Annotated in this window: 56 protein-coding genes and 1 tRNA gene (1 of these 57 running past the window's edge); 46 read left to right on the forward strand and 11 right to left on the reverse strand. The window is 56.7% G+C overall.

What is annotated here, in order from left to right; all coding sequences use genetic code 11:
• Positions 1–184: 184 nt before the first annotated feature.
• Both F4V43_RS08600 and gyrA read right to left on the reverse strand, forming a co-directional pair.
• The gene (locus F4V43_RS08600; protein WP_150457840.1) at positions 185–1,279 is read right to left on the reverse strand and encodes an HD-GYP domain-containing protein; all 1,095 of its coding nucleotides are present in this window, start codon (positions 1,277–1,279) and stop codon (positions 185–187) included.
• A gap of 224 nt (positions 1,280–1,503) precedes the next feature.
• Positions 1,504–4,047, reverse strand: coding sequence for a DNA gyrase subunit A (gene gyrA, locus F4V43_RS08605; RefSeq protein ID WP_150457841.1), 2,544 nt, complete (start codon positions 4,045–4,047; stop codon positions 1,504–1,506).
• Positions 4,048–4,382: 335 nt separating this feature from the next.
• Between gyrA and F4V43_RS08610 the strand changes: the two genes are divergently transcribed.
• Positions 4,383–5,213, forward strand: a complete 831-nt coding sequence (locus tag F4V43_RS08610; RefSeq protein WP_150457842.1) for a YheC/YheD family protein — start codon at positions 4,383–4,385, stop codon at positions 5,211–5,213.
• 116 nt (positions 5,214–5,329) lie between these two features.
• Here F4V43_RS08610 and gyrB read toward each other — a convergent pair whose 3' ends face one another.
• The 6 genes from gyrB to dnaA form a co-directional block, all read right to left on the reverse strand.
• On the reverse strand, positions 5,330–7,240 hold the full coding sequence (gene gyrB / locus F4V43_RS08615; RefSeq protein ID WP_150457843.1) for a DNA topoisomerase (ATP-hydrolyzing) subunit B: 1,911 nt from the start codon (positions 7,238–7,240) through the stop codon (positions 5,330–5,332).
• 51 nt (positions 7,241–7,291) lie between these two features.
• Complete coding sequence (remB, locus tag F4V43_RS08620) at positions 7,292–7,540, reverse strand: extracellular matrix regulator RemB (protein ID WP_150457844.1); 249 nt, start codon at positions 7,538–7,540, stop codon at positions 7,292–7,294.
• 4 nt (positions 7,541–7,544) lie between these two features.
• On the reverse strand, positions 7,545–8,675 hold the full coding sequence (gene recF / locus F4V43_RS08625; protein ID WP_150457845.1) for a DNA replication/repair protein RecF: 1,131 nt from the start codon (positions 8,673–8,675) through the stop codon (positions 7,545–7,547).
• 57 nt (positions 8,676–8,732) lie between these two features.
• Positions 8,733–8,963 carry a S4 domain-containing protein YaaA gene (gene yaaA / locus F4V43_RS08630; protein WP_150457846.1) on the reverse strand — a complete coding sequence of 77 codons (231 nt, stop codon included), beginning with the start codon at positions 8,961–8,963 and terminating at the stop codon, positions 8,733–8,735.
• 47 nt (positions 8,964–9,010) lie between these two features.
• On the reverse strand, positions 9,011–10,153 hold the full coding sequence (gene dnaN, locus F4V43_RS08635; RefSeq protein WP_150457847.1) for a DNA polymerase III subunit beta: 1,143 nt from the start codon (positions 10,151–10,153) through the stop codon (positions 9,011–9,013).
• A 237-nt stretch (positions 10,154–10,390) separates the two neighbouring features.
• On the reverse strand, positions 10,391–11,737 hold the full coding sequence (dnaA, locus tag F4V43_RS08640) for a chromosomal replication initiator protein DnaA (RefSeq protein WP_150457848.1): 1,347 nt from the start codon (positions 11,735–11,737) through the stop codon (positions 10,391–10,393).
• Between the two features lie 597 nt (positions 11,738–12,334).
• Here dnaA and rpmH point away from each other — a divergent pair.
• From rpmH to F4V43_RS08700, 12 genes are all read left to right on the forward strand, one after another.
• Positions 12,335–12,469 (forward strand): 50S ribosomal protein L34, encoded by a 135-nt coding sequence (gene rpmH, locus F4V43_RS08645; RefSeq protein ID WP_025337168.1) that lies wholly within the window; start codon positions 12,335–12,337, stop codon positions 12,467–12,469.
• A gap of 151 nt (positions 12,470–12,620) precedes the next feature.
• On the forward strand, positions 12,621–12,971 hold the full coding sequence (gene rnpA / locus F4V43_RS08650) for a ribonuclease P protein component (protein WP_150457849.1): 351 nt from the start codon (positions 12,621–12,623) through the stop codon (positions 12,969–12,971).
• A gap of 85 nt (positions 12,972–13,056) precedes the next feature.
• Entirely contained in the window at positions 13,057–14,001 is a 945-nt protein-coding gene (locus F4V43_RS08655) for a YidC/Oxa1 family membrane protein insertase (protein WP_150457850.1), read from the forward strand.
• Positions 13,998–14,729: an RNA-binding cell elongation regulator Jag/EloR gene (gene jag / locus F4V43_RS08660; protein WP_150457851.1), complete on the forward strand. Its 732-nt coding sequence runs from the start codon at positions 13,998–14,000 to the stop codon at positions 14,727–14,729. The genes F4V43_RS08655 and jag overlap by 4 nt, the downstream gene beginning before the upstream one ends.
• An 87-nt stretch (positions 14,730–14,816) precedes the next feature.
• Complete coding sequence (gene mnmE / locus F4V43_RS08665) at positions 14,817–16,193, forward strand: tRNA uridine-5-carboxymethylaminomethyl(34) synthesis GTPase MnmE (RefSeq protein WP_150457852.1); 1,377 nt, start codon at positions 14,817–14,819, stop codon at positions 16,191–16,193.
• Positions 16,194–16,268: 75 nt separating this feature from the next.
• On the forward strand, positions 16,269–18,155 hold the full coding sequence (mnmG, locus tag F4V43_RS08670) for a tRNA uridine-5-carboxymethylaminomethyl(34) synthesis enzyme MnmG (RefSeq protein ID WP_150457853.1): 1,887 nt from the start codon (positions 16,269–16,271) through the stop codon (positions 18,153–18,155).
• Between the two features lie 7 nt (positions 18,156–18,162).
• The gene (gene rsmG / locus F4V43_RS08675) at positions 18,163–18,885 is read left to right on the forward strand and encodes a 16S rRNA (guanine(527)-N(7))-methyltransferase RsmG (RefSeq protein WP_150457854.1); all 723 of its coding nucleotides are present in this window, start codon (positions 18,163–18,165) and stop codon (positions 18,883–18,885) included.
• Positions 18,886–19,143: 258 nt separating this feature from the next.
• Complete coding sequence (noc, locus tag F4V43_RS08680; RefSeq protein WP_150457855.1) at positions 19,144–19,959, forward strand: nucleoid occlusion protein; 816 nt, start codon at positions 19,144–19,146, stop codon at positions 19,957–19,959.
• A gap of 148 nt (positions 19,960–20,107) precedes the next feature.
• The gene (locus F4V43_RS08685) at positions 20,108–20,869 is read left to right on the forward strand and encodes a ParA family protein (RefSeq protein WP_150457856.1); all 762 of its coding nucleotides are present in this window, start codon (positions 20,108–20,110) and stop codon (positions 20,867–20,869) included.
• Positions 20,862–21,707, forward strand: a complete 846-nt coding sequence (locus tag F4V43_RS08690) for a ParB/RepB/Spo0J family partition protein (protein WP_150457857.1) — start codon at positions 20,862–20,864, stop codon at positions 21,705–21,707. The genes F4V43_RS08685 and F4V43_RS08690 overlap by 8 nt, the downstream gene beginning before the upstream one ends.
• A 107-nt stretch (positions 21,708–21,814) precedes the next feature.
• Positions 21,815–22,975, forward strand: a complete 1,161-nt coding sequence (locus tag F4V43_RS08695; protein ID WP_150457858.1) for an aminotransferase class V-fold PLP-dependent enzyme — start codon at positions 21,815–21,817, stop codon at positions 22,973–22,975.
• A 33-nt stretch (positions 22,976–23,008) separates the two neighbouring features.
• Positions 23,009–23,509 (forward strand): DUF4446 family protein, encoded by a 501-nt coding sequence (locus F4V43_RS08700; RefSeq protein WP_150457859.1) that lies wholly within the window; start codon positions 23,009–23,011, stop codon positions 23,507–23,509.
• Here F4V43_RS08700 and yyaC read toward each other — a convergent pair.
• On the reverse strand, positions 23,481–24,089 hold the full coding sequence (gene yyaC / locus F4V43_RS08705; RefSeq protein ID WP_150457860.1) for a spore protease YyaC: 609 nt from the start codon (positions 24,087–24,089) through the stop codon (positions 23,481–23,483). The two genes, F4V43_RS08700 and yyaC, sit on opposite strands and share 29 nt — an antisense overlap.
• Before the next feature lie 115 nt (positions 24,090–24,204).
• On the opposite strand from yyaC, the gene F4V43_RS08710 reads away from it, so the two are divergent.
• The 4 genes from F4V43_RS08710 to F4V43_RS08725 all read left to right on the forward strand — a co-directional run bounded on the left by F4V43_RS08710 (position 24,205) and on the right by F4V43_RS08725 (position 25,962).
• Positions 24,205–24,459: a DUF3343 domain-containing protein gene (locus F4V43_RS08710; RefSeq protein ID WP_150457861.1), complete on the forward strand. Its 255-nt coding sequence runs from the start codon at positions 24,205–24,207 to the stop codon at positions 24,457–24,459.
• Between the two features lie 114 nt (positions 24,460–24,573).
• Positions 24,574–25,578: a mechanosensitive ion channel family protein gene (locus F4V43_RS08715; RefSeq protein ID WP_150457893.1), complete on the forward strand. Its 1,005-nt coding sequence runs from the start codon at positions 24,574–24,576 to the stop codon at positions 25,576–25,578.
• Positions 25,568–25,786, forward strand: a complete 219-nt coding sequence (locus F4V43_RS08720; protein WP_150457862.1) for a DUF951 domain-containing protein — start codon at positions 25,568–25,570, stop codon at positions 25,784–25,786. The genes F4V43_RS08715 and F4V43_RS08720 overlap by 11 nt, the downstream gene beginning before the upstream one ends.
• Before the next feature lie 85 nt (positions 25,787–25,871).
• Positions 25,872–25,962: transfer RNA gene (locus F4V43_RS08725), tRNA-Ser, on the forward strand.
• 319 nt (positions 25,963–26,281) lie between these two features.
• Here F4V43_RS08725 and F4V43_RS08730 read toward each other — a convergent pair.
• The gene (locus F4V43_RS08730) at positions 26,282–26,479 is read right to left on the reverse strand and encodes a YjzC family protein (protein ID WP_150457863.1); all 198 of its coding nucleotides are present in this window, start codon (positions 26,477–26,479) and stop codon (positions 26,282–26,284) included.
• A gap of 203 nt (positions 26,480–26,682) precedes the next feature.
• Between F4V43_RS08730 and rpsF the strand changes: the two genes are divergently transcribed.
• From rpsF to F4V43_RS08835, 21 genes are all read left to right on the forward strand, one after another.
• Entirely contained in the window at positions 26,683–26,967 is a 285-nt protein-coding gene (gene rpsF, locus F4V43_RS08735) for a 30S ribosomal protein S6 (RefSeq protein WP_150457864.1), read from the forward strand.
• 38 nt (positions 26,968–27,005) lie between these two features.
• A complete protein-coding gene (ssb, locus tag F4V43_RS08740; RefSeq protein ID WP_150457865.1) occupies positions 27,006–27,506 on the forward strand; it encodes a single-stranded DNA-binding protein in 501 nt (166 codons plus the stop codon).
• Positions 27,507–27,527: 21 nt separating this feature from the next.
• The gene (gene rpsR, locus F4V43_RS08745) at positions 27,528–27,800 is read left to right on the forward strand and encodes a 30S ribosomal protein S18 (protein WP_150457866.1); all 273 of its coding nucleotides are present in this window, start codon (positions 27,528–27,530) and stop codon (positions 27,798–27,800) included.
• A 259-nt stretch (positions 27,801–28,059) separates the two neighbouring features.
• Entirely contained in the window at positions 28,060–29,772 is a 1,713-nt protein-coding gene (gene opp4A, locus F4V43_RS08750) for an oligopeptide ABC transporter substrate-binding protein (protein ID WP_223879829.1), read from the forward strand.
• 11 nt (positions 29,773–29,783) lie between these two features.
• Positions 29,784–30,761: an ABC transporter permease gene (locus tag F4V43_RS08755; RefSeq protein WP_150457867.1), complete on the forward strand. Its 978-nt coding sequence runs from the start codon at positions 29,784–29,786 to the stop codon at positions 30,759–30,761.
• Positions 30,758–31,618, forward strand: a complete 861-nt coding sequence (locus F4V43_RS08760; RefSeq protein ID WP_150457868.1) for an ABC transporter permease — start codon at positions 30,758–30,760, stop codon at positions 31,616–31,618. The genes F4V43_RS08755 and F4V43_RS08760 overlap by 4 nt, the downstream gene beginning before the upstream one ends.
• A gap of 263 nt (positions 31,619–31,881) precedes the next feature.
• Positions 31,882–32,940: an LCP family protein gene (locus F4V43_RS08765; RefSeq protein ID WP_150457869.1), complete on the forward strand. Its 1,059-nt coding sequence runs from the start codon at positions 31,882–31,884 to the stop codon at positions 32,938–32,940.
• 123 nt (positions 32,941–33,063) lie between these two features.
• Positions 33,064–33,489, forward strand: coding sequence for a CBS domain-containing protein (locus F4V43_RS08770; RefSeq protein ID WP_150457870.1), 426 nt, complete (start codon positions 33,064–33,066; stop codon positions 33,487–33,489).
• Positions 33,490–33,658: 169 nt separating this feature from the next.
• Positions 33,659–33,970 (forward strand): MazG-like family protein, encoded by a 312-nt coding sequence (locus F4V43_RS08775; RefSeq protein WP_150457871.1) that lies wholly within the window; start codon positions 33,659–33,661, stop codon positions 33,968–33,970.
• A complete protein-coding gene (locus F4V43_RS08780) occupies positions 33,967–34,905 on the forward strand; it encodes a DUF2232 domain-containing protein (RefSeq protein ID WP_223879830.1) in 939 nt (312 codons plus the stop codon). The genes F4V43_RS08775 and F4V43_RS08780 overlap by 4 nt, the downstream gene beginning before the upstream one ends.
• Positions 34,906–34,916: 11 nt before the next feature.
• Positions 34,917–36,929 (forward strand): DHH family phosphoesterase, encoded by a 2,013-nt coding sequence (locus tag F4V43_RS08785; protein ID WP_150457873.1) that lies wholly within the window; start codon positions 34,917–34,919, stop codon positions 36,927–36,929.
• Complete coding sequence (gene rplI / locus F4V43_RS08790; RefSeq protein ID WP_150457874.1) at positions 36,926–37,372, forward strand: 50S ribosomal protein L9; 447 nt, start codon at positions 36,926–36,928, stop codon at positions 37,370–37,372. Before F4V43_RS08785 ends, rplI begins: the two co-directional genes overlap by 4 nt.
• 1 nt (position 37,373) lies before the next feature.
• Complete coding sequence (gene dnaB / locus F4V43_RS08795) at positions 37,374–38,735, forward strand: replicative DNA helicase (RefSeq protein WP_150457875.1); 1,362 nt, start codon at positions 37,374–37,376, stop codon at positions 38,733–38,735.
• 227 nt (positions 38,736–38,962) lie between these two features.
• Positions 38,963–40,249 (forward strand): adenylosuccinate synthase, encoded by a 1,287-nt coding sequence (locus tag F4V43_RS08800; protein WP_150457876.1) that lies wholly within the window; start codon positions 38,963–38,965, stop codon positions 40,247–40,249.
• 140 nt (positions 40,250–40,389) lie between these two features.
• On the forward strand, positions 40,390–41,121 hold the full coding sequence (locus tag F4V43_RS08805; RefSeq protein WP_150457877.1) for a hypothetical protein: 732 nt from the start codon (positions 40,390–40,392) through the stop codon (positions 41,119–41,121).
• Between the two features lie 336 nt (positions 41,122–41,457).
• Positions 41,458–43,002 carry a M23 family metallopeptidase gene (locus F4V43_RS08810; RefSeq protein WP_223879831.1) on the forward strand — a complete coding sequence of 515 codons (1,545 nt, stop codon included), beginning with the start codon at positions 41,458–41,460 and terminating at the stop codon, positions 43,000–43,002.
• Positions 43,003–43,191: 189 nt separating this feature from the next.
• Complete coding sequence (gene yycF / locus F4V43_RS08815) at positions 43,192–43,923, forward strand: response regulator YycF (RefSeq protein WP_310551806.1); 732 nt, start codon at positions 43,192–43,194, stop codon at positions 43,921–43,923.
• Complete coding sequence (walK, locus tag F4V43_RS08820) at positions 43,923–45,752, forward strand: cell wall metabolism sensor histidine kinase WalK (protein WP_150457879.1); 1,830 nt, start codon at positions 43,923–43,925, stop codon at positions 45,750–45,752. Before yycF ends, walK begins: the two co-directional genes overlap by 1 nt.
• A complete protein-coding gene (locus F4V43_RS08825) occupies positions 45,749–47,044 on the forward strand; it encodes a YycH family regulatory protein (RefSeq protein WP_150457880.1) in 1,296 nt (431 codons plus the stop codon). Before walK ends, F4V43_RS08825 begins: the two co-directional genes overlap by 4 nt.
• A gap of 36 nt (positions 47,045–47,080) precedes the next feature.
• Complete coding sequence (gene yycI / locus F4V43_RS08830; RefSeq protein ID WP_150457881.1) at positions 47,081–47,821, forward strand: two-component system regulatory protein YycI; 741 nt, start codon at positions 47,081–47,083, stop codon at positions 47,819–47,821.
• A 13-nt stretch (positions 47,822–47,834) separates the two neighbouring features.
• Positions 47,835–48,641, forward strand: coding sequence for an MBL fold metallo-hydrolase (locus tag F4V43_RS08835; protein ID WP_150457882.1), 807 nt, complete (start codon positions 47,835–47,837; stop codon positions 48,639–48,641).
• Here F4V43_RS08835 and F4V43_RS08840 read toward each other — a convergent pair.
• Positions 48,610–48,816, reverse strand: coding sequence for a hypothetical protein (locus tag F4V43_RS08840; protein ID WP_150457883.1), 207 nt, complete (start codon positions 48,814–48,816; stop codon positions 48,610–48,612). The genes F4V43_RS08835 and F4V43_RS08840 overlap by 32 nt on opposite strands.
• Before the next feature lie 178 nt (positions 48,817–48,994).
• Between F4V43_RS08840 and F4V43_RS08845 the strand changes: the two genes are divergently transcribed.
• From F4V43_RS08845 to F4V43_RS08880, 8 genes are all read left to right on the forward strand, one after another.
• A complete protein-coding gene (locus F4V43_RS08845; protein WP_150457884.1) occupies positions 48,995–50,245 on the forward strand; it encodes a S1C family serine protease in 1,251 nt (416 codons plus the stop codon).
• Positions 50,246–50,563: 318 nt separating this feature from the next.
• Positions 50,564–50,764: a cold-shock protein gene (locus F4V43_RS08850; RefSeq protein WP_150457885.1), complete on the forward strand. Its 201-nt coding sequence runs from the start codon at positions 50,564–50,566 to the stop codon at positions 50,762–50,764.
• Between the two features lie 106 nt (positions 50,765–50,870).
• Positions 50,871–51,101, forward strand: coding sequence for a cold-shock protein (locus F4V43_RS08855; RefSeq protein WP_150457886.1), 231 nt, complete (start codon positions 50,871–50,873; stop codon positions 51,099–51,101).
• A 229-nt stretch (positions 51,102–51,330) separates the two neighbouring features.
• Positions 51,331–52,716 carry a cytochrome ubiquinol oxidase subunit I gene (locus F4V43_RS08860; RefSeq protein WP_150457887.1) on the forward strand — a complete coding sequence of 462 codons (1,386 nt, stop codon included), beginning with the start codon at positions 51,331–51,333 and terminating at the stop codon, positions 52,714–52,716.
• 4 nt (positions 52,717–52,720) lie between these two features.
• A complete protein-coding gene (gene cydB / locus F4V43_RS08865; protein WP_150457888.1) occupies positions 52,721–53,737 on the forward strand; it encodes a cytochrome d ubiquinol oxidase subunit II in 1,017 nt (338 codons plus the stop codon).
• Positions 53,737–55,590 (forward strand): thiol reductant ABC exporter subunit CydD, encoded by a 1,854-nt coding sequence (gene cydD / locus F4V43_RS08870; protein ID WP_150457889.1) that lies wholly within the window; start codon positions 53,737–53,739, stop codon positions 55,588–55,590. The genes cydB and cydD overlap by 1 nt, the downstream gene beginning before the upstream one ends.
• Positions 55,587–57,410 (forward strand): thiol reductant ABC exporter subunit CydC, encoded by a 1,824-nt coding sequence (gene cydC / locus F4V43_RS08875; protein ID WP_150457890.1) that lies wholly within the window; start codon positions 55,587–55,589, stop codon positions 57,408–57,410. Before cydD ends, cydC begins: the two co-directional genes overlap by 4 nt.
• A 256-nt stretch (positions 57,411–57,666) precedes the next feature.
• On the forward strand, positions 57,667–57,671 hold the beginning of the coding sequence (locus tag F4V43_RS08880; protein WP_150457891.1) for a hypothetical protein. Its footprint extends 481 nt past the window's final position; only the first 5 of its 486 coding nucleotides appear in the window; its start codon is at positions 57,667–57,669; its stop codon lies off the right edge, out of view.

The raw sequence follows: 57,671 nt of genomic DNA on the forward strand, positions 1-57,671 counted from the left end.
AAACCGTCTTCATCGCCGATGCTCGTTCGCACCAGCAACTCTTATACTATATCACGTCCGACCGTTTTTTTGCAAGAACTTTTTTTGATCTTGTTTCATTCAATCGATTCACGATCAATCGGCCGGAATAAGAATATACCACGCCCTCAGAGAGAATGCAAGCTTTTTCTGAGGGCATATTTTATTAACCTGTGATTTCTTCGATGTAGAGATGGCGTTCTCCCGTCAAGTTGACTACGCCGCCTTCTACTTGAACCATAGGACGGGTCGGATCGTTGCGGTCGATATAAATGATGGTGCCTTGGCGCCCATCACTGAGTCTGACACGGGTTCCATTATACAGTTCAGTTGATCTCTGAATAAACGTCCGTACAATCGCCGGGTCGAGCTTACCGAAGCTCTCGGCCTGAATCTGCTCCAGCACTCGATAAGGCGAATCTGCCTTTCTGTAAGCACGCTCCAACGTCATTGCATGGAAGATATCGGCTACCGCTACAATTTTGGCGTATATATGAATCTGGCTGCCTCCCAGACGAAGCGGATAACCGGAAGCATCAAGCTTCTCATGGTGCTGAAGCGCGGCCAGCTTCACGCCGTCATTAATTGCCGTCACACTCCGAAGCAGCTGGTACCCGTACTTGGTATGCTGGCGCATTTCTTCCGCTTCATCTCCGCTTAGCGGCTTGGGCTTGTTCAGAATCGAGTCGTCGACCCGGGTATTGCCGATATCATGCAGCAGCCCGGCAAAAGCAGCCTGCATCCAGTCCTTTTGCGGCAGACCAATCCACTGGGACAGCTTGTAGGCCGTCATCGCGCACAGAACTGCTTTATGATGCTGATATTCTCTGCGGTCCGGCATGGCCGGCATAAAGGTCAACACATGGTAGTCTTTCAATTGAGCGACCAGCGCTTCAAGCTGGCCCCGCAATTCAAGAATCGGGAAAGGCCCCGAGCCGGCTGAAGCAAACGTTCTTCGAACCATGTTCAACATACGGTCATATTCATGATGTAGAGGCGATAGAACGCGTTTAAGCCTCTCTTCGGTAATAGTATGCTGCGGTTTGGCCGACTTCTTCGCATCCGGCACGGCCGGACTTTCCTTCGTATTCCCCTCTTGGCCTTCGACTTCAATCTGTTGAATCAGAAAGGCCTGAAGAATCTCCATATCACGCGGAAGCACCACTTTTCCTTTGGCAAACAGCTTGCCTCCCAGCGGCGTAGTGACATCCCTCGTTATTCTGGCCCCCGGCTTAATCTCTGTCACCGATACAATAGGCACTGCGTTTCCCCCTAACCCTTACGCCAAAGTCTCCGAATTTCTTGAATTTCCGGTACTATAGTCCTGATTATAAGCCGGTTCTCCTGTTTCATCCATACGCTTTATTCCGTTTATCGGAATTTAAGATTCTAAATAACAGCCTTACCTTCGTCTGATTCGGATTCTATGTCAAAAAAGCAGACTCCCGTAGGGAGCCTGCTCCATATCTACTTCTATATGCAATCTTATTCTTCCGATTCCGGCCCTTCCGCCGAGCTGCCGCTCTCCAGGCTGTCCTCTTCCGCCGATTCCTCGGTGATCCCCTCCACCGCGTCCTCAGTCGGTTCGCCTTCCTCATCTTCCTCGTCGTTCTTATCCGCCCGGCAGACGGTCGCCACAGCGTCGTCTTCGCGGATATTGATCAGCTTGACACCTTGGGCATAACGGCCCATCGTCGAGATCCCGTCCATGCTCGTGCGAATCAGTGTTCCGCTGGTGGTGATAATCATCAGGTCTTCGTCCGGCTTAACGACTTTCAGTCCGACAACCGGGCCGTTCTTATCCGTCAGATTAATCATCTTGATCCCCTTGCCGCCCCGGCTCTGGTAACGGAATTCACCCGCAGACGTACGCTTGCCGTAGCCGTTCGAGGTAACAATCAGCACCTCCAGCTCCTTATCCATGCAGTCCATGCCGATCACATGGTCATCGTCGTCCAGCGTAATGCCTTTGACCCCTGTAGCGCTGCGTCCCATGGAACGCACATCGCTCTCCGGGAACGTAATCGACATCCCGCCAGCCGTACCCAGAATGAGGTTCTGCTTGCCGTCGGTCAGCTTGACTTCAATCAGTTCGTCTTCTTCGCGCAGGTTGATAGCGATCAGTCCGCCCTTGCGGATGTTGTTGTAATCCTCAAGCGGCGTCTTCTTGACAATCCCTTGACGGGTAGCGAAGAAAAGGAAGCTGTCGCCGATATTCTCTTCCACCTGGATTACAGCGCTGATCTTCTCGCCCTGCTCGATCTGGATCAGATTGATAATAGGCGTCCCCCGGGCTGTGCGTCCAAGCTCCGGAATCTCGTAGGCCTTAATCCGGTACACCTTGCCCTTGTCGGTGAAGAAGAGAAGATAATTATGCGAGTTGCTGATGAACAGATGCTCCACAAAATCCTCGCTCTTCGTATCCATTCCGACAACGCCTCGTCCGCCGCGCTTCTGGCTGCGGTAAGTGTTAACCGGCAGGCGCTTGATGTACCCGCTGTGCGTTACGGTAACGACCACTTCTTCGCGCGGGATCAGGTCTTCGTCTAGAATGCTGTCTTCGCCAATGGTGATCTCGGTTCGGCGATCGTCGGAATACCGCTCTTTCAGCTCCTGCAGTTCCTTCTCGATAATCTCCAGAACCAGGGCTTCATCAGCCAGGATAGCTTCATATTCCGCAATCTTGGCTACCAGCTCCTGATATTCTCCTTCGATCTTGTCGCGTTCCAGACCGGTCAGGCGCTGCATCCGCATATCGAGGATAGCCTGGGCCTGCTCCGTGCTGAGATCAAAGGTGGAGATCAATCCGTCCCGGGCGATATCCACCGTACGGGAAGCGCGGATCAGCGAGATCACTTCGTCCAGATGGTCCAGGGCAATCCGCAGACCTTCCAGGATATGAGCGCGCGCCCGAGCCTTCTTGAGATCAAATTCTGTACGTCTTCGAATGACTTCAATCTGGTGCTGCAGGTAATAATACAGAACGTCCCGCAGGTTCAGTACCTTTGGTTCGTTATTGACAATAGCGAGCATATTAATGCCGAATGTCGACTGCATGGCCGTATGCTTGAACAGATTGTTCAGCACTACATTCGGATTGACATCGCGCCGCAGTTCAATGACCACCCGCATACCATTGCGATCGGACTCATCCCGAAGGTCCGTAATGCCGTCTACCCGCTTCTCGCGGACCAGTTCGGCAATCTTCTCGACGAGACGGGCCTTATTGACCTGATACGGGAGTTCATGAATGATAATCCGGCCCTTGCCGTTGTTATCCTCAATTGTTGTCTTCGCCCGCATTGTGACCGAGCCGCGCCCTGTCCGGTAGGCCTGACGAATTCCTTCCCGCCCCAGAATGTATCCGGCCGTAGGAAAGTCCGGGCCCTGAATATATTCCATAAGTTCCATCGAAGTAATATCCGGGTTGTGAATCATGGCTTGTACGCCGCTGATCACCTCGCCCAGATTGTGGGGAGGGATATTCGTCGCCATACCGACAGCAATCCCCGACACTCCGTTAACCAGAAGGTTAGGGAAGCGCGCAGGAAGCACTGCAGGCTCCAGTTCTTCGCCGTCATAGTTAGGCAGGAAATCTACCGTTTCTTTATTCAGATCGCGAAGCATTTCCATCGCAATCTTGGACAGTCTTGCTTCCGTATAACGCATGGCTGCCGCCATATCGCCGTCAATCGACCCGAAGTTGCCGTGTCCATCTACCAGCATATAGCGCATGGAGAAGTCCTGGGCCATACGGACCATGGTCTCGTAGACCGCCGAATCCCCGTGCGGATGATACTTGCCGATAACTTCTCCGACGATTCTCGCTGATTTCTTGTGAGGCTTATCCGATACAATGCCCAGTTCCGACATTGCATAGAGGATGCGGCGATGCACCGGTTTGAGCCCGTCCCGCACATCCGGCAAGGCCCGGCTAACAATAATGCTCATTGCATAATCCATAAAGGATTCGCGCATCTCGACGCCGATGTCCCGGTCCTTGATCTGCGGGTTATTCTGTTCAGCCATGAATTGCTGGACCTCCTTCGGTTAAGAAGAAACGGTTCGGCCATTCTCTTGGAACCGGCCATTGTTCTAGCAAACCGCTACCCTTAATTATATTACTTTCACAAAAACTGCACAATTTAAACCTGTCTTCCCCTCCGGCCGCAACCGGAAGAATTAAATGCTTCATTCGGGATGTTCGCCCTGTCTCAAAAGCCTACCGGTTCATAGACTGTAGGGACTCCATACAGCCGTTTTTCTCCTGCTTCAGCCCCGGAAAGCATGATTTCCACATCCTCATATTATACCATTCTTTCGGCGGATTGTCCTGACATTTCGGCCTGCCAAGGAGGAATACAATGAAAATTCAGCGGGTTGCCAGCAAATGGGCCAAGACCCGGGCGCTGATGACTAGCGCCTCATTGGCTCCCTACATTCCCGACACTCGGAAATATGAATTCAGCACGCTTCAAGAGATGCTGGGTCTCTACCGGACCGTGTACATCAAGCCGGACCGGGGTACCTACGGGGCGGGTGTCATGCGCGCCGAGTGGCGCCGAATCACCGTCTCCCAATCCGCAAGCTCCCCCTCGTCCAACAGCGGTCATGAGGGAGTTGAAGAGCGCGATCTTTACCTGCTCCGGTACGGCACCTCGACTGAAACCCACTCGACGGTTCAGACGCTGCATGCCGCCATTCAGGGGCGTATCCGTGAACGGCTCTACTTGGTTCAAAAAGGAATCGATCTGCTCCATAGCGGCGGCCGTCCCTTTGATCTGCGTGTCTTGGCCCAGAAGAATCCGGAGGGCTTCTGGGAGACAACCGGCATGCTGGCCCGAGTGGCTGCCCCGATGAAGATCGTAACCAATTATCACAACGGAGGCCGGATCCGCTCCGTCCGCCCCCTGCTCGAGGAGCAGATGACCGGCGGAGAGGCTCGCGATTTGAGAATGCGGCTGGAACAGCTTGGGGTCAGCTTCGGCCGGCAGCTGGAGCAGTCTTTTCCGGGGATCAAAGAGATCGGGCTGGATGTTGCCATTGACGGCCGCCATGACTTCTGGGTTCTCGAGGTTAACACCCTGCCTTCCCTCGTTGTCTTCAAGACTTTTCGCGACAAGTCGATCTACCGCCGCATACGCAGGTATGCTATCGCCTATGGGCGTCCAGGCCTCGGGCGATCTTCCCGCTGAATCCATCAGGCTGAGTTCCAGCCCTATAACCACCATAACCAAAAAAGGCCTTTGGCCCCGCCCTGAACAGGCGGAGCCAAAGGTCCGTATACCGAAAAGCAAAACGCTGTCCGTTCTTAGATATCCAGATTCTTCACCGTTGCCGCATGCTCCTGAATGAAGTCACGGCGCGGTTCGACATTGTCGCCCATCAGCGTATCGAACAGGCTGTCGGCCAGAATCGCGTCTTCGATCGTGACCTGCAGCATGGTACGGCTCTCGGGATCCATGGTTGTATCCCAGAGTTGCTCCGGGTTCATTTCTCCGAGACCCTTGTAGCGCTGTACATTGACCTTGACATTGTCCCCGAAGGAAGCGATGATCTCGTCCCGCTCTTTCTCGGAGCCGGCATAGCGGATCGTCTTGTTGCGTTCAATCTTGAACAGCGGCGGCTGGGCGATATAAATATAGCCGGCCTCGACAATCTTACGCATGTACCGGTAAAAGAACGTCAGCAGCAGGGTCCGGATGTGGGCTCCGTCGACGTCCGCATCGGTCATAATGACGACCTTATGGTACCGGGCCTTCGACAGATCAAAGTCATCGCCGATGCCGGTCCCAAGAGCCGTAATAATGGCCCGAATTTCGGCATTGGACAGGATGCGGTCCAGTCTTGCCTTCTCCACGTTGAGGATTTTGCCGCGCAGCGGCAGAATCGCCTGGAAGTGGCGGTCGCGCCCCTGCTTGGCGGAGCCCCCCGCAGAGTCGCCTTCGACGATATACAGCTCGCTGATCGACGCATCCTTCGAGGAGCAATCGGCCAGCTTGCCCGGCAGGGCGCTGACTTCTAGGGCGCTCTTGCGCCGGGTCAGCTCGCGGGCTTTGCGCGCCGCTTCGCGGGCACGGGAGGCTTGCAGCGACTTCTCCAGAATCCGGCGCGAAACGGCCGGATTCTCTTCGAGAAATTCCTGCAGCTTCTCGGAGAACAGAGACTCGACAACTCCGCGGACTTCACTGTTGCCCAGCTTCGTCTTCGTCTGTCCCTCGAACTGAGGCTCGGGGATCTTGACGGAGATAATTGCCGTCAGTCCTTCGCGGACATCGTCGCCGGTGAGATTCGAGGCACTGTCTTTAATCATGCCGCTCTTGCGGGCATAGTCGTTGATGATGCGCGTCAACGCGCTTTTGAAGCCGGATTCATGTGTGCCGCCCTCATGGGTATGAATATTGTTGGCGAACGAATAGATGTTCTCTGTGTAGGAATCGTTGTACTGAAGTGCCACGTCGACCTGAATCATATCCTTGGTTCCGCCTACGTAGATAGGCTCTTCATGCAGCGCTTCCTTCTTCTCGTTCAGATACTTCACGTACTCGATGATGCCGCCGTCGTACTTGAACGTATTGGAGGTTCCGGTCCGTTCGTCCGTAAGCGACAGCTCGATACCTCTGTTGAGAAAGGCCAGCTCGCGAATGCGGGTCAGCAGGGTGTTGTAGTCGTATACGGTGGTCTCCGTGAACACTTCCGGGTCGGGATGGAACGTTGTCATGGTTCCCGTCTCGTCCGTATCCCCGATAATCTGAATATCATACTGCGGTACGCCGCGGCGGTATTCCTGACGGTAGGCATGGCCATCCCGCTTGACCGTGACAACCACTTGTTCGGACAATGCGTTCACAACGGAAATACCGACCCCGTGCAGACCGCCGGATACCTTGTATCCCCCGCCGCCGAATTTGCCGCCGGCATGGAGGACGGTCATTACGACCTCAAGCGTCGACTTCTTAAGCTTCACGTTCTCGCCGACCGGAATGCCCCGGCCGTTGTCAATAACGGTGATTGAGTTATCGGTATGGACGATAACCTGAATCTTGTCGCAGAATCCGGCCAGCGCTTCGTCGATGCTGTTGTCGACAACTTCCCAGACCAGATGATGGAGACCTTTGGCGCTGGTAGAGCCGATGTACATGCCCGGCCGCTTGCGGACCGCTTCCAGCCCCTCCAGGACCTGAATCTGGCTTTCGTCATATGTCGGTTGATTCATTGACATGTCTTCACCTGCTTCTTTCGGATTGTCTCGTAGATCTGCTGCCGTAAGTTCCTACATTTCCGGCAGAATGCGGGCCCTCTTCTTCAGCGTGGAGGAAGAGATAGGGGAATAATAGACAACGTCCCGGGTAACGACAATAGACTTGGCTTCTTCCTCCCCGATCGTCTCCAGCGTCTTGTTCAGTCTGGCCGAGGCCACGAACTGCTTCGACAGCTTGGAGGACTTCTCGATGGAGATATCGAATATGGCGATCAATTCCGAGGATCGGATAATCTTCTCCCCGCCCAAGTGGATATACACCAGCTCATCTCCCGCTCGCTTCAGACTCGATGGCGCCGCCGCGGACCCGATAGAGCACGGCGCCCTTTAATTTATCGGCATGCAGACCTTCCACGCCCGTTGCCGTGATGAAGGTCTGCACTTTGCTCTGGAACGTCTCGATCAATTGGCTCTGCCGGTACGGGTCCAGCTCGGACAGCACATCATCCAGCAGCAGGACCGGATACTCCCCGATTTCGCCGTGAATCAGCTCGATCTCCGCCAGCTTCAGCGACAGGGCAGTCGTTCGCTGCTGCCCCTGGGAACCGTACACACTGGCTTCCCGGCCATTGATAAAAAAGGACAAGTCATCCCGGTGAGGGCCCGTAAGCGTCATCCCTCTCCGGATTTCCTGCTCCCTTGTTTGTGATAACTTTAACATAAAATTGTCCAATAAGACAGCTTCATCTTCCTCTTCCCGGCTTCCAAAAGAGGGCACATACAGCAGTTCAAGCGCTTCCCCGCCATTCGTAATTCCCCGGTGAATACTCTCTGCCCAGACCTGGAGCTTCTTTATGAATTCTTTCCGTTTCCGGACGATTTTAACGCCATGGGCCGCCAGTTGTTCATCCCAAATATCGAGCATTTCCCGCCCGGAGTCCCTGTTCCAGAGCTGCTTGAGCAGATTGCTCCGCTGCAGCAGCACTTTCTGATACTGCTGCAGGTGATACAGATAGCTCGGCTGCACCTGGCCGATCTCCATATCAAGGAACCGCCGGCGCACGCCGGGCGTTCCCTTGACGATCTCCAGGTCTTCGGGAGCGAACATGACGACGTTGAGCGAACCTACGAATTCGCTGAGCCTGCGCTGCTCCAGCCCGTTGATTTTGGCTTTTTTGCCGTGCGCAGAGAGCGTCATTTCAAGGTGGACATCCCCGTATTTGCGGGTGACGTCCGCACTGATATGGGCGGCGCCGTCCGGCGCGTCAAAAGCGATCAGTTCCCGGTCCTTGGAGGTCCTATGGCTCTTAGTCATGGCCAGAACATAAAGGGCCTCCACCAGATTGGTCTTTCCCTGGGCGTTCTGTCCGAGAATCAGATTGACGTCGCCCAGGTTCTCCAGCCGGAGTCCCTCATAGTTGCGATAATGCTGCAGGGCGATACTCTTTACAAACAAGCGGCAGTCCTCCCATAGCTACATGATTCGCCATTTCGTCTCCTGGCCAGGAGCAGCTTACCGCTCTTCCGCTTCGCCTCCGGCAACGACAAATACGCCTTCTCCCTCAACCTCGATCCGGTCTCCGGGATACAGCTTTCTTCCTCTCCGCTCTTCCGCCTCGCCGTTGACCTTGACTTGTCCCTCTTGAAGCAGCGCCTTGGCCATTCCGCCTGTGGATACACAATCACTCAGCTTCAGGAACTGGTCCAGCTTGATATATCCACTGTGGATAACAATTTCTTTCATCGGGTTGATTCCTTTCTCTCACTCTTATCCACAAGCGTGGATAAAATTTAATTGGTGGTCCGGTACGGCAGAATGACATATTTGCTTCGGCTGTCATCCTGCGGCTGGAGAATAATCGGGCTCATCATCCCGGTAAATGCAATCAGCAGCTGCTCGCTGTCGATCACCTTCAGCACATCCAGCATATATTTGGAGTTGAACGAAATCCGCAGCGGTTCTCCTTTGAAATCAATAACCTCGAGTTCTTCCCGCACTTTGCCGAGCTCTGTCGAGCTGGAGGAGATTTCGATGCCGCCCTGCTCCAGTGTCTGGAGCCGGACGATGTTCGTCTTCTCTTCACGGGAGAGGAGATAGGCGCGGTCAATCGCTTCACTCAGTTTTTTGGTGTCCACAATCAGTTCTGTTTTGTACGTCGACGGAATAATTCTAGAAGTATCCGGATAAATGCCGTCCAGGATACGGGTGTAGAACAGCACACGGTCCAGCTTGAACAAGACTTGATTGTCGGCGACGACGATGTCGACCAGCATATTCTGATCGGGAATGATCTTGCTGAGTTCATTCAGCGTTTTGCCGGCAATCACAATGTTCGAGAACCGGATTTCTTCCGTTCCGTCGAGATTGGCGGCGCGGGTAGCCAGACGGTGGCGGTCGGTTGCGGTAAATTTGAATTCCCCGTTCTCCAGATGCCAGAGAATGCCGGTGAGAATCGGAGTGGTCTCCTGGGTGGAGATTGAAAAAGCGGTCTGTCGGATCATGTTCTTCAGCAGATCGCCCTGGATAGTAATCGTCTCGTTGCCCTCGATGTCCGGCAGCACCGGGAATTCTTCCGGATCAAGTCCGACCATCTGGATCTCGGCGGAGCCGGAGGAAATGAAGGTCTGGAAGCCGTCTTTGACTTCCATCATGATCTCCTTGGACGGCAGCTTCTTAATAATCTCGACAAAAAACTTGGCCGGCAGTACAACACTTCCGGGCTGATCGATATGAACGACAACTTCGCTGTCATTCTCGGCCGGTATAAAGGACTGGATGGAAATATCGGTATCGCTGGCGGTGAGCGTCACGCCCTGATGCGTGACTTCAAGCTTAATGCCGGTCAGGATCGGAATGGTGGTTCGGCTGGAGATCGCCTTCGATACGTGCTGGATCGCTTCGTTAAGCTCATTCTTCAGAATACTGATTTTCATGGTTTCACTCCTAGAGAGAATTATCGGCCGGAGCCCAGCAGGGGCCTTCTCCGGCAGGCGTCCCGTCTGCTTATATGCAGAAGAATCTTTTAATAAATTCTTAGTAGTATCAGTAGTAGGGACCAAGAATATGTGGATAAGCCTTGCAGACCGCATAAAATTAAGCCTATGCACATGTGAATAGATTGTGTATAGGCTCTTGGATAACAGTTTAGTTAGGAGAATAGACAAAGCGTTCTAAGAAGGATTCTTGATCTTCTCGGAGAGGCTCGTTACCACTTTGTACAGTTCCTGATCGGCCTTCAGCGATTGGGTAATCTTCTCGTGAGCATGAATGACCGTGGTATGGTCGCGTCCTCCGAAGGCTTCCCCGATCTTGGGCAGCGAATAGTCGGTCAGTTCTCTGGACAGATACATGGCAATTTGGCGCGGAAAAGCAACGGCTTTCGTCCGCTTGCGCGCCTTGAAGTCCTCAAGCCGGAGATTATAATATTCGCCGACCTTTTGCTGGATGTCCTGGATGGTAATCATCTTCGGCCGGCTGGACGGAATAATATCCTTCAGCGCTTCGGCTGCCAGATGGGTCGTCACATCCTGATTGGTCAGCGAGGAATAGGCTACGACCCGAATAAGGGCGCCTTCGAGCTCCCGGATGTTCGTATCAATCTGGTTGGCGATGTACATCATCGCTTCGTTGGGAATATCGAGATGCTCAGCCTTGGCTTTCTTCCGCAAAATGGCTATCCGCGTCTCCAGATCCGGCGGCTGGATATCGGTAATCAGTCCCCATTCAAACCGGGAACGAAGCCGTTCTTCCAGAGTCGGAATCTCTTTGGGCGGACGGTCGCTGGAGATAATGATCTGCTTGCCTTCTTCGTGCAGGGCATTGAAGGTATGGAAAAATTCCTCCTGCGTCGATTCTTTGCCGGCGAGGAATTGGATATCGTCGATGAGCAGAATGTCTACGTTGCGGTATTTGTTCCGGAAGCTCTCGCCGCGGTTGTCGCGGATCGAATTAATGAACTCATTCGTGAACTTCTCGGAGGAAATGTAGATGACCTTGTTGCTCGGATTGTGCTCCAGAATATAGTGGCCGATCGCGTGCATCAGATGGGTCTTGCCGAGTCCGACGCCTCCGTAGAGGAAGAGCGGATTGTAAGCTTTGGCCGGCAGCTCCGCGACCGCAAGGGAAGCGGCATGGGCGAACCGGTTGCCGGAGCCGATGACGAAGGTATCAAACGTATATTTGGGATTCAGCATATGCGTCTGGGCTTCTTCACGGGAAACGGCGGGCGAGGGAGGTGCTTGCTGCACAATCGGTTCGGCGGGCTTGTTCTCCTCAATGACGAATTTGACCTCCACCTGGTGGCCCGTCACCTCGTAGACCGTAGCTCCAACCAGCTTGGTGTAGCGGCTCTCCAACCATTCGACGGCAAATGTCGTCGGTGCGGATATGACAATCGTCTGGGTACTGAAGGACAGCGCCTTGGTTGCTTTGAACCAGGTATCGAAGCTGGGCTTGCTAAGTTTGGTCTGAATAATCGAGAGAATCTGCTGCCATAATTCGGAAGTATGGCTGTCCACAACTGTCACTCCTTTAAATCTTCCAAATGTGGCTTGAGCCATGAAGTGGAATGTCGAAGAAAATAAATGTCGAGAGGGTTTATCCCCAATATCCCGGCCATAGGGACAAAAAAATATGGATAAATTTGATTTGTTCACAACTTTATCCACAGCTTGTTGATAATTTGGCGAACAAACAAATCTATTCACATTCAAAAGTAATACCATCATAGCAAAAGCGGCCTTGTTTTTCAATGAGCGGCCGTTATTTATCCACAAATTCAATCACTTGTGCATAATCGTTGACCACAATACTACATATTGTTGATAATTTGTTCATCATTCGACAAAGTAGGTCAAAATGCTCCCGAATCTTATTCACAGGTTATCCGGGAACGGGACCAACGGGTGATCCTGCCGTCCACAAGTGGATAAATGGCCTGCCGGGAGTTATTCAAGCTTGGGCAGAGCAGGAATGTGGATAAATATCTTTTAAAAAGAGGGAGGAAGCCTGGGATTATGGCTTGACTTGGAGGAAGATATTATGCTTAAATATATAAAGGTGTTTTCTGTGACGTGAGTTCAGTTAACGAAGACCCTGTAAGGGAGGTGCAATACATGAGACCGACATTCAAACCGAATGTAAGCAAACGCAAAAAGGTGCATGGGTTCCGCGCTAGAATGAGCACGAAAAACGGCCGTAAGGTGCTGGCAGCCCGCCGCTTGAAAGGCAGAAAAGTGCTGAGTGCTTAATAAACGCGGATAAGACCACTACGGTGGTCTTTTTTTTTGACACCGCAGTACCCTTTTGACCGCAGTACCCTTTTGAAATCAGGACGTTCTGGTCCATACTTATATATAGGTATAAAGGAATCAAGCTAAGATAGAATGAGGAGATTGTTCCGTGCACAAAAGCTTGCGTTTGCGAAACCGCGCCGACTTCAGCCGCGTATACCGTCATGGGAAGTCTTTTGCGAATCATCAGTTCGTGGTTTATTGGCATCCACGGAGAGAAGTGGAACGCTTCCGGGCGGGCATCTCGGTCAGCAAAAAGGTCGGAAACGCCGTTGTCCGCAACCGGATGAGACGGCTGGTCAAAGAGATTGTGCGGCATCATGAGGCAGAGATCGTTTCGGGACTCGATCTGGTCTTTATTGTGCGAAAGGGCGCGCTGGATCTGAAATACGCGGAGCTGGAGAAGAGCATCCTCCATGTCCTGCGCAAAGCCAAGCTGCTCAAGGCTTCGCACCGTTAGGACAGGCCGCCGGGGCTTGTTTATTTGTATCCATAATTATGATATGATTTACGGTGCAATGGAATGTGAAGAGAGGGGTTATGAAGTGTCGGTATTTAAGGGTAGACGAGGAAGGTATTTTCTCCTCATCGCTATGCTGCTTCTATCGGTTACTGTGCTGTCGGGATGTTCGTCGTCGGCGACAGTTACCCACGATATTAATGATCTGAAGAACGGCAGCTTCTGGCAGCGAAATGTAGTGCTGTACTTCGCCGAGGCACTTGAGACCTTCGCCAGATGGTTCAACGGCGAATATGTGCTGGCGGTGCTTGTAATGGTAATTATCGTCCGGACACTGATCTTGCCGCTTACGATGAAGCAGGTCCGCAGCTCGCGGGCGATGCAGGCGATTCAGCCGGAGCTTCAGAAGATTCAGAAGAAGTACAAGGATCAGCCGGAGAAGATTCAGCAGGAGACGATGAAGCTCTTCCAGGAGAACAAGGTCAACCCAATGGCGGGCTGTCTGCCGCTGCTGGTGCAGATGCCGATTTTTATCGCGCTGTATAACTCCATCTATTATAATCCTCATCTCCGGGAACATGACTTCCTGTGGCTGCAGCTTGGGAAGCCGGACCATTATTTTATCCTTCCGGCAATTGCGGCACTGACCACGTTCCTTCAGACAAAGATGATGACCAAGATGAACCCGGCGCAGGCGCAGGGTCCGATGCAGTTCATGATGATGATCTATCCGGTCTTGATCTTCGTCATGTCTTACAACTTCCCGGCGGCGCTTCCGCTGTACTGGGTATTCAGTAACGTATACACCATTATCCAAAACTATTTCCTCTATAGAAATAACAATGCCCCTCAAGTGGCTGTAGCCGGTGCCGGAAGTACGGCCGGCGGAAGCGGAGCGGCCAAGAATGGCGGCAGCGTCAAGAACAGCGGCAATGCCAAGAACAGCGGCAATGCCAAGAATGGCAGTGCCAAGAATAACGGCAACGGTACCAGCGGCAAGAAGCCGAAGGAGGGCAAAAAGTCCAAATGAACCATGTCGTCGCATCAGGGAAAACCATTGAAGAAGCTGTAGAGAGCGGGCTTGTCCGGCTCGGTGTTAGCAAGGACCAGGTTACGGTTCATGTGCTGGAGCAGCCATCCAAAGGATTCCTGGGGCTTATCGGAACCAGGCCGGCCAAGGTCGAATTGACCTTGCTGCCTCAGCCGGAACCGGAGCCTGCGGCGAGTTCACCGTCAATGCCTCAGCAGACCCCAGGAGAGAGCAGAACAGAGGCGCCGGACGGCGCACCTCGCCCGGCCTCCCGCTCCGCGGAGCAGGCCTATCAGGAAGCGGTCCGATTCATTGTGGATGTGGCCCGCACCATGGGACTGGAAGTGACCGTGGAGGTGGCCCCGTCCCGGGACACCACGACTCTTCAGATTGCTGGTCCCGATCTGGGACTGCTGATCGGCAGAAGAGGACAGACCCTGGACGCCCTGCAGTATTTGGCCAATATTGTGGCCAACCGTTATTCCGACAGCTTTGTCCGTCTTGTGCTGGATGCGGAGAATTTCCGCGAACGGCGGAAGAAGACGCTAGAAGATCTGGCCGACCGGCTGGCGAGCCGGGTAATCCGGACCCGCCGCGAGGTGATGCTGGAGCCGATGCCGCCGCAGGAACGGAAGATTATTCACTCCAGACTGCAGAATCACCGGCAGGTGACGACGACCAGCCGGGGCGAAGAGCCGAACCGGCGGGTTGTAATTACGCTGAAGTAAAGAAGATATGCCGCAATGACTCCTTGCTGCCTGAGGGGTCATTTGTTTTTATAGCACAAGATTATGAGAGTGAAATGAGGGAAGCTTATGCTTAGCGATACTATAGCAGCCGTCTCCACCGCTGTCGGGGAAGGCGGCATTGCTATTATACGGGTGAGCGGACCGGACGCCGTCGCCGAAGTCGGGAGGCTGATGCGCAGCCGCACACCGCTTCCCGAGGCGGCATCCCATACGGTGCAGTACGGGCATATCGTCGACCCGCAGGGCGGCGAGGTGATGGAAGAGGTGCTGGTGACCGTGATGCGGGCGCCGCGTTCTTTTACGATGGAGGATGTCGTAGAGATTAGTACGCACGGAGGCGTCATTTCGGTAAGACGGGTCATGGACCTGCTGCTTCAGCAGCGGATCCGCTTGGCTGAACCGGGTGAATTCACGAAGCGCGCCTTTCTGAACGGCCGAATTGATCTGTCCCAAGCCGAGGCGGTCATGGATCTGATCCGCTCCAAATCCGACCGGGCGTTCTCGGTGGCGCTGAAGCAGGTTGGCGGCTCGCTGTCCCAACAGATTGCCGCACTTCGCCAGACACTGCTGGAGACGCTGGCCCATATCGAAGTGAATATTGATTATCCGGAGCATGATGTCGAGGCGCTGACGGCTGAATATATCAAGACCCGGTGCACCGAGGTTACGGAAGGCATCGACCGTCTGCTGAAGTCCGCCCAGCAGGGCAAAATTCTGCGCGAAGGCATTACAACCGCGATTGTCGGACGGCCCAATGTCGGCAAGTCCTCGCTTCTGAATGCGCTCGCCCGGGAGAACAAAGCGATTGTTACCGATATTCCGGGTACCACGAGAGATGTAATTGAAGAGTATGTCACCATTAATCATATTCCGCTCCGCCTGCTCGATACCGCAGGAATCCGGGAGACGATGGACCTGGTAGAGCAGATCGGCGTGGAACGGTCGAAGGCTGCTTTTGGAGAAGCGGACCTTGTACTGCTGGTGTTGAATGCCAGCGAGCCGCTTCATGACGATGAACTGGAATTGATGGAACAAATCCGCGGTAGACAAGCACTGGTGATTCTGAATAAAATGGACTTGCCGTCTGCCCTGGACCGGGCGGAATTAACCCGCCGCTTCGGCGAGGAAGCGATTGTGCCCATGTCGGTGCTGCAGGAGCAGGGGCTGGACAAGCTCGAAGAGGCGATCTCGTCTCTGTTCCTTGGCGGAAAGCTCGAATCCGGGGACCTGACCTATGTCAGCAACGTCCGGCATATCGCTCTGCTGAAGAAGGCTCGGCAGTCGCTCCGGGATGCGTACGATGCAGCGGAGCAGTTGATTCCCATTGATATGATTCAGATTGACGTCCGGCTTGCCTGGGAGCAGCTTGGCGAGATTGTGGGAGATACGGCGGCGGATTCGCTGCTGGATCAGATTTTCTCCCAGTTCTGTCTGGGCAAGTAAACCGGCAGGCAGGAATAGATAGGATATGACAGGTTAGCGGCCTAGAGTGCCGTTTCAATAGAGGAGGAGTATAGGATGAGTTACGAAGGAGGACAGTATGATGTGATTGTCGTCGGAGCCGGACATGCCGGCTGCGAGGCAGCGCTGGCGGCGGCCCGGATGGGCTGCCGCACGCTGATGGTGACGATCAATCTCGATATGGTGGCGTTCATGCCTTGCAATCCGTCAATCGGCGGGCCGGCCAAAGGGCATGTGGTCCGTGAGATTGACGCGCTGGGCGGCGAAATGGGCCGGAACATTGACAAGACGTTCATCCAGCTGCGGATGCTCAATACCGGCAAGGGACCTGCGGTGCATGCGCTGCGGGCTCAAGCCGACAAGTTCCTGTACCAGCATACGATGAAAGAGACGATGGAGAAGACGCCGAACCTGACCATGCTGCAGGGGATGGTGGAAGAGCTGATCGTCGAGAATGGAATCTGCACCGGCGTCGTAACGAAGACGGGAACGGCCTACCGGGCGAAGAGTGTAGTGCTGACTACAGGGACCTATCTGCGCGGCAAAGTCATTATGGGCGAGCTGACGTACGAGAGCGGACCGAATAATCAGCAGCCTTCCGTCAAGCTGTCGGAGCATCTCCGGGAGCTGGGGTTTGAACTCGTTCGCTTCAAGACAGGCACGCCGCCGCGCGTGCACCGGGATACGATTGATTTCTCGAAGACCGAGATTCAGCCTGGCGATGAACAGCCGAAGTTCTTCTCCTATGAGACCAAGTCTTCCGAGATTGAGCAGCTCCCCTGCTGGCTGACCTATACATCGGAGACGACGCATCAGATCATCAACGACAACCTCCACCGGGCGCCGATGTTCACAGGGATTATTGAAGGAACCGGACCGAGATATTGCCCTTCGATTGAGGATAAGATTGTCCGGTTCAGCGATAAGCCGAAGCATCAGATCTTCCTGGAGCCGGAAGGACGCAATACCGCCGAATATTATGTGCAGGGTCTGTCTACCAGTCTGCCGGAGGATGTGCAGCTCTCGATGCTCCGTTCCATTCCGGGTCTGGAAAAAGTAGAGATGATGCGCAACGGATACGCCATCGAATACGACGCCATGGTCCCGACCCAGCTGTGGCCGAGTCTGGAGACCAAACGTCTGCCCGGCTTGTTCACTGCCGGACAGATTAACGGCACATCGGGTTACGAGGAAGCGGCAGGCCAGGGAATTATGGCCGGCATTAATGCGGCCCGCAGAGCCCAAGGCCAGGAGCCGGTTGTTCTCGACCGCTCGCAAGGCTATATCGGAGTGCTGATCGACGATCTTGTTACCAAGGGAACGAACGAGCCGTACCGGCTGCTGACTTCCCGTGCCGAGTATCGGCTGCTGCTCCGCCATGACAACGCCGATCTGCGTCTGACGCCGACGGGTTACCGGATTGGCCTTATTTCCGAGGAACGGTATGCCGCCTTCCTGGATAAGAAGCAGAAAGTGGAGGATGAGATTGCCCGCCTTCAGGAGACAAGGGTCAAGCCTGCGGAAGTCAATGACCTGCTGGCCGAAGCCGGTTCGGCTCCGATTGCGGAAGGAAGCAACCTGCTGGTGCTGATGCGCCGTCCGGAAATCGGTTACGCCATCATTGACCGGCTGTCTCCGTCGCCTGAAGAACTGGATGAAGACATGAAGGAACAAGTGGAAATCCAGATTAAATATGCCGGGTATATCGAGAAGCAGCTTCAGCATGTGGAACGCCTTCAGAAGATGGAGAAGAAGAAGCTGCCGGAAGATATAGACTACTCCGCCATTCATGGTCTTGCTATGGAAGCCCGGCAGAAGCTGGAGAAGATTCGCCCCATCTCGATTGGCCAAGCTTCCCGCATTTCCGGTGTCACACCGGCAGACGTCTCCATTCTGCTGGTCTACCTGGAGCAATTTAACCGCGTAGCTGCTGCGAAAGGATAATCCCGACATGGATGATTTACAGAAGCGGTTTACGGAGTGGCTGGGACCGAAAGGAATTGAACTCAGCCCTCGTCAACTGGAACAGTTTGAACGATATTATCAGGAATTGGTTGAATGGAATCAGAAGATGAACCTGACTGGGATTACGGAACGCGAACAGGTTTATATGAAGCATTTCTATGATTCGCTCTCTCTGGCATTCTTTGTTGATCTGTCCAAGGTGCAGTCGCTTGCCGATATCGGATCGGGCGCAGGCTTTCCCGGGATTCCACTCAAGATCGCTTTTCCGGAACTGAAGCTGACGATTGTGGATTCGCTGGCCAAGCGAATTTCCTTCCTCCGGCATGTAGCCGATGAATTGGAACTGTCTCATGTGGAACTGATTCATGGAAGGGCGGAGGATATTGCCCGTCTGCCCGAGCATCGGGACCGCTATGATCTCGTTACGGCCAGAGCGGTGGCCCGAATGGCGCTGCTGAACGAGTTCTGTCTGCCGTTCGTGCGTCCCCAAGGCCTGTTCGTTGCCATGAAGGGAAGCGATCCAGCAGAAGAACTGACAGAGGCGGTACGCAGTCTGAAGGAACTTAAAGGCGAGGTTGCCGCCGTGGAATCTATGACGCTGCCTGTCGAGGAATCCGCCAGGCATTTGGTTGTCATCCGCAAGACGGCGGGAACGCCCTCTAAATACCCGCGCAAGGCGGGTGTACCGGCTAAATCGCCGCTCATTTAATGTTCCACGTGAAACAGATATTCCTTTCTTTGGATGAGTCCTGCCGACAGGCAGGGCTTTTTTGTCGGGTCATGCCGGAGCCTTCCGTTCGTCTACCAAGAAAAATAGGTCTTGATGAAGAATAGGATTATAGCGGAAAAAGTGATAGAATAAAGAATAGCTGAACGAAGGGTTCGGTTGATGGCCATTGCCTGTATGTGGAATTATGCTCTTCAGTATAAACGCATACAATTACGAAATTAGGTGGTTATGAACGGAATGAAAGAACAATTCACCAAGCTGTTTGGATTTACCGAGCGGAGCAGCGGAGAAGAAATCAAACAAATCCCGGTGGACCAGGTCATCAGCAGTCCTTACCAGCCGAGAACGATCTTTGACGATGAGAAGATTGAGGAGCTGTGCCAGACGATCAAGACACACGGTATCATCCAGCCGATCGTCGTTCGCATGAGAGATTCCCAATACGAGATTATCGCCGGCGAAAGACGGTGGCGCGCAGTCAAAAAGCTGGGTATGGCGAACATACCAGCCATCGTGCGGGATTTCAATAACTCGCAGGCCGCTTCCATCGCTCTCATCGAGAATCTTCAGCGGGAGGGATTAACTTCCATTGAAGAGGCAATCGCCTATCAGAAGCTGATCGATCTGCATCAACTGACCCAGGAAAGCCTTGCTCAACGGCTGGGCAAGAGTCAATCCACGATCGCCAATAAGATCCGACTGCTGCAGCTTCCGGAAGAAGTCAAAACAGCGCTGATGGAGCGTCAAATCACCGAACGCCATGCCCGATCGCTGCTGTCTCTGGAGAGTACAGAGCTGCAGATAAAGGTGCTCGGCGAAATTATTTCCAAAGGCCTGAATGTGAAACAAACGGAGGCTAGAATTGCCTTCTATAAAGAGAACGCCAAGATCAAGAAAGCCAAACGAATCTCATACACAAAGGATGTCAGACTAGCCCTGAATACGATCAGGCAATCCATCGATATGGTGAGCGGCTCCGGAATGGCGATCAAGACATCGGAGAATGATCGGGGCGACCATTATGAAATCGTCATTCAAATTCCAAAACGATAAGTGGTTTGCAGTTGAAGGCGGCCTGGACGTTATTGGCCGCCTTTCCCATGACTGCCCCTCTGCGGAAGAGCAAAAACCGGAAGAGGGCGAAGATCGCAGCAAACATCGACTACCAGAGGATTCTTCCCAACCATTCGAGGTGAATTCAGTGTCCAAAATTATAGCCATAGCGAATCAAAAGGGCGGGGTCGGCAAAACCACGACTTCGGTCAATCTCGGAGCAAGTCTGGCTACCTTGGGTAAACGGGTCCTGCTTGTAGACATCGACCCCCAAGGCAATACGACCAGTGGAGTCGGGATTAATAAAGCCGATGTCGAGAACTGCATCTATGACATCCTCATTAATGAAGTTCATCCCCGGGATGCTATCCTGGAGACCAAGATTGACGGCCTTCATATTATACCGGCGACTATTCAGCTGGCCGGGGCCGAAATCGAACTGGTCTCGACCATTTCCCGCGAGCTCCGTCTGAAGAAGGCGCTGAGTCTGGTCAAACCGCAGTACGATTATATTCTGATCGACTGTCCGCCTTCGCTGGGGATTCTGACGATCAATTCGCTGACGGCTGCCGATTCGGTTATCATCCCGATCCAGTGCGAGTATTATGCGCTTGAAGGATTAAGCCAGCTGCTCAATACGGTTCGTCTCGTACAAAAGAATCTCAATCCGCTGCTGCGGATTGAAGGCGTCTTGCTGACCATGCTGGATGCCCGAACGAATCTGGGTATCCAGGTCATTGAAGAAGTAAAGAAGTATTTCCAGGAAAAGGTATACCGCACGATTATCCCGCGCAACGTCCGTCTGAGCGAAGCGCCTTCGCACGGACAGTCGATCGTTACCTATGATCCGCGTTCCAAAGGCGCGGAAGTGTATTTTGAGTTGGCAAAGGAAGTGGTTTCGTATGAGTAAGCGTCTGGGCAAAGGACTGGATGCCCTGATTCCGTCGCTGTCCATCCATGAGGATGACAAGGTCGTAGAAATCCCCTTGGGACAGCTGCGAGCCAACCCGTATCAGCCTCGTAAAGAGTTCAAGGAAGAGGCGATTCAGGAGCTGGCAGAGTCGATTCGTCAGCATGGAGTCATTCAACCTATTATTGTACGAAGTGTACTGAAAGGCTATGAGATCATAGCCGGTGAGCGGCGATTCCGTGCTTCCCAGTATTGCGGAAAAGCAACCATTCCCGCTGTTGTCCGCAGTTTCAGCGATCAGCAGGTAATGGAGATTGCGCTGATTGAGAACCTGCAGCGCGAGAATCTGAATGCCATGGAAGTGGCGGTCGCCTACCAAGGGTTAATGGATCAATTCTCCTTGACCCAGGAAGAACTATCCTTAAAGGTAGGAAAGTCCAGATCGCATATCGCCAATTTCCTTCGCCTGCTGACGCTGCCTGAAGAAGTGAAAGAATATGTTTCACGTGGAACAATTTCGATGGGACATGCCCGTGCCATTGCGGCCCTTAAAGACCCGGAATTGATTAAGCAGCTTGCAGGACAGTGTGTGGAACAGGAATGGAGTGTGCGTGAACTCGAGGATGCTGTGAAGAACCTCGACCGTCAGCCGACTCCAACAGCCAAGCCAAAAACAATTAAGCGTGATCCGTATATTGACCAAATGGAAGAGACGCTAAGAGAACGGTTCAAAACGACGGTAAAGATCAAGCATGGCAAAGACAAAGGGAAGATTGAATTGAATTATTACAGCAATCAGGATCTGGAACGCCTGCTGGAGTTGTTGGGCCAGCAGTAAGCGGTTCTTGAGCCGAAGAGGTGCAAGAAGACATATCCGAACCTGTCCGGTGGCGGGGGAGGGTATGTTTTTTAGAGGAGAAGGCAATTGCGGGATGGAGGGTGAGGATGGCGAAGGATGTTATTTATCTGGATCATGCGGCCACCTCTTGGCCGAAACCGCCTGAAGTCATCCGGGCCGTTGTAGAGGCGATGGAACAGGCGGGTGCCAATGCGGGGAGGGGGAGTCATTCTCTTGCGGTAGACAGCGGACGCCTATTGGTTCGAGCGCGCATGGAACTGGCGCAGTTGTTCGGCATTCGCAATGCCCAAGATTTGGCCTTCTGCTACAACACGACCATGGCACTGAATATGGCCATACAGGGCACTCTGAAACCGGGCGACCACGTGATTGCAACCATGGCGGAACACAATTCGGTGCGCAGACCGCTGGAGTATTTACGGCGGACAAGAGGGGTAGAGGTTGACTTTGCTGAAGTCGATGCGGACGGTTATGTGAATCTCTCTCATCTTGGCAGGCTGTTCAGACCGAATACGAAGCTGGTCGTATGTACGCACAGTTCCAACCTGTTGGGCAGCATTCAGCCAGTTGGAGAGATCGGTGATCTGGCCAAGTCGAGAGGGGCAAGGTTTCTGGTGGATGCGGCGCAGTCTGCCGGAAGCCTGGATATTGACGTCTCTTTAATGAATATTGACCTGCTGGCTTTTCCGGGACACAAAGGTCTTCTTGGTCCGCAGGGGACAGGAGGACTTTATATCGCTCCTGATCTCGATTTGGAGCCGATTCTGACCGGAGGCACGGGGAGCCAATCGGAGAACAGGGAACAGCCGGATGTGCGGCCTGACCGGTATGAATCAGGTACGCAGAACGTACCGGGTATTGCAGGTCTCCTGGCTGGCGTTCGCCGGGTGCGTGAATGGAAGCCGGGCTGTATTCATCGCCGGGAGTGGGAACAGGTGCAGATGCTGATGGAAGGATTGCAAGAGCTACCGGGCATAAGGCTGCTGGGGCCGCGAGCGGGAGAAGAGCGCAGCGGGCTTATCGCTTTTACAGTGAAGGGATTGGATTCGGCCCGGGTTGCGCACCGGCTGGACCGGGAGTTCGGAATTGCCGTTCGGGCAGGGATGCACTGTGCGCCGTTGGCGCATGAAGCGATGGGCACGCTGGCGAGCGGTGCTGTTCGTGCGAGCGTAGGCGTCGGGACAACGGAAGATGAGGTGCGGTCGCTGCTGGAGGCAATGCGTCATATCTTAGGCGCTGGAGTCTGATGAGATATTCCATGAAAAAGAGGAAGGTAAACGATGTCGGACATTAATTCACTGCTCCAGGAACAATTGGGCTGGATTGTGGGCGGGATGGGGCTGCTCATTCTGATCCTGTTCATCCTGGTGCTGATGCAGGGCAGCCGAATTCGCGGCATGCGCCGGAGATACGCCTCCATGATGGGAGGGACAGGGATTGAAGATTTGGAGACGCTGTTGATTGATCTAAAGAATCAGAGCGACCGGCTTGAAGAAGAACAAGAGAACCATGCCCGCGCGATCGAAGGCCTTCTGGTTAAAGTGCAGGGGCTGAAGGCCAAGGTCGCGTTAAAACGTTATAATGCATTCGGTGAACGCGGCAATGATCTGAGCTTCTCGCTGGCCATCGTCGATGAACATAAGAATGGCATTGTTCTGACCAGTCTTCACAGCCGCGACAGCTCCTATATCTACTCCAAGCCGCTGGAAGCCGGCGCTTCTGTCTACGCGCTGTCTCCTGAAGAACAGGAAGTCATTGCTCAAGCGCTGCAGCAGATCTAGCATGCAGATGCCATTGCTTCAAGGCAGAATAGAGGGCGGAGGAAATAATCTCCGATAAGCGCATGACCAGACTCAGTCTGGTATTCTGCAGAACAAAATACTCCATGAAGCCGCCGACGTTGACGATGCCCGTTAGATGGATATCGCCGACCGGCGGCAGTTGTTTATTCACCCCTGCTCCGGGGCGGAGCGGACCCTCGACCACCTGGATACAGCCTACACTTGCGGAATGGCCGAGGCAGGCGTCAATGCCAATGACAAACGGGCGGTGGAACCGGCCCTGAATCTCATTCAAGGTGTCCTGAAGGTTGACGGCATGAACCGGGTTCTCCAGAGTGCCATACAGTTCAAAAAGAGGACTGCGGAAGCGGGCGAGAGCGGTGCCGACCAGCGGGCCGAGCGCATCGCCGGTAGAACGGTCGGTTCCGATGCAGATGACGACAATCGGCGAACCGGGAGCGGAGCGGGACAGGTGGAACAGCAGGCGATGAATGACGGCCGAATAGATTTCCGGATCGGTATGTGCTATTTTTAAACAAGACATTTCGTGGGCCGGCAGGGGAGGAATCGATTGATTCATACCATCTTCCTTTCCTTGGACGAGTCTAGTGGATGGTAACCAGTATATGGCCGGGAGAAGGTTTTTATACTCGGCGAGATGAAGATGGGCCCAGGCGCCCAGGGGGGCGGGACAGATGGAGCAGGAACTGCTGATCGCATTCGATTCGACCCAGCAGGCGCTGCGAGCTGAAATGCTGCTGGAGTATGCGGGGATCGAGATTGATATATTTCCGACACCGAAGGAGATTACCGCGGGATGTGCGATGTCGATTCAATTTGATCCCGGTTGTCTTGCTCGGGTAAGAGAAATTATCAGAGAGCAGCAGGTGGAGATTCGCGGTATCTTTGAGAAAGTCGGCGCGGAGGAGTATCGGATTACAGCAGAGTGAGGAGGAAGAAGGATGATTCACGGATATCAGAATATGCTTGCAGCAGCCGGGAGTACACCGGCACCATCACCAACGCTATCACCATCGCCAATTCCTTCGGCCACCTCATCGGCAATGGAGACGCTTCAGGATACGGTGGACCAGGCGGTGACCTTCAAGGACCGGATCTGGAATTGGGTAACGGACGCGGATATGTGGGCAAATGTGCTTTTTGCGGGAATCCGGATTATCGTTATCTTCCTGTTGACGAGACTGATTATCAAGATTGTATACGGACTGATTGATCAATCGCTGGAACGCAAGTCGGTGCGGAGTTCGCCAAGCAGCACCCGCCGGTTCTCGACGGTCGGCGAATTGTTGAAGAATACGGTAACGGTTATCTGCAATTTCATTATGCTGCTGCTGATTCTGTCGGAATTCCATTTTGATCTGGGGCCGCTGATTGCAAGCGCAGGCGTGCTGGGGTTGGCAATCGGCTTCGGAGCACAGAGCCTGGTGAAGGATGTCATCACCGGTTTCTTCATTATTCTGGAGGATCAATTCGCGGTAGGCGACGTTATACAGACGGGGAGCTATAAGGGAACGGTCGAGGTCATCGGACTTCGGACAACGCGCATTATCGGTCTTACCGGCGAAGTCTATATTATTCCCAATGGAACCATAACCAATGTAGTGAATTACTCGCTGTCCAACGCCATGGCGGTTGTGGATGTGCCGGTGAAGATGGATCAGCCCCTTGAAGAGACGCTGTCCCTGATTTCAGGTGCCATGCAGGGCATTGAAGAACGCAATCCCAGCGTACTGGCCTACCCGAACATTCTGGGGATTCAGTCGATGACGACCGCCGAATATGTAATCCGCGTTGCCGCCCAGACGATGCCCAACCAGAAGGAGGCGGCTGAACGCCAGATCCATGAGGACATCAAGCAGGCGCTGGAGCAGCGGGCTCTGAAGCAGGCGGAAGAAGCCGAGAAGGCGAAGGCCGAGGAAGAGGCCCAAGCTCAGGCGGAAGCGGAAGCCAAGACGAAGGCCGAGCAGTCCGCCGGGCAGGAACGCAGTGAACGGGAAGCCGCTGCTGCGCAGGAAGAGAAGAAGGGGGAGAAGAACGGTGGAGCGTAAGGTATTCGGACTCGGCGATATCGTTCAGATGAAGAAGCCGCATCCATGCGGAGCGAATGAGATGGAGATCATACGAATGGGGATGGATATCCGGATCAAATGCACGGGATGCCAGCACAGCGTGCTGGTTCCGCGCGCGAAGTTCGAGAAGAACCTCAAGAAAGTGCTGGTCTCGGCTGCGTCCAAGGAAGACTCAACAGATCTTTAAGATGAGAGAATCTTTAAGCCGTTTCTAAGTTCTTCAAGAACCACTTGCGCGAATCCTAAATACCTGATATAATAAATCTTGCTGCGGAGAGGTACCCAAGAGGCCCAAGGGGGCTGACTCGAAATCAGTTAGGCGTGTCAAAGCGTGCGTGGGTTCGAATCCCACCCTCTCCGCCATAACCGCACAAAATACACAGGCGACTCCATTGCGGGGTCGCTTTTTAGTTGTATCAACTGCGATTTCCATAAGGAAAAGGACCCTTTGCAGGGTCCTCCCGGGCAGCACCGGAATTTGGATGGAAATCTTTCTGGTGCATACGCTACAGCAACGCGGGACGCTTGTTCCCTGACAAGGCGATAGGTGTCCAATCAGAAATCCTGTGACCTGCGTTCGACCGGAAGGTCCAACGGAACCACACCTCTCTCTTGTGCTGCCTGAGATTAGGATAACCGGAGGAATGAAGTTCTATACATGGCCTAGAAAAGAAGAGCGGCGTCAATGGACGCGGGCCTTCTCGACTTTCTTCCACTTCCGGTCCTTGTTGGTCGTCTCGGGAAAAATATCGCCCTTCTCCATCCGGATCGTCTTCGGGTTCTGAACTTGAGTATGGAAGCTGCGGGCTTCGCTTACTTCGGTGTAGAGTCCGGGATTGGGGGCCCGGTCGCCCTTTTCGTATTCGGTCTGTTCGCCCATGTGGAAGGTACCTCCTTGAAATTGAAATGCAATGCGTCCTTTAGTGTGCGCGGCCGCCCGGGCCTTCATGACCGGAAGGTTCTGCAAGGATGAAGGCTTGCACTCCAAGTGAAGGCTTGGTATAATATTAAAGTTCGAGTTTGTGCTCGATCCTTGCTCCTGGCATAAGATCAGGGGCCGCAGACCATAAGGAGGTGAAAGTTATGCGCAAATACGAAGTGATGTACATTATTCGTCCGGACATTGAACAGGAAGCCGTTCAAGCCGCAGTCGAAAAATTCCAAGGCATCATCTCCAACGGCGGTGAGATTACAAAGCACGATGTGCAGGGTAAGAAACGCCTTGCGTATGAGATCAAGAAATTCCGTGATGGCGTTTTTGTTCTGGTGAACTTTACTGCTGAACCGGCAGTTGTTACCGAGCTGGAGCGTATCATGAAGATTTCCGACGAAGTTATTCGTTATCTCATCACGAACGACGTAGCCTAAGCCCAATTTGTACAACCGTTCCAAGGAGGGGACCCGTTATGCTGAACCGTGTCATCCTGATTGGCCGTCTGACCCGTGATCCGGAGCTTCGCTATACGCCCGCCGGTGTGGCGGTAACGCAGTTTACGCTTGCCGTAGACCGTCCGTTCACCAGCCAAGGCGGAGAACGCGAAGCCGATTTTATTCCGATCGTTACCTGGAGACAACTGGCGGAGACCTGTGCCAATTACTTGCGCAAAGGTCGGCTGGCAGCGGTGGAAGGCCGCATGCAGGTGCGGAATTACGAGAATAACGAAGGTAAACGTGTATACGTGACCGAAGTGATTGCCGATAATGTCCGTTTCCTCGAGTCTGCGCAGAACCGCGACGGGGGTCAATCCTCGAACGGAAACCTGCCGGAAGAGCCTTCTTACGGCGGTGGCAACAGCGGTGGAAGCGGGCGCGGAAACAACAATTTCTCGCGCAGCAGCAACAACCAGGACCCTTTTTCGGGAGACGGTAAACCGATCGATATATCGGATGATGATTTGCCATTCTAAAATGGAAGGACTGAAAAGACAATGGCTTTCAAGCAAAGAGAAGGCGGAGACAACGACAAGAGACCGGCACGCCGCGGCGGCCGCAACAAGCGTCGTAAAGTCTGCTATTTCACCGTTAACAAGATTACTCACATTGACTATAAAGACACGGAGCTGCTGAAGAAATTCATCAGCGAGCGCGGCAAAATCCTGCCTCGCCGTGTAACGGGCACAAGCGCCAAGTACCAGCGCGCCCTGACGATCGCAATCAAGCGTGCTCGTCAAATCGCACTGCTGCCTTACACAACTGAGTAAGAAGTGTGTGCGTGCAAGCGAAGGACAGCCGGGATTTCCCGGCTGTCCTTTTTTTGTCCGCATCAAGTCTCCGGTCTCTTCGGTGTTCACCTGCCGGACGCAACTGAAAGCGGCAGAAGCCGGGGAGCGGATAAAGAGGTTGACGGCATTAGAACAGACATTGTATGATGTTTTAAATTTTGTAGAACGGCTGTCTATAGGCACAATTGACCAGTGGAATACAAATAAAAGCGCAGCTCATTCAGGAAGGAACAAGGAAATGAAGAATGGGAGAATGATCCGGACGCTCGGTCTTTCGCTTGTGCTGCTGGGTCTGCTGGCAGGGTGCGGCGGAAGCCCGGCGGTGAATTCAGAGAGGGCGGAGACGGCTGCAAGCGCCGGCCCCCGGGAAGGGGGCGTCGTGACCTATGGCTATCCGTCGGCCTTCAAAGGGCTGCTTGAACCGGCCTTCTATGAGGGAGAAGACGATTTCCATGTACTGGAGTTTATGACCGAACCGCTGTTCACCGTCAGGGATGATCTGACGACCGTCCCCGGGATTGCAGCGTGGCAGGAGTCGGCGGATCACCGGACGTTTACATTCAAGATCAAGCAGGGGGTGCGGTGGCAGAACGGCGACGAGCTGACGGTGGAAGACTGGAAGTTCGCGCTGGAGACCATTGCCGATCCCGATTATACCGGCCCCCGTTATTCCAATGTAGAAATGATTCAGGGTGCTGAGGCCTACCATGAAGGTCATGCCGACAAGATTTCGGGTATTGCCGTAATCGACCCGTATACGATCCGGATTACGGTAGCCGCGCCGCGAGCTAATACTATTGATAATCTGTGGGCTTACCCTATGAATAAGAATTATTTTGCCGGCGTGGCGGTGAAGGATATGCCTTCGAGCGACCAGGTGCGCCGCGCGCCGATCGGCATCGGCCCCTTCCGAGTCACTTCGATACAGCCGGGGGAGTCGGTGCGGCTCTCACGGTTCGATGATTATTACCGCGGGCGTCCGCTGCTAGACGGCATTCTCTATAAGGTGTACGACGACAGTCTGGTTCCGAGTCTGTTCAAGCAGGGCGAACTCGACATCGAGCAGGCGCCGCGGGATGCTTATCAGGAACTGAGCGGAATGGATCAGGTGAAGGTGCTGAAGACGGCGGATCTCTCCTATGAATATATCGGCTTCAAGTTCGGCCGCTGGGATGCGGAGGCAGGGAAGGTCGTTATGGACAATCCCAAGTTCGCGGACAAAAGGCTCCGGCAGGCGATGTACTACGCGCTGGACCGGCAGGGCATCATTGATGCCTTCTCTTTCGGTCTGGGAAGGCTGGTGGAGTCCCCGATCCCGGGATCGAGCTGGGCGGCGGCTCCGGCAGGAGAGCTTAATCCGTATCCGTATGACCCGGCCAAGGCCAAGGCGCTGCTGGACAGCGCCGGATACACCGACCGGAACGGAGACGGCCTGCGGGAAGACCCGAAGGGCAAGCCGTTGACGATTCATTTTGACGGAATGACAGGCGGCGTTATGGCAGAACCGAGAACCCAGGCGATGATCCAGAACTGGCGGGATGTCGGTCTGGACGTGCGCTTGAACGGCGGGGCGCTGAAGGAACTGAACACCTTCTACACGGAGGTGGAGGAAGACGATCCTTCGGTAGAATTATTCAATGGGGTATGGGGACTGGCTCCGGACCCCGACCCTACGGGTTTATGGCGGGAGAACGACCTCTGGAATTACACCCGCTGGTCGTCACCGGAAAATGAGAGGCTGATTCGCGAAGGCGTCGGCCTGAAGGCGTACGATAAGCTGTACCGCAGACAGATCTATTATGAATGGCAGAAGCTGCTCAATGAAGAGGTGCCGATGATCTTCCTGGCGGAACGCGAGACGATCACGGCGGTCAGCAGCCGGCTGCAGGGAGTACGGATCAACTCCATGAGCAACATTATCGATCCTTATCGCTGGTGGGTGACGGAATAGGGGGGTCGGCGATGCTGAAGTATGCGCTTCGGCGGCTGGCAGCGGCTGTTCCGCTGCTGCTGCTGCTGACGATCGCCGTATTCCTGCTTGCCAAGCAGATGCCCGGAGACGGGCTGGGCCGGGGAGGAGACCCTTCGCTGCGAAATCCGAAAGTTCTGGCGGAGCAGCGGGAGAAGCTGGGCTATGGCGACCCGGTTCTGGTTCAATACGGACGATGGTTGAAAGGGGCGGCAACAGGCGATCTGGGCCGTTCCTCCCTGTATCAGATGGAGGTGTCGGAACTGATCGCCCAGCGTCTGCCGCAGACAGCGCTGTTGGCGGTACTGGCCTTGATTCTGTCGTATGGAGCCGCGTTAGGGCTCGGTACAGCCGCAAGCCGTTCGGCGGGCGGCTGGGCCGACCGTCTGATTACCGGCGGAAGCTATCTGCTGTATGCCGTCCCTACGGCTGTCGTTGCCGTGGCTGCGCTCTATCTGTTCGGCGCTAGGCTCCACTGGGTTCCCGTCGGGGGAACGGTGTCGGCCGGAGGAGACGGCGGTGCCTGGCCGCTGTGGGATCGTCTGCGACACGCCCTGCTGCCGGCGGCCGTGCTCGCGCTGGGCGGGGCAGCGGCCTACACGCAGTTCCTGCGCAGCGAAACGGCGGAGAACCGGCTCCGGCCGCATGTGACGACAGCGATGGCCAAGGGACTGTCCGAAGCGGAGGTCTACCGGCGGCATATTCTGCGGAACGCGCTGGTTCCGCTGACCGCTGTGGTCGGGCTGGATTGCGGCATGCTGCTTGGGGGGACGGTAGTAGTAGAGAATATCTTCAGCTACCCGGGCATCGGCACGTTGTTTCTCGCAGCGGCGTCCGGCCGGGACTATGCCGTCATGATGGGGCTGACCCTACTGACGGGAACGATGGTCATCGCCGGGAATGTGCTGGCCGATCTGCTGCTCGGCTGGCTGGACCCCCGAATTCGCAGCATGCAAGGAGGAAGAGGATGAACCGGTTCGATGTTCGATCTCAGTCAAGCCGGCTTCGGGCCGCGGACGGAAATGCGAAGCATTTCCGCATCGCGGCTGTTTGCGCGGGAGTTGCGGCGGTTCTGGCGCTGCTCTGTCTGCTGGCTCCGCTGATCGTCCATTACGATCCGAACCGGATCTCGCTGCGCGAGCTGAACCGTCCTCCCGGCGGAGGGCACTGGCTTGGCACCGACAAGGGGGGGAGGGACGTAGGCGTCCGTCTGCTCTACGGCGGAAGGACGACGCTGCTGATCGGTGCGGCGGCCACCCTGCTGATCGGCGCGATCGGCACGGCGGTCGGCCTGACGGCCGCTTATCTGGGGGGCTGGGCGGATGCGGTGCTGATGCGGTTGACCGACCTGGTGCTGGCGTTTCCCTTTCTGATTGTGGTGACCGTGGTCAAAAGCCTCTGGCCCGGCGGCGGCGTGCCGGCGCTGATCAGCGTGGCCGGTCTGCTCGGCTGGGGCGGCTTCGCCCGGCTGATCCGGGCCCGGACGCTGTCGGAGAAGCACAGCGATTATGTGCTTGCCGCCCGGGCGCTGGGCGCGGGCCCGCTGCGAATTATGCTGCGGCATCTGCTTCCCGCGCTGCTGCCGGTGTGGACCGTTCAAGGCGTCTGGACGTTCGCCTCGATGCTGGCGGCGGAGAGCAGCCTCGGGTTCCTCGGCTTCGGCGTTCCGGCCGGAGAGCCGAGCTGGGGCAATATGCTGGCCGAGGCGGCGTCCCTGCAGACGCTCCGCCACGAATGGTGGGTATGGGCACCGGCCGGCGGATGCGTGGTTGTGATGATTTTAGCCGCCCATGCCGTTGGCGAAGCATGGAAAATCGTATATAAATGACAAAAATGTCGGGTTTTGTTGTTTCTTTTTCAGAAAAGAGTGATTACAATAGAAATATTGTTTATGTAATGGGAAGGAGGGCCGGAGAGAGGCACCGAGCAAGGCGGCAGGATCGCATACAGAGACAAGACAGGCGAGAAGAGCCAACGGATGGAGCCGGGTATTGCGGCTGCATTGTACCATATATATGAACATATATAAACCAAGACCTCTTATTAATCAGGCAGGGTCTCATTCCATACTCTTAAAGAAGGAAAAGGACAATGAAAAAGACGAAGAAGAAAAAAGGGCTGAAAAAGCGGTACATTGCCCTGGCGATGATTGTGCTGCTTGGGGCGGGCGTCTTTCTGTTCCGCAATCCGCTGAAGGTTCTGGCATTTGATATATTCCTTGCCGATCAGGTGGAACAGACGCTTCAGGAGAAATCCTATGTTCCGCTGAAGCCGGACAATGGAACCAAGGGCGTAGCGCCGGAACCGATCGCCTACAAGAGCGACCCGTTCTCGGTTATGCTGCTGGGCACCGACCAGCGAGGCAACGAGACGGCACGCTCCGATACGATGATCTACGCGGTTGTGCGTCCCGAGGACTACAAGGTTCTGCTGATCTCGATTCCCCGGGATACCTATACCGAGATTATCGGGCACCGCAATGACCGGAAAGACAAGATCACCCATGCGTATGCATTCGGCGGTCAGCAGATGGCCAAGGATACGCTGGAAGCGCTGCTTGGGCACGATATCCAGTATTATGCCACGATCAACTTCCAGGGCGTCAAGGATGTGGTCGACGAGCTCGGCGGACTGCCGCTGCCCATCCAGAAGACGATCCGCAACAAGGGCGCCGACCACGAGAAATTCACAATCGAGGGCGGCAAGTCGCTCTACAATGGCGAAGAGTCGCTGAATTATGTGCGCTACCGCGAGGACAGCGACTTCAACCGGACGAAACGGCAGCAGGTGTTCCTGGATGTCCTGGCCAACAAGATGCTGTCGCTGAACCAGATCGGCCATATCTCGGATCTGCTCAATATTCTGGGAGAGAACTTCAAGACCGATATGAAGCCGACGATGATTACCGACCTTGCGAAGAAGTTCATGGTCGGCAAGAAGGTCGATATCTCCAGCTTCACGGTAATGGGCGAAGGCCAAAAGATCGACGGAGTCTATTATGACATCGTGGATGACAAGTACTTGGATCAGGCCAAGGCCATGATCGACAACTGGATGAATGCCTCCACTCCGGCCGATCAACTGATTGATCCCGGCAAGGCAGCGGATGCGCTCAAGCCGAAGGCTTCCGCTTCCCCGGCCGCTCAGTAAGCCGACCGCCTCATCCGGCAAGCAGGGCCGATATTCAGACAGCAGCCGCAAAGTTCCGGCTGCTGTCTGCCATTTATATGGTATAATGGCGCTGGGACTTTATTTGAGGAGGACCTAAACCCAATGAACATCGCGTTTTTTCTGCTTCCTAAACAGGAAGTGGCCTGCGTTACCCTGGATTCTACCCTGCGCCAGACCCTGGAGCGGATGGAATTTCACCGTTATACCGCAGTGCCCATACTGGGACCGGGCGGCGAATACGCCGGAACGGTAACGGAGGGAGACCTGCTGTGGTATATGAAAGAATCGGGCGGCAAGGTGACGTTCGAGAACTCATCCAAATTCCTGCTGAGAGATGTGCCGCTGCGCATGAGCAACAAGCCGGTCTCCATTGAGGCGGACATGGAGGATCTGATTAACCTGGCCAAGGTTCAGAACTTTGTGCCGGTCGTTGACGATATGAACCGATTCATCGGGATTGTGCGCCGGAGCCAGATCATTGAATATTGCGAGAAGTTCGTATCGCGTCAGTCGATGGAGTCGATATAGCCGCCTTATAGCCGCATTCATGCGAAGGAAGGCCTGTTTTCCGCAATGCCCCCGCGGAGATCGGGCCTTTATTCATGCCAGGGGACGGGCCCCTTCGCCGGGGGCTTCGGTGTTGCTTATAGCCATTTATGCTATAATGGAGAATAAAGCTTTTCCCGGAGGTAGAGAAATGTCCAAGGCGCCTAAAGAACTGGACGTGGCCAAACGGGCCAAGGTCATCGAGTGGTTGAAGACGGAAGTGGTGGATCAAGTATCCCGGCTGTTCAAAGCGTTATGGGAAGGCAGTACAGCTCGTGTGGCCGACAGTCTGGCCAGCCTGATTATGAGCTGCTATATCCTGGGCCGAAGGCTCGGCATTCCGTATCGAGACCTCGATGATCTGCTGCAGGAGAAGCTGCGGAAGCACCGGCAGGAAGGCCACCAGCTCGAGGAGTGGTATCAAGACATTTCGGCACTAGAAGAACATATGCGTAAGAGGTGAACACTTTGAAATTTCGCTGGTCATCCGCCGCATGGAGCGTCGCTTATCTGTTCCTGCTGCTGTCCCTGTCCACGAGCCTGCTGATTATAACCACTCTATTCATTCTGATTCCTCCCATTGTGCTGGGCACTACCCTTGGCAGGAAGCAGTTTCTTGCAAGTGTGCTGCCGGTATGGGTCATCGTCGGGCTGCTTAGTCCAATCAATATTTGGATTGCCGCCTACTTCATGATCCCCTCGCTGGTTATGGTGCGCTGGTACCGCCGGCGGTCGCCGGCTTTCTCGACGATTGTAGCGGGAGCCTGTACCATTCTGGCTCAATTTGTGCTGCTGCTGTTCATCGGGAAGGTGCTGTTCTCCTTCAATCTCTATACGTACGTCAACGATATTATGAACGAAGCGATTCATATGACGGTCTCGCCTCTGGGCGAACTCGGCGCCGGCAGCTCGCTGTTCACCGACCTTGGCCTCAATGCCGACAGTGTGGATGAATTCAGCGCGAGAACCGTGCAGATTCTTCCGATGGCCATGATCGTATTCTCGGCGGTAATCTCTGTGCTGACCCACAGCATCGTCCGGCCGATTCTCGGCAGCATGGGCTACGTAGCGCCTCGGATGCGTCCGGCCCGTGAATGGCGGCTGCCCAAATCGCTGGTATGGTATTATCTGATCGGCTTTTTGCTTCAAATGCTGTCGGGCGGCAATGACAGTTCGCCGATGGCGATGATCGCCTTCAATCTGCTGCTGCTGCTGCAGATCGGGTTCATGATTCAGGCAATCGGCTTCTTCTTCTTCATCGCCCATGAACGGGGCTGGAATAAGACGCTGCCCATTCTGCTGGCTATTCCGATCATTCTGCTGCCGCCGCTGCGTATCATTGGAATCATTGATCTGGTGTTCCCGCTGCGTGAAATGGTGACCAAATCGAGACGTTAGGGTGAGAGCGAATGCCAAAATTTCTGCAAAAACGCTGGCACGGCTATCACACCGTCTGGGCGTTCATACTTCTGCTGCTTCTGATTATCGCCGTCAGTGTCTACAACTGGATACTGGGCGTGGCGAGTCTGTTCGTGGCCGGTCTGCTCTGCCTCACCATGCTGCAATCCGAGCTTGCCTTCCGCCGCAATCTGGTGGAGTACATCAACGGGCTCTCTTTCCGGATTAAGCGGGTAGAGGGAGAAGCGGTCGGGATGCTTCCGCTCGGCATTGTTCTCTACAGCGAGGACCGGACGGTGGAATGGAACAATCGCCATGCCGGCGATATCTTTGCCCGGCGGTCGCTGGTGGGAGAAGCGCTGACGGAGCTGCTGCCCGATGTGGCGAAGCTGCTGACGGGAGTTCCCCAGATGCCGGTGCGCCGGGAAGCCGGACGCGAAGGGGCGCTGAAAGAACACCGGATGGAGATCCGGGTGGATGAGCGCCATTATCAGGTCGTGGTTATTCCGAGCGAACGGATGCTGTACCTGTATGAAATCACTGAACTGGTCACCCTGCGCGCCCAGTATGAGGAAGAGAAGCTCGCGCTCGGTATTCTGCTGATGGATAATCTTGACGAAGCCGCGCAGGGCATGGACGACCAGCAGCGGACGTCGCTGATTGCCAAGGTGACCAGCGAGATTACGGACTGGGCGAAGGAATTCGATGTCTATCTGCGGCGGCTGTCCTCGGAGCGCTATCTGATGCTGCTGAACTACCGGAGCCTCCAGGCGCTGGAAGAGAGCCGGTTCGTCATCCTGGACGAGGTTCGGGAGATGACGGCCGACCTCAAGGTGCCGATGACGCTGAGCATCGGCATGGCCTTCGGCGCGGAGTCGGCGAGCGAGCTCGGCGCGCTGGCCCAGTCCAGTCTGGACATGGCGCTGGGGCGGGGCGGCGATCAGGCTGCGGTCAAGGCCGGCCAGCGCCTGTCCTTCTACGGGGGCAAGAGCAATGCCGCCGAGAAGCGGACCCGGGTGCGCGCCCGGGTCATCGCGCACGCTCTGCGGGACCTGATCCAGGAGAGCGACCGTGTCATTATTATGGGGCACCGCAATCCCGATATCGACGCCGTCGGGGCGTCGATCGGGCTGCTGCGGGCCGCCCAGATGTACAACGTAGAGGCGGACATTGTGCTCGACGGTCCGAATCCTTCGATCTCCCGCATGCTGGAGCAGCTTCGGAAGGATGAGGGACTGTACAGCTCGTTCGTAACGGCCGAGCAGGCGCTTCAGCTTATGACCGAGCATACGCTGCTGATCGTAGTGGATACCCATAAGGCTTCCATGACGATGGAACCGCGTCTTGTGCAGGCGGCCAGCCGGATTGTGGTCGTCGATCACCACCGGCGCGGCGAAGAGTTCATCAATGAAGCGGTGCTGGTCTACCTGGAGCCGTACGCTTCTTCCACCTGCGAGCTGGTTACGGAGCTGCTCCAATACATTCACGACAAGGTGAAGCTCAGCACGCTGGAGGCCACGATGCTGCTTGCGGGCATTACGGTCGACACGAAGCAGTTCGCGCTTCATACCGGCTCCCGGACGTTCGAGGCTGCGGGCTTCCTGCGCCGGATCGGCGCCGATACGATCCTGATCCAGCGCATGCTGAAGGAGGATCTCCAGGAGTATATCTCCAAGGCGGAGATTATCAAGCATGCCCGGATGGTCTACGATCATATTGCGCTGGTTGTTACGGAGCCGGAGCTGAAGGTGCCGCAGCTGCTCATCGCCCAGGCGGCCGATACGCTGCTGGGCATGACCAACGTGCTGGCATCCTTCGTGATCTGCGAACGGACCGACGGCATCATCGGCATCAGCGCCCGGTCGCTGGGGCGGATGAACGTCCAGGTCGTAATGGAGAAGCTGGGCGGGGGCGGCCATCTGACGAACGCGGCCGCCCAGCTGGAAGGAACAACGAAAGAAGCGGAAGCCCGCCTGCTGGCGGTACTGGAAGAAATACAATCGAAAGAGGGTTTATTCGAATGAAGGTTATCTTTCTGAAAGACGTGAAGGGCCAAGGCAAGAAAGGCCAGGTCAAAGAAGTATCCGAAGGCTATGCGACGAATTTCCTGCTGCCGCGCGGTATGGCGCGTCCGGCCACGGAAGGTAATGTGAAGACGCTGGAGAACCAGGCGGCGGCGGAACAGCGGCGCAAGGAGAACGAGAAGGAAGAGGCCAAGCAGCTTGCCGAAAAGCTGAACGAGCTGACGCTGAACTTGAAGGCCAAGGCCGGTGAGGGCGGACGGCTGTTCGGCGCCATTACGAGCAAGCAGATTGCCGAGCAGCTGGCTTCCTCGCACGGCATTGCGCTCGACAAGCGCAAGATTGAACTGGGCGATCCGATCCGCCATCTGGGCGGCTTCCAGATCAACGTCAAGCTCCATACCGAAGTGAAAGCTGTATTGAAGGTACAGGTAACGGAGGAATAGCATGGGCGGAGATCTCTTTTTCGATCGGGTTCCCCCGCAGAATCTGGAGGCCGAGCAGGCGGTAATCGGAGCGGTGCTGCTCCAGGATGAGGCGCTGATCGCCGCCATGGAGCGGGTGAGCACCGAAGATTTCTACGACAAGTCGCATCAGATGATCTTTGAGGCGATGATTCAGCTCGGAGAAGAGAACCAGCCGATCGACCTGATTACCCTGACCTCAAGGCTGCAGGACCGCGGCCAACTGGAAGAAGTCGGCGGCGTCAGCTATCTGGCCAAGCTGGCCCATGCTGTGCCGACCGCGGCCAACGTGGACTATTACGCTCAGATTATCGAAGAGAAGGCCATGCTGCGCCGGCTGATCCGGACGGCGACGCAGATCGTCAGCGAGGGCTACAGCGGGGGCGAGGACGTCTCCGATATGCTCAGCGATGCCGAGCGGCGCATTCTAGAGATTTCGAACCGGCGCAGCGGCAGCGGCTTCATCGCCATTCGCGATGTGCTGATGCAGGTCTTCGACCGCATTGAACTGCTGCATCAGAACAAGGGACAGACTTCGGGCATCCGGTCGGGGTTCGCGGATCTTGACCGGATGACGAACGGTTTTCAGCGCAATGACCTGATTATTGTGGCAGCCCGTCCGTCCGTCGGCAAGACGGCCTTCGCGCTGAACATCGCCCAGAATGTCGGTGTACGAGAGAAGGAGACGGTGGCGATCTTCAGTCTGGAAATGTCGGCGGCGCAGCTGGTTCAGCGTATGATCTGCGCCGAAGCCAATCTGGACGCCAACATTATGCGGACCGGGGAAGTCAAGACCGACGAGGACTGGTCGAAGCTGACGATGGGCATTGCCTCGCTGTCGGAGGCGGAGATCTATATCGACGACACCCCCGGCATCACTGTAGCGGATATCCGGGCGAAATGCCGTAGACTCAAGAAGGAGAGGGGCCTCGGGATGATCGTCATCGACTACTTGCAGCTGATTCAGGGCCGGGGCAAGGCCGGCGAGAACCGCCAGCAGGAAGTCTCCGAGATTTCCCGTACGCTCAAGCAGATTGCCCGAGAGCTGGATGTGCCGGTAATCGCGCTCTCCCAGCTCAGCCGAAGCGTGGAACAGCGTCAGGACAAGCGGCCGATGATGAGTGACCTGCGCGAATCCGGCTCGATCGAGCAGGACGCCGACATCGTGGCGTTCCTCTACCGCGACGACTATTACAATCAGGAGACCGAGAAGAAGAACATCATCGAGATCATTATCGCCAAGCAGCGTAACGGCCCGGTGGGAACGGTGGAACTGGTCTTCATGAAGAACTTCAACAAATTCGTTAACTACGAGCGGACGCATGCAGAACCGTTTGCCGGGTAAGACACGAGATGACAAATTCCGAACGATTGCGCATCCTATTGCGTGATCGTTCGTTTTTGTTTGGGTTTTCGTTTGACTTTGAAAAAGCCGGCTGGTACACTGATAGTTGTGCTTTAGCGGGATAAACCGCTAGGAGGGGCGACAGCGAGGCGGCGTACAGGTCCGGAAGGAACGGGAAGCCCGCTGAATAATAAGGGTGCGGCGAGGCACCTATCGGAGGAATGAACATGTCAACGGTAGTCGTCGTGGGAACACAATGGGGAGACGAAGGCAAAGGCAAGATCACGGATTTTCTGGCAGAGCGCGCAGAAGTGGTCGCCCGTTATCAAGGGGGCAACAATGCCGGACACACGATACTGATCGACGGAAAGAAGTACAAGCTGAGCCTGATTCCATCCGGCGTTTTTTATAAAGAGAAAATTTGCGTGATCGGCAACGGGATGGTTATCAATCCGGCGGCGCTGATCGACGAAATCCAATATATCCATGAGAACGGCTTCGATACGGACAACCTGAAGATCAGCGACCGGGCTCATGTCATCATGCCGTACCATATGGTGCTGGATGCCCTGGAAGAAGACCGGAAGGGCGACAACAAGATCGGCACGACCCGCAAGGGCATCGGCCCGGCTTACATGGACAAGGCGGCACGGAACGGTATCCGCATCGCGGATCTGATGGATGCCGAAGAGTTCGAGCAGAAGCTGCGCCAGCTCATGGGCGAGAAGAATCAGGTGATTACCCAGGTCTACGGCGCCGAGGCGCTGGACGTGGAAGAGGTGCTGACGAAGTATCTGGAATATGCGGAGATCCTGCGCCCGTATGTTACCGACACTTCGGTTGTGCTCAATGATGCCATTGATGCGAACCGCAAGGTGCTGTTCGAGGGCGCCCAAGGCGTCATGCTGGATATCGACCAGGGAACCTATCCGTTCGTAACCTCCTCGAATCCGTCGGCCGGCGGCGTCTGCATCGGTTCGGGCGTAGGCCCGTCGAAGATCAAGCAGGTCATCGGCGTCGCCAAGTCGTATACGACCCGCGTTGGCGACGGCCCGTTCCCGACCGAGCTGAAGGACGAAATCGGCGATCTCATCCGCGAGACCGGTCATGAGTACGGCACCGTCACTGGCCGTCCGCGCCGGGTCGGCTGGTTCGACAGCGTCGTGGTGCGCCATGCCCGCCGCGTCAGCGGCCTGACCGGCTTGTCGCTGAACTCCCTCGACGTGCTCAGCGGCCTGGAGACGGTCAAGATCTGCACCGGCTACAAATACCGCGGAGAGATCATCACGCACTATCCGGCCAGCCTCAAGATGCTGGCGGAGTGCGAAGCGGTCTATGAAGAGCTGCCGGGCTGGAGCGAGGATATCAGCGGCGCAAAGACCCTCGAGGATCTGCCGGAGAATACCCGCCGGTATGTGGAGCGGGTGTCCGAGCTGACCGGGATTCCGATCGCCATCTTCTCGGTGGGACGCAACCGCGAGCAGACGAATCAGGTTCTGCCTATTTACGAGTAAGACAAGAAGCGCGATGTGCCAGCCTGCGAGACCGGCCAAACGTATCGAAGGCTCCCGGCGACGGGAGCCTTTTTTTGCCGTCCGGGGCGTTATAGCTCTTCCTTTTGCGGTCCATACTGGTAGGGAAGGAGGCGATCGCCATGAAAATCGCAGGACGCGTGCTGACCGTCTGTCTGATTGCCGTTCTTGCCAGCACCTTGTCCATCCTGACGGCGGGCGTGGTCGTCAATGCGTATGTCCGCTCCGCGCTGTCGAGCCTCGACATCGAGCTGGATACGCCCGCCCCGGGCATCGGCGGCCTGCTTCGCACACTGGCCGGAGCGGAACCGAAGCCGGCGGCGAAGAAGGACACGGCCGCCGGGAAGACGTCCGCAAGCGGCGCGGATAGCATATTCCCCGCAGCAGCAGCTTCTCCGTCGCCCGCGGGAGCCGGCGCGGACACGGTACCGGCAGCCACGGCCGACGCGGAGGGAGCTCCGGCGGACGCGCTGCCCGTCATGGGCGCGGTGAATGCGGATACCGGCGAAGCTTCCGGCGCAGCGGACGGCGAAGGCAGCGGAGCCTCCGGCCAGGCGGAGCCGGGCAGCGCCGGAAGCGGCGACCGGCAGCTGGTGATGACGCCGGAGAATCTGCAGGAGATGAAGAGCGGCATTCCGTCGGGCGAGAAAGTAAGCATATTCAATATTCTGATGAAGAAGGTTCCGCAGGCAGAGATGCAGCGCATTTCCGCCGCGATGGAAGGCGGCTTGACGGCGGCGGAGCTGGAGCAGATTCAGACGGTCATCCGCAAATATGTGACGGCCGAGGAATACGATCAATTGATGAAGCTGATCTCGTCGTCCACGGACGGCGGATACAGCGGCGGGTCGTAGACGCAAGACGATGACCCCGGCATCGGCGGCCGGACCGTTTCGAAGAAGAGACGCTTCCCCTGGAAATATGCGGGCGGGAAGCGTCTTTTTTGTGTCCAAATGAGTCCAAGGCGACAAAATACAACCCAATTTCTTCCATATGTGCAGTCATTGGTTGAAACCTGTCTAAACCCTGTGGTACAGTAGACAAGGACTTTATTTGGTTAATTTATTGTAACCTTTTGGACAACATACACAGCCTTGACGAACTCTGCATAGCAACAGGAAACGAATCCGCACGATTCAGAACAGACCGCGGCCGCTTGCGGTCCGGGACCGATTGAAAGGGAGAGTTTCATGAGAGGGTTGAATTTCATACGTAAGAACAGAAGCGCCCGCACGGACCGGCCAGGGGAAGCCGGTTCCGGCTTCGGCCGAGCCGAAGGGGGCCCTTCTTCCGTCATGCGCCGGCGGTTCCGCTGGGCATGGGCGGCGGCTGCGGCCGCCGGAGTCGCGGTTGCGTTCGTAGCCGTCCAGGCGATGCACGAACGGTATGTGTCCGCGCACACCGTGAGCTATTACCGGGTGCTGCTGCACGGACAGGAAGTCGGCACCCTGGAGAAGAAAGAGCAGCTGACGGCGCTGTTCGAAGCGAAGCGCCGGGAGTACCAGACGCAATATCCCGAAGAAACGATGGTGCTGCAGACCGAAGGATTTACAACAGAGGCTGCGGCTTCCTATAAACCGATGATCGACAGCGAAGCGACGCTTGAGAAGCTGGATGGCATGCTCAAGGCTTATGCCGTAGGCGTTCAGCTTATGGTGAATGGCGAGCCTGCCGGAATTGTGAAGGATCAGGCAACGGCCCAGGCCGTTCTGGAAGCCGTGAAGCAGCAGTTCGCCGGGAACGCCGCTACGGACGCGGCCGCCAAGCCGGCGGCTGCGTCGCTGAAGAAGACGTCCGCGGGCTCTTCCGCGGCTGCGGCGGGTTCGGCTTCAGCCGGCGGCGTCGAGTCGGTGAGCATCCGCGAGAAAGTGACGGTGAAGCCGGTCAAGGCCGACCCGAACAAGGTGCTGGACGTGAAGGAGGCGGTAGCCGTCCTGACCGAAGGCAAGGAGGCTCCGCTGGTCTACACGGTGCAGGAAGGCGATACGGTCTCCGCTATCGCTTCCCGGTTCGGACTGACCCAGAAGGAGCTGTACGCCAACAACCCGGACGTCAAGGAATTGACGCTGCAGATCGGCGACCAGCTGCGGCTGACGGTTCCCCAGCCGGCCCTGACGGTGGTAAGCGTCGAGAAGGCGGCCGAGCGGCTCGTGACCGAGCCGCAGGTGGAGATTCGCACCAGCAACCAGCTGCCCAAGGGCAAGACGAAGGTCGTCCGCCCCGGCCAGACGGGACTGAAGGAAATGCAGTACCGGCTGACCAAGGAGAACGGCGTCGTGGTCAAGGAGGAATGGCTCGGCCAGACCGTGATCCGGGCGGCGCTGCCTGAAGTGGTGTACAAGGGGACGAAGGTCGTGGGCGAAGGAACCGGTTCTTTTGCCTGGCCGGTAAGCAGCCCGTCGATCTCCAGCAGCTTCGGGGAACGCTGGGGGCGGGCGCATAAGGGACTGGACATGGTATCCGGGAACCGCACGATTATGGCGGCGGATGCGGGCGTGGTCAGTTTTGCCGGAGTCCAGAACGGTTACGGAAATGTGGTCATCGTCAATCACCGCAACGGCTACGTCACCTATTACGGGCACTTAAGCCGGATTTCCGTCTCGGTCGGCCAGAAACTGGAGAAGGGCAGCCAGATCGGCATTATGGGCAGCACGGGGCGTTCAACCGGCACCCATCTGCATTTTGAAATCCGCAAGAACGGAACGGCGCTGAACCCGCTGAAATTCCTGGGATAGCCGAGGTAACGATTCATGTTCATAGAGGGCCGGGTTGTCGGCCATTCGGCAAGGCGGGGCGTCCGAAATCCTTCGGAGGTCCCGTTTTTTGTGGAGACCGCCCGCAGGATGTGGGCATGGAACAGATATGGTAAAATAGAGGGATAACAGTGGAAAACCACTTAGGGTAGAAGGGTGAAACGGTGCATGATGGGCATGGGAACCATTCTGGTAGTAGACGACGAACAGCCGATTGCCGATATTCTGAAATTCAATCTTGAAAAAGAAGGGTACGAGGTCATCTGCGCCTTCGACGGCATCAGCGCGGTTGAGCTGGCGCTGGAGAAGCGCCCGGACTTGATGCTGCTTGATCTCATGCTGCCCGGCAAGGACGGCATGGATGTGTGCCGGGAGCTGCGGTCCCGCCAGCTGGATCTGCCGATCATCATGCTGACGGCCAAGGACGGGGAGATCGACAAGGTGCTGGGCCTGGAGCTCGGCGCCGACGACTATGTCACCAAGCCGTTCAGCACACGTGAGCTGCTGGCCCGGGTGAAGGCTCAAATGCGGCGCCAGCACAAGCCGGCGGCGGCGGGGGTCCCCGCCTCTCAGCCCGAGAGCAAGAACGGCATCCGGCATTTCGGCCTGTTCATCGACACCGACATGTACACGGTATACAAAGACGGCGTGCCGCTCGATCTGACCCACCGCGAATATGAACTGCTGTACTATCTGGTCCGCAACGCCGGGAAGGTGATGACCCGGGAGCATCTGCTACAGGCGGTATGGGGATTTGAATATTTCGGCGATGTCCGGACCGTCGATGTGACGATCCGCCGCCTGCGGGAGAAGATTGAAGAGAATCCGAGCAAGCCGGAGTATATCTTCACCCGCCGGGGTCTCGGTTATCTCATGCATAATCCCAAAAACGGAGGGCTGTGATGAGAGGCCGGTCCTTCTTTCGGACCATCCAGGCGAAGCTGATTATGGTCTACGTGCTGCTGATTCTGATTGCGATGCAGCTCATCGGGGTGTACTTCGTCAGTTCGATGAAGAATTCGCTGACCGACAACTTCACGAAGGATCTGAAGGCCCGGGCCGAAATGCTGTCGATCCTGACGGCGGACAAGTTCGGGGCCGGAACGGGGGCCGAAGCCGAGGAGGATTCGGCGTCCGACAGTCTGCGCGGGATGGTCAACAATCTGTACATCAGCGGCGCCGAGATTCAGGTGCTGGATGCGAGCGGCAAGATTATTACGACTTCGGTGCCTTCCCAGGCCGACTATGTGGGCCGGCGCAATACGCAGACGGTAGTCAGCCGGGCGCTTCAGGGCATCAGCGACAACGAAGAATACATTATCGGCGATGACAATGTGCGCAAAAAGGTCGTCGCCAAGCCGGTCCTCTCGGACGGCAAGGTCGTCGGCGCGATCTATATCGCGGCGGACATGAAGGATCTGTACGCCACCATGAGCCGGATCAACAGCGTCTTCCTGTCCGGCATGCTGCTGGCGCTGACGCTGACGGCCGTGCTGGGCGTCATTCTCGCCCATACGATCACACAGCCGATCAAGGAGATGACGAAGCACGCCACCGCCGTCGCCGAGGGCCGGTTCGATACCCGGATGCCGATCCTGGGCAATGACGAGATCGGCCAGCTGAGCCTGGCCTTCAACGATATGACCGGACGCCTCCAAGGGGCGCTTGCGCTGAATGAAGAGGAGAAGGAGAAGCTCGCCTCCATTCTGACGAACATGAGCGACGGCGTCGTAGCGACCGACGAGCAGGGCCGCGTCATTCTGATGAACCGGCGCGCCTCCCGGCTTCTGGGCACCGCCGAGCCGGAGGCGGAGGGGCAGCCGCTCGGCGAGCTGCTGCGGCTGGAGCCGGATCAGCGCGCGGGACTGGCCGAAGGCGGCGCTCAATCGGCCATGCTGCGGCTGGAGCAGGAAGAAGGCGAGCCGAACATCGTCCGGGTGACTTTCACACCGATTCACCGGCGGGAAGGCGGAGCCGCCGGAACCATCGCCGTGCTGCAGGATGTGACGGAGCAGGAGAACCTGGAGCAGTCCCGCCGCGAGTTCGTCGCCAATGTCTCGCATGAGCTGCGGACGCCGCTGACGACAATCCGCAGCTATACGGAAGCGCTGGACGACGGAGCGCTGGATGATCCGCAGCTGGCTTCCCGCTTCGTCGGCGTCATCCGCAACGAGACGGAGCGGATGATCCGGCTGGTGACGGATCTGCTGCATCTGTCGCGGTTCGACTCCAGAGAGGCGCGGCTGCGCCTGCAGCCGACCGACGTGGCGGAGATGCTGGAGGATGTCGCCGACCGTTTCTCGTTCCAGCTCCGCCAGAAGCGGATTGCAATCAGCGTTTCAGTCGGCCGCGGAACGGGAACGGCTTGGCTCGACCGGGACCAGATCGACCAGGTTCTGGGCAATCTGGTCTCGAATGCGCTGAAGTATACGCCGGAAGGCGGCACCATCGCGCTGGAAGCGGAGATCAACGAAGAAGGAATGCTGGCAGTAACGGTCCGCGATTCCGGGATCGGCATCCCGAAGAAGGACATCGAGCGCATCTTTGAACGCTTCTACCGGGTGGACAAGGCGCGCTCGCGCAATATGGGCGGGACGGGCCTCGGCTTGTCCATTGCCCGGGAAATTGTCAAAGCGCACGGAGGCTCCATTTCCCTGCATTCCGAGCTCGGCCAAGGCTCCAGAGTCACATTTACGCTGCCGCCGGGCAAGCCGAAGGGGGATGAAGCATGAAGGAACGGGTGAAGTCATGGGTCCTCCTTCTGCTCGTTATCGGCAGTCTGGTGGAGAGCTATTATCTCATTTATCGTCTGCCGGGGGCGGATTCGGCCGTCTTCTCGGCCACGACGTATATCAAGACCGACAATATGGGACCAGAACTCAAGGTCGAGGATCTGCTCTATCCGGATCAGATGATCATCCACCGGGGAGAAGACCGGCATACGCTCTTCTATCCCGGGACAACGTTCTACAATTTAATTCTGGGCCGGCTCAAGGGAAGAAGCTTCGAGAGCTTCGAGCGGCGGTCGGTCTCGGAATTCGACTGGACGCGCATCCGCAAGGAAGACCCCGGCATTGAGCTGACGTTCGGTTCCGGCATTCCGGTGCAGCTGCTGCAACGGACGATGCAGATGGCGCCGGACTCGCTGTTCGACGATGAAATTATCAGCCGCATCTGGATTTACAGCGTCCCCAACGATTCCAAGGCGCACGCCGTCTTCTTCAGCGAGCGCGGCGATATTGTCTATGAAGCGGCCAAGGTCGATCTGACGGTCCAGGACATTCAGCAGCATGTCGATTTCGGCAGCGGCTGGACGCCGTATACGACGGCGGACGGGAGTTATTATGTGCCGGAGAACGATCTGCCGATGGTTGCCGCGGAGCTGCCGTCAGGGCTGTATACGATTGCCCAGATGCAGAGCAGCCTGTTCTTCGACGCGGGAAGCACCCGCTATATTCAGGAGAAGGACGGTTCGGAGATCTACACGGACAGCAAGCGCAGCCTCCAGGTCGATCCGAAGCAGAACTGGATCAGTTACAGTGACCCGGCCGCCCTTCCCGCGGGGGAGGGCAGTCCGGCCGAGGATGTGCTGGAAGCGGTCGACTTCGTGAACAAGCACGGGGGCTGGAACGGAACGTACCGGCTTGACCGGGCGGAAGAGGGGCCGGAAGAGCGGCGGATCGTCTTTCAGCAATATTACGGCCTGCTTCCTTACGGCTCCTTCCCGGTGCTGAATGAATCGGGGCTGCGCTACGGCTCCATGGAGCTGCTGCTTCAGCAGGGGTCGGTGGCCGGGTATGAGCGTTCGCTCATGTACGCCGATGAAGACCTGGCAGAGAAGAAGGCGGTGAAGCTCCGGGGCGGAGATGTGCTGCGGAGCCGTCTGGCGGCCCTCGCCGGTTCGGCAGGAATTCGCGCGCTTCAGCCGGGCTATCTGCCGTCGGTGCAGAACGACCGGATAATTCTGACGCCGGTCTGGAAGGTAACGTTGAAGGATGGCCGTGTGCTGGCGCTGGATCTGTAGGGCGGCGGAGAGACGGGCGGGAGAGGAGAGAGAATCATGGATTGGGGACGGGCCAAAAGTGTGCTGATCTATTCGTTTCTGCTGCTGAATCTGCTGCTCTGCTATCAGCTCTGGGGAGATCTGCGCGATCAGGCCGGCGCCAGTCTGGATTTCACCTCGCTGTCCGCCGCCGCCCAGCAGGTGATGGAGGAGAAGGAGATCCGGGTCCTGAGCGTCATTCCGGCAGCGACGCCGGAGCTGCCGAACTTGAGCTACCGCTACTCGGCGGAGCCGGATGCGCCGCCGGTTGCCTTGGAGAAGCCGGTGGACAGCCGGCTGATCTTCACCTTCAGCGAGCTGACGGAGGCGCTGAAGGGGGAGATTCCCGACATCGGCGACTACCGCTTCGATTCGCTGGAGAGCGAGGCCGGACGGTTCGTGCTTCACCCGCTGGTGCAGGGCAAATGGCCGCTGTTCAGCGTCCGACTGGAGCTGATCTACAATGACCAGAAGATCGTGGCTTACCGGAAGCCGCAGATTCAGCTTGATCCCGCCGGCGGCCAGGACGAGGAGAAGCAGAAGATTCTGCCCGCGGCCAAGGCGCTGGGCAGCCTGATCGAGAAATACCTGCCGGCCGGATCAGCCGTCAAGGAGAGCAGCCTCGGTTACTACGGAGAGCTGTTCAATTCCGAGGCCCAGGTGGCGGCGCCGATGTGGCGCTTCATGCTGGAGGATGGCAGAACTTACTACGTGAACGGTATCAGCGCAGACATTATCAGTCCCAAAACAGCGGAGTGAGGAGAAACAAATCATGGGGATTTCATTTACAGTGCTGTCGAGCGGATCGACGGGCAACGCCACAGTGGTGAGAAACGGCGAGACGACGCTCATGATCGACGCCGGTCTCAGCGCCAAGCGGATCGAGGAATTGATGGCCATGCGGGAGATGACCGGACAGGAGCTGGACGGCATTCTCGTTACCCACGAGCATTCCGACCATGTCAAGGGACTTGGGGCGCTGGCCCGCAAGTACAACCTGCCGATCTATGCCAACGCCAATACCTGGGCGGCCATCGAGAAGGCGGTCGGCAACATTGAGGAGCATAACCGGATTATTCTGGAGACGGGGGAGCACCGCGACTTCGGCAGCATGCGGGTCGAGTCGTTCGCCATCTCCCACGATGCGGCGGAGCCGGTCGGATACAATTTCTACGACGGACGGGAGAAGCTCAGCGTGGCAACGGACCTCGGGTACGTCAGCGACAAGGTGAAGCTGGCCATTTCGGACGCCGACGTGCTGGTACTGGAGGCGAATCACGATATCGAGATGCTGCGGATGGGCCGTTATCCGTGGAATACGAAGCGCCGGATTCTCGGCGATATGGGGCATTTGTCCAACGATGCGGCAGGAGCGGCGCTGAGCGAAATTCTGACGGGCCGGACGAAGCGGACGTATCTCGCCCACCTCAGCCGGGACCACAACATGATCGAGCTGGCCCGGATGTCGGTGCGCGGAGCGATGGAAGACCGGGGCTGCTTCTACAAGGACCACGAATTCCGGCTCTGCGATACGTACTATGACCGGCCTACGCCATGGGATAAGGTGAGCGGGTCATAAGCGAATCCATCTGTCGGAGGGTCGCTTCGAGCTCGGAGCGCCCGATGAGCTCCTTCTGGACGAGCAGTTCAATGAGCGCGCCCAGAGCGAGGGTCAGCCGCGAGTGATCGTCCTTAAGATCGCCGAGCATGCCGGCAAAATGCACCAAATCAACAGCGGTGGAAGAGGATTGCATGGGATCAGCCTCCTGGGTAATGAATACTTGGGAACTTGTCCATAAAATCAGCCAAAACACCCCGGAACGGGTCCCGGCTGTGTTACAATGACAATGATACTTGCAGTATAGTCGCAACCATTCTGAAATATTCCCCTTGATTTCATAGACCGGCGCCGCCATGAAGGGAGAGATAGCCGTGAGCCTGTTCGATGACGATTTCTATTCAACCCGAGTCTCCTCAAAAAGCCGGAGGGAAGCCCGGGGCAGCAAGCCCCGGGGATGGACCACCAGCCGCCGGGGCCGGAGCCTGAGCACGCTCCAGATCTCTGCGCTCAGCTCGCTGCTGAGCGCCGTGGTTGCCGTCCTGCTGTTCAGCCTGCTTACCGGCCAGTTCACGCGCGAAGAAGCGTCCGGCGCGGCCGTAATTCCGCATGTGACCCAGAGCAGCGGCGATCCGTATGACCGGATCATCAAGGCGGCAGCGGCGGTGCGTCCGGCCGTCGTCAGCATCATCAATCACAAGGAAGAGGCATCCGGGAGCGAGGACGAGGAGGAGCCGCTGGACGAATCGGCACTCGGCTCCGGCGTCATCTATAAGAAGGACGCGGGCAAGGCCTATCTGATTACGAACAACCACGTCATCGACGGCGCCAGCAAGCTGGAGGTTGTTACCGTAGACGGGAAGACGCGCAAGGCGGAACTGGTAGGGGCCGACAAGGTCAGCGATATCGCGGTGCTGTCAATCGACCCTGCGGGCATTGATACGGTGGCCCAGATCGGCGATTCGTCCAAGCTGCAGCTTGGCGAGACGGTCATTGCCATCGGCAATCCGCTCGGCCTGGGCGACACGCTGACATCCGGAATCGTCAGCTACACGAACCGGACCATTCCGGTCTCGCTGAACCAGGACGGCGTCTATGACTGGGAGCAGGATGTCATCCAGACGGATGCCGCCATTAACGAAGGGAACAGCGGCGGCGCGCTGGTCGATCTCAGCGGCAAGGTGATCGGCATCAATACGATGAAGATCTCCGATACCGGCGTGGAGGGGCTCGGCTTCGCCATTCCGGCCAATGAAGTGTTACACGTAGCCGAAGAGCTGGCGGTCAAGGGCAAGATCACGAGATCATATCTTGGCGTGTATTCGGTTGATCTCAACAATCCGTATGCGCCGCTTGATAAAGACGAGCGCGCGAAGCTCAAGCTGCCCGATTCCGTGAAGGACGGAGTGGTGGTGCTTGACGCTGTGGGACCGGCCAAGAAGGCGGGACTGAAGCTGAACGATGTCATCACGAAGTTCAACGGGCAGGAGATCAAATCGACGCTTGCCCTGCGCAAGTACCTCTACAACGATACGAAGATCGGCGACAATCTGACGGTGACCTATTACCGGGAAGGTGTCGAGAAGCAGGTTACCGTGCTGCTTGAAGAGAAGCCGGAGTCCTGATTCAGGCGTTTTCGGGGGAGCCCTTTATGATGGAGAACATGCATAATTCGGACCTCCCCCGGATATCCTGATAGAGCCGTTTCATACAGGGAAGATGTCTTACAATATGTGGAACGCCATCCTTATGCAGGGGCGGGGTGACTTGCCTTTCGCGGTTTAATGTGTTAATATGAGATTAATCATAGATTGGAGACCCGAATTCTCGTATTGAAAAGGGCTGTTCCTCCAGCACGCGCAACCTTTTTCAATATGTGAATTTTCTCTTTGTGTCTAGAAGATAAAAATGAACATGTTAATTTAATTTTTGGAGGTACATCCATGCAAACAGGTACAGTTAAATGGTTCAACGCAGAGAAAGGTTTCGGCTTCATCGAAGTTGAAGGCGGAAACGACGTATTCGTTCACTTCTCCGCAATCCAGGGCGAAGGCTTCAAGACTTTGGACGAAGGACAACGCGTTGAATTCAACGTCGTTCAAGGCAACCGCGGACCGCAGGCCGAGAACGTTGTAAAACTGTAAGCATCAGAAAGACCGCCCCGCTTGAATCACCTTCAAGCCGGGGCGATTTTCATATTCAAGAAGCTATGGAACCGAGACGTATTCGACCGAAGGGGGACTCTCGCTAATGAACTATCGGAAGAAACCAATGGAAGCCGTGCCGGAAGAGAATACACCGGTCTGGGCCTGCACCAACGACAGCTGCAACGGCTGGATGCGCGACAATTTTGCGTTTGAAACCGCGCCTTCCTGTCCGCTCTGTCATTCCGAAATGGTACAGGATATGCGGATGCTGCCCCAGCTGGTGAACTCGAACGGGGATTTGAAATCGCTCAAGAAAGGGATTTCCATCTCCTGATCCGGCGGCTCGAATACTACCATACTTTCAAACACCAAGTCTCAAGACGGGAACCCCGTCTTATTTTTTTTGTACTTTGACATGTTTCCCTGGATTTTTTGTGATATTTGTCACAAATTTATTGCTTTTCCTCGCTTAAAATCCAGATTGTTGTGATTTATATCACACTTTTGGGGTCGTATTTTTGACAAAATAAAAACTACGAATTGGGGAAAAGGAAGGGGAAACTATGGACACCTTATCGCTGTCGCGCCTGCAATTTGCGACAACAACAATTTTTCACTTTTTCTTCGTACCGGTCACGATCGGTCTGGCTCTTCTGATTGCAATCATGGAGACCAAGTACGTTCGCAGCGGCAATGAAGAGTACAAGCGCATGGCTAAATTCTGGGGGAAGCTCTTCCTGGTCAACTTCGCTATCGGGGTTGTGACCGGGATACTGCAAGAATTCCAGTTCGGGATGAACTGGTCGGACTACTCCCGGTTTGTCGGCGACGTGTTCGGCGCACCGCTTGCGATCGAAGCGCTGCTGGCCTTCTTCCTGGAATCGACGTTCATCGGGATTTGGATCTTCGGCTGGGATAAAGTATCGCCGAAGGTTCATGCCCTCTGCATGTGGATGGTAACACTGGGCACGACCATGTCGGCCTACTGGATTCTGGCGGCGAACTCGTTCATGCAGCATCCGGTGGGAATGGCCATTAACAACGGCCGCGCCGAGATGAATGACTTTCTGGCGCTCATTACGAACGGCCAGGTGCTGGTGGAATTCCCGCATACCGTTCTGGGCGCATTCGCAACCGGCGCCTTCCTGGTTATCGGCATCAGCGGCTTCAAGCTGCTTCGCAAGCAGGATACGCCGTTCTTCCTGAAGTCGATGCGCATCGCCGCCATCGTGGCGATTATCTCTTCCATTGGCGTCGCTTTTGCCGGCCACTGGCAGGCTCAATACCTGGTTGAGACGCAGCCGATGAAGATGGCCGCCTCTGAAGGCCTCTGGGAGGACAGCGGCGACCCGGCTCCATGGACGCTCATCGCTTCCATTGATCCGGATAACAAGAACAGCAGCCACGAGATCAAGGTGCCTTACCTGCTGAGCTTCCTTTCTTACAGCAAATTCACCGGCGAAGTCAAGGGGATGAACACCCTTCAAGCCGAATATGAACAGAAATACGGCCCCGGCGACTACATTCCGCCGGTCCGCACGACCTTCTGGAGCTTCCGCATCATGATCCTGGCCGGCGTGCTGATGATCGGCATCAGCATGGGACTGATCTATCTGATGTGGCGCAAGAAGCTGGAGGCAGCCAAGAACTGGTTCTGGCGCATCTGCTTCGCGGGTCTGCTGCTGCCGCCGATTGCCAATACGGCAGGCTGGATGATGACGGAGTTCGGACGCCAGCCGTGGACGGTCTTCGGCTACCTGACGACGAAGGACTCCGTTTCGCCGAACGTAACCGCCGGACAGGTGCTCTTCTCGGTCATTACGTTCAATACCCTCTACGGCATTCTGCTCTGCGTGCTGGTCTATCTGTTCGTGAAGATTATCAAGAAGGGTCCGTATCAAATGGAAGAAGAGCTTCATCACGACGACCCATACAAGAAGAAGGGGTGAGAACATGTCACTTAACGAGCTTTGGTTTGTACTGATTGCGGTTCTCTTCGTCGGATTTTTCTTCCTGGAGGGCTTCGACTTCGGCGTCGGCATGCAGTCGCAGATGCTGGCGAAGAATGAGACGGAACGCCGGATTATGATTAACTCCATCGGCCCGTTCTGGGATGCCAATGAAGTATGGCTCATCACCGGAGGCGGCGCGATGTTCGCGGCTTTCCCGAATTGGTACGCCACGCTGTTCAGCGGCTTCTACGTGCCGTTCGTGCTGGCGCTGATCGGACTGATTCTGCGCGGCGTCGCCTTCGAATACCGGGGCAAAGCGAAGTCGGCCGGCTGGAAAAAAACCTGGGATGCTTCGATTCTGATCGGAAGCTTCCTGACTCCGTTCCTGCTCGCCATCGTGTTCGCGAGCTTCATCAAAGGACTGCCGATTGACGGAGATATGCAGATGCGCGCCGACTTCTTCGGCGACATTGTGAACGTCTACACCGTGCTGGCCGGACTGACCGTGGTGATGCTCTGCAACGTTCACGGCCTGCTCTTCACCGCGCTGCGGACATACGGCGAACTGCAGGAACGCGCCCGCAAGCGGGCGCAGGTGCTGCTGGTTCCGACCGGCGCGTTGCTGCTGGCTTTTGTCATCATGACCTATGCGCAGACGGATATCTTCGAGGTACGCGGCGCGCTGCTGTGGGCGATCGTAATCGTCGGCATTGCCGCCTTCGTGCTGGCCGGTTACTTTGCCAAGAAACGGCGCGACGGCTGGGCCTTCGGCATGACGGGAGCGGTGCTCGGCCTGTCGGTTATCTCAGTCTTCGTCGGACTGTTCCCGAGAGTCATGGTGAGCTCGCTTGGCGAAGCGTTCAACCTGACGATTACGAATGCCGCTTCGGGTCACTATTCGTTGAAGGTCATGACCATTGTGGCGCTGACTCTGCTGCCATTCGTGCTCGGTTATCAGGCCTGGAGCTATTTTGTCTTCCACAAACGGCTTAGCGACAAGGAGAATATGGAATATTAATGGATAAGAATCTGCTTGGGTACAAAGGAGTCAAGCCGGTCTTCATGATCGTCGGCTTCCTGACCCTGGTGCAGAGCCTGTCTATCATTCTGCTGGCCAAATGGCTGGCAGAGGCCGTATCCGCGCTGTTCGCGGGCGGAGCGCTGAAGGAACAATGGGGCACTGCGCTGTTGTTCCTTCTTGCGTTTCTGGTCCGCCAGGCGTGCGGGACGCTGATGAGCCGGGTGGCCTACCGCTTCGCAGAAGCGACCGGCAGCAGCCTGCGGCGGGAAATGATGGACAAGCTGTTCGCACTGGGACCGCGGGGAGTGGCCGACAAAGGCACCGGCAATCTCGTAACCTTGTCGCTGGAGGGGGTCACCAAGTTCCGGAACTACCTGGAACTCATTATCCCCCGCATGGTCGGCATGGGCATAACGCCGTGGCTGCTGCTTCTCTATATCTACACGCTGGATGTCCGCAGCGGCGTAATTCTGACGGTGACAATGCCGATTATCGTCGTCTTTATGATTCTCATCGGCACGACCGCCCAGAAGCATATGGACCGCCAGCTTGCCTCCTACCGGACGCTGGCGAATCATTTTGTCGATTCGCTGCGCGGGCTGGAGACACTAAAGTTCCTCGGCCGCAGCAAGGATCACATCAAGAGCATCGCGGAAGTCAGCGACCGCTACCGCTCGGCGACGATGAAGACGCTGCGCGTCGCCTTCCTGTCGTCGTTCGCGCTGGATTTCTTCACGATGCTGTCGGTGGCTACGGTGGCCGTCAGCCTGGGCCTGCGGCTGGTGAACGAGAACATGACGCTCGTTACCGCGCTGACGGTTCTTATTCTGGCGCCGGAATACTTCCTTCCGGTCCGGCTGGTGGGCGCAGACTTCCACGCGACGCTGGACGGCAAGGAAGCCGGAGCCGCGATGAAAGAACTGACCGAGCGGAAGACGGAGACGGCGGTTCTGCTCGGCGAAGAGCCGGCCGCCGTGCGTGCGGCCGGAGCAGGCGCGGCCGCAGCGGAGGAAGCGGCCGGTTCCAAGGCGAAGCCGCCGGGCGGGGCATCCAAGACCGCCGCGCCGCCTGCGGGCGGCTCCGCGCTCCCGGCGGATTACCGCTGGAGCGCAAGCAGCCGGCTTGAGCTGCGCGGCGTCGGCGTGGCGCACGAGACGGACGGCCCGGCTTCGCTGGCCGGCGTCAGCCTGAGCTTCGCCGGTACGGGCAGGATCGGCATTATCGGCGAGAGCGGCGCGGGCAAATCGACGCTCATCGACGTGCTTGGGGGCTTCCTGCACCCGAGCGGGGGCGAGGCCGTGCTGGACGGCCGCCGGTTAAGCGGGCTGACCGACGATGCCTGGCGCCGCCAGGTGTCGTACATCCCGCAGCGTCCGTATTTGTTCAGCGGCACGCTTGCCGAGAACGTGGCCTTCTATGAGCCGGACGCTTCCCGCGAAGCGGTAACCCGGGCGCTGGCCGGCGCGGGACTTGCGTCGCTTGCGGCGTCGCTGCCTGCCGGGCTGGACGAGCCGATCGGCAGCGGCGGCCGCGCGCTGAGCGGCGGCCAGGCGCAGCGGGTGGCGCTCGCGCGGGCGCTCCTTAACCCGCGGCCGGTTCTGCTGCTCGATGAGCCGACGGCGCACCTGGACATTGAGACCGAGTACGAGCTGAAAGAGACGCTGCTGCCGCTGTTCCAGGGCAAGCTCGTCTTTCTCGCGACGCACCGGCTGCACTGGATGCAGGATATGGACGTCATTGTCGTTATGGAAGGCGGAAGCGTGGCGGAGACCGGGAGCCACGAAGAGCTTTTGGTGCGCAGGGGCGCATATTACCGGTTGATTCAATCACAGCGGGAGGGAATGCATTGAAACGGGAAAGCTGGCTGACCCCATATGTCTCGTCCTATCTCGGACGGTTCCTCCTGATTGTGCTGCTGGGCGGACTGACGGTGTTCTCGGCCTCGTCGCTGATGTACACGTCGGGCTTTCTGATCTCGAAGGCGTCGATTCCGCCGGAAAATATTCTGCTGATCTATGTCCCGATCGTCGGTGTTCGGGCCTTCGGCACAAGCCGGGCCGTGATCCACTACGTGGAGCGGCTCGTCAGCCATGACACCATTCTCCGCGTGCTCTCGCGGATGCGCGTGCGGCTCTACCGGATTCTGGAGCCCCAGGCGCTGCTGTTGTCGTCGCGGTTCCGAACCGGAGACATTCTCGGCATGCTGGCCGACGATATCGAATATTTGCAGAACGTGTATCTGCGCACCGTATTTCCAAGCATTATCGCCCTGCTGCTGTACGCCGCCTCGGTAATTGCCATCGGGACGTTCGACATCCGCTTCGCGGTCGTTGTCGGGCTGTACATTCTGGTGCTGGTCGCCGTGCTGCCGCTGGTTTCGCTGCTTCTGACGCACCGGCGCCAGGAATCGGTGAAGCAGCAGCGCAACGCGCTCTACCAGAAGCTGACCGACGCCGTGCTCGGCATGGGCGACTGGGTCATCAGCGGCCGCCAGAGCCGGTTCGTCGAGACCTATGAGGCCGATGAACGGACGGTGGCCCGGGCAGATGCAGCGCTGCGGCGCTGGGCCCGGCTGCGCCTGTTCCTGGCCCACGCCGTCGTCGGCATCGCGGTGGTGTCGATGCTGATGTGGTCCGGGGGCGAATTCGCGGACGGGAATATTCCCGGCACGCTGATCGCGGCCTTCGTCCTGGTCGTCTTCCCGGCGGCGGACGCCTTCCTTCCCGTCTCCGACGCGGTGGAGAAGATTCCGCAGTACCGCAACTCGCTGCGGCGGCTGGAGAGCATTGAGACAGCCGAAGCGGACGGGGAAGAGAACAACGGGACAGGAACGAGAAGAGCGTCAGAGACTGGAGCCGGAGAGACCGAACCGGCGGCAGACACCGGCGATACGGCCGCGGCGAATGCTGCCCGAATAGAGTCGGCACCGATTTCGCTCCAGCGTTTGTCGTACCGCTATGATGCAGGCGGCGAATGGGCGCTTCGGGACCTCAGCCTGGAGGTGCCGCAGGGACGGCGCATTGCGGTCCTGGGCCGGAGCGGAGCGGGCAAATCGACGCTGCTGAAGCTGATTCAGGGCGCGCTCCGTCCGGTGGAAGGCCGGGCCCTGATCGCCGGCCGGGATGCCGCCGGTTATGGCGACCGCATTCCGGACGTGCTGTCCGTCCTGAACCAGAGCCCGCATCTGTTCGACACGACGGTGGCGAACAACATCCGGCTCGGCCGCCCGCTGGCGACGGACGCGGAGATTGCCGCCGCCGGGGAGCAGGCCCGGCTCGGCGAACTGATTGCGTCGCTGCCGCAGAGCTACGACACGCCGGTGCGCGAAGCCGGCCAGCGCTTCTCCGGCGGCGAACGCCAGCGGATCGCGCTGGCGCGGATTCTGCTGCAGAACACGCCGGTGATTCTGCTCGACGAGCCGACGGTCGGGCTGGACCCGCGCACCGAGCGCGAGCTGCTGGCGACGCTGTTCGCCGCGACCGCGGGCAAAACGGTCATCTGGGTCACCCATCATCTCGTGGGTGTGGAGAACATGGACGAAGTGCTGTTCGTCGAGAACAGAACCCTCGTCATGCGCGGCACGCACGCCGAGCTGCTGGAGCGCGAGCCGCGCTACCGGCGGCTCTACGAGCTGGACTGCCCGGAACGGTTCATCCCGGAACAGGCCTGACCGGGGGCGCCGACAGGACGGGTCCGGGAGGTTCCGATTCATGAGGCCGCAATTCACGACGTCCCGATCCAGGATGTCACTCCGTTATCGCGGTCTGGTGTGGTCACCCCTTTGCTGGTAGCTTCGGTCCGTCAAGGACCCTTCAATCTCGGCCGGATGGCCGGCCGCACGGCGGGGATGCTTCCTCGCTGTGCGGCTTTTTGTGTTGAGATTCCATCCAGAAGGAGGGAATATCCAACACAAGGAGGGGACCAGAATGGG

It is taken from the genome of Paenibacillus spiritus, assembly GCF_008710135.1.
Taxonomy (GTDB): domain Bacteria; phylum Bacillota; class Bacilli; order Paenibacillales; family Paenibacillaceae; genus Paenibacillus_AQ; species Paenibacillus_AQ glufosinatiresistens.

Coding starts and splice junctions, on each gene's coding strand:
- gyrA (WP_150457841.1), bottom strand. CDS start 4,047: ATGGCTGAACAGAATAACCCGCAGATCAAGGACCGGGACATCGGCGTC.
- F4V43_RS08610 (WP_150457842.1), top strand. CDS start 4,383: ATGAAAATTCAGCGGGTTGCCAGCAAATGGGCCAAGACCCGGGCGCTG.
- gyrB (WP_150457843.1), bottom strand. CDS start 7,240: ATGTCAATGAATCAACCGACATATGACGAAAGCCAGATTCAGGTCCTG.
- yaaA (WP_150457846.1), bottom strand. CDS start 8,963: ATGAAAGAAATTGTTATCCACAGTGGATATATCAAGCTGGACCAGTTC.
- dnaN (WP_150457847.1), bottom strand. CDS start 10,153: ATGAAAATCAGTATTCTGAAGAATGAGCTTAACGAAGCGATCCAGCAC.
- rpmH (WP_025337168.1), top strand. CDS start 12,335: ATGAGACCGACATTCAAACCGAATGTAAGCAAACGCAAAAAGGTGCAT.
- jag (WP_150457851.1), top strand. CDS start 13,998: ATGAACCATGTCGTCGCATCAGGGAAAACCATTGAAGAAGCTGTAGAG.
- mnmE (WP_150457852.1), top strand. CDS start 14,817: ATGCTTAGCGATACTATAGCAGCCGTCTCCACCGCTGTCGGGGAAGGC.
- mnmG (WP_150457853.1), top strand. CDS start 16,269: ATGAGTTACGAAGGAGGACAGTATGATGTGATTGTCGTCGGAGCCGGA.
- rsmG (WP_150457854.1), top strand. CDS start 18,163: ATGGATGATTTACAGAAGCGGTTTACGGAGTGGCTGGGACCGAAAGGA.
- noc (WP_150457855.1), top strand. CDS start 19,144: ATGAAAGAACAATTCACCAAGCTGTTTGGATTTACCGAGCGGAGCAGC.
- F4V43_RS08690 (WP_150457857.1), top strand. CDS start 20,862: ATGAGTAAGCGTCTGGGCAAAGGACTGGATGCCCTGATTCCGTCGCTG.
- F4V43_RS08695 (WP_150457858.1), top strand. CDS start 21,815: ATGGCGAAGGATGTTATTTATCTGGATCATGCGGCCACCTCTTGGCCG.
- F4V43_RS08700 (WP_150457859.1), top strand. CDS start 23,009: ATGTCGGACATTAATTCACTGCTCCAGGAACAATTGGGCTGGATTGTG.
- yyaC (WP_150457860.1), bottom strand. CDS start 24,089: ATGAATCAATCGATTCCTCCCCTGCCGGCCCACGAAATGTCTTGTTTA.
- F4V43_RS08710 (WP_150457861.1), top strand. CDS start 24,205: ATGGAGCAGGAACTGCTGATCGCATTCGATTCGACCCAGCAGGCGCTG.
- F4V43_RS08715 (WP_150457893.1), top strand. CDS start 24,574: ATGGAGACGCTTCAGGATACGGTGGACCAGGCGGTGACCTTCAAGGAC.
- F4V43_RS08730 (WP_150457863.1), bottom strand. CDS start 26,479: ATGGGCGAACAGACCGAATACGAAAAGGGCGACCGGGCCCCCAATCCC.
- rpsF (WP_150457864.1), top strand. CDS start 26,683: ATGCGCAAATACGAAGTGATGTACATTATTCGTCCGGACATTGAACAG.
- ssb (WP_150457865.1), top strand. CDS start 27,006: ATGCTGAACCGTGTCATCCTGATTGGCCGTCTGACCCGTGATCCGGAG.
- rpsR (WP_150457866.1), top strand. CDS start 27,528: ATGGCTTTCAAGCAAAGAGAAGGCGGAGACAACGACAAGAGACCGGCA.
- opp4A (WP_223879829.1), top strand. CDS start 28,060: ATGAAGAATGGGAGAATGATCCGGACGCTCGGTCTTTCGCTTGTGCTG.
- F4V43_RS08755 (WP_150457867.1), top strand. CDS start 29,784: ATGCTGAAGTATGCGCTTCGGCGGCTGGCAGCGGCTGTTCCGCTGCTG.
- F4V43_RS08760 (WP_150457868.1), top strand. CDS start 30,758: ATGAACCGGTTCGATGTTCGATCTCAGTCAAGCCGGCTTCGGGCCGCG.
- F4V43_RS08765 (WP_150457869.1), top strand. CDS start 31,882: ATGAAAAAGACGAAGAAGAAAAAAGGGCTGAAAAAGCGGTACATTGCC.
- F4V43_RS08770 (WP_150457870.1), top strand. CDS start 33,064: ATGAACATCGCGTTTTTTCTGCTTCCTAAACAGGAAGTGGCCTGCGTT.
- F4V43_RS08775 (WP_150457871.1), top strand. CDS start 33,659: ATGTCCAAGGCGCCTAAAGAACTGGACGTGGCCAAACGGGCCAAGGTC.
- F4V43_RS08785 (WP_150457873.1), top strand. CDS start 34,917: ATGCCAAAATTTCTGCAAAAACGCTGGCACGGCTATCACACCGTCTGG.
- rplI (WP_150457874.1), top strand. CDS start 36,926: ATGAAGGTTATCTTTCTGAAAGACGTGAAGGGCCAAGGCAAGAAAGGC.
- dnaB (WP_150457875.1), top strand. CDS start 37,374: ATGGGCGGAGATCTCTTTTTCGATCGGGTTCCCCCGCAGAATCTGGAG.
- F4V43_RS08800 (WP_150457876.1), top strand. CDS start 38,963: ATGTCAACGGTAGTCGTCGTGGGAACACAATGGGGAGACGAAGGCAAA.
- F4V43_RS08805 (WP_150457877.1), top strand. CDS start 40,390: ATGAAAATCGCAGGACGCGTGCTGACCGTCTGTCTGATTGCCGTTCTT.
- F4V43_RS08810 (WP_223879831.1), top strand. CDS start 41,458: ATGAGAGGGTTGAATTTCATACGTAAGAACAGAAGCGCCCGCACGGAC.
- yycF (WP_310551806.1), top strand. CDS start 43,192: ATGGGCATGGGAACCATTCTGGTAGTAGACGACGAACAGCCGATTGCC.
- walK (WP_150457879.1), top strand. CDS start 43,923: ATGAGAGGCCGGTCCTTCTTTCGGACCATCCAGGCGAAGCTGATTATG.
- F4V43_RS08825 (WP_150457880.1), top strand. CDS start 45,749: ATGAAGGAACGGGTGAAGTCATGGGTCCTCCTTCTGCTCGTTATCGGC.
- yycI (WP_150457881.1), top strand. CDS start 47,081: ATGGATTGGGGACGGGCCAAAAGTGTGCTGATCTATTCGTTTCTGCTG.
- F4V43_RS08835 (WP_150457882.1), top strand. CDS start 47,835: ATGGGGATTTCATTTACAGTGCTGTCGAGCGGATCGACGGGCAACGCC.
- F4V43_RS08840 (WP_150457883.1), bottom strand. CDS start 48,816: ATGCAATCCTCTTCCACCGCTGTTGATTTGGTGCATTTTGCCGGCATG.
- F4V43_RS08850 (WP_150457885.1), top strand. CDS start 50,564: ATGCAAACAGGTACAGTTAAATGGTTCAACGCAGAGAAAGGTTTCGGC.
- F4V43_RS08855 (WP_150457886.1), top strand. CDS start 50,871: ATGAACTATCGGAAGAAACCAATGGAAGCCGTGCCGGAAGAGAATACA.
- F4V43_RS08860 (WP_150457887.1), top strand. CDS start 51,331: ATGGACACCTTATCGCTGTCGCGCCTGCAATTTGCGACAACAACAATT.
- cydB (WP_150457888.1), top strand. CDS start 52,721: ATGTCACTTAACGAGCTTTGGTTTGTACTGATTGCGGTTCTCTTCGTC.
- cydD (WP_150457889.1), top strand. CDS start 53,737: ATGGATAAGAATCTGCTTGGGTACAAAGGAGTCAAGCCGGTCTTCATG.